Consider the following 57,017-nt stretch of genomic DNA (forward strand, 5'->3'; position numbering starts at 1 on the left):
CCATCTGGCCAAGCTTGGCCACGCGTTCCAGCAGAATGACTTCCATGTTCGATCCCTTGTTCGGAGTTGAGCGGGTTTGCGTTGAATTCAAGATTTGGGCGCGAGCGGCGGAAGCATGTGCCGTGCCAAGTAACGTTGGCGAATGCCCCAGACGGCGTCGGCGATGCCGATGCTGATCACCGCAATGATCGGCCAGAAAAAGAACAGCAGCACAACGGCATAGACAGATCCCAGCCACAGCGCGCGGTTTTGCAGCGTCAGCGTGATCGTGTGCAGAACGGCGAAACCCATGAGGGCGTACATCATCATCAGGCATGCAGTGACAATCTGAGCCAGCATCGCCGGAAGCCCGCCGACGAAGCACAGTGAAATTGCCAGGGCCGTCGCCACCAGCATCATCGGCGGAAGCGTCGTGGCCTTGATGTCGGGCCAGGGACGACGCAACAGGCCGGACGTCGCGGTGACCTTGGCCGCGAGCCACAGATTGAGGGTCAGCGTCGTCATGGCGATCGTCGCGGCGCCGGCGGGAATGATGGCGACAAAGGCATCGACCAGTTCCGAGGTGCGACCGCGCGACGCCGCGTCCTGCACGTCGACGATGTGCATCAACCCGCGGCGCAGCGTATCGGTAATCGTCGATGCGTTCGAACCGAGCGTAAACAGCATGGCCGCCGTGGTCAGGGCGGCGAAGCAGGCGATCCAGATCAGAATGCGTCCAAGTGGATACCAGTCGACCGGCGGCAGGGCCGCGCCGGTCCTTTGCGTCTCCTGCGGCGGTGCATCCGCAGCCGGGCGGCCCAGAAGGACCAGACGTCCGAGCCACCACGCCGGCAGCGCGACCGCCAGCACGAAGGCGGCGGAATAGGGCGGGCCGAACATGTGGCCAAGGCTTGCACCTGCCAAGGCGCCGCCGATTGCCGCACAGCTCGGTCCCCATCCCATCGATGCGACCATCAGCGGCAGCGGGGCTAGATAGAACAGGAGCAGCGAGACGAGCGCTCCCGAAACGATCGAGGCGAACATCAGCGCCGACGCGCAGCCGGCTGTGGCTGCGACAAGGAGGGTCATCATCATCAGCTGTCCCGCTCCTTTCGAGCGGTTAGAGGCTCTTTTGAACCCCAACCATCGGCGACCTGATCGTTCGGAAGCCTTATGAAAAATGACGGACGGCGTAAACGCCGCCGCCAAACGCAAATTAACGGATGACGTAAGGAAGCAGGCCGAGGAAGCGCGCGCGCTTGACGGCGCGCGCGAGTTCGCGCTGTTTCTTGGCGGAAACCGCGGTGATGCGGCTCGGCACGATCTTGCCGCGCTCGGAGACGTAACGCATCAACAGCTTGGAGTCCTTATAGTCGATCTTCGGCGCATTCGCGCCCGTGAACGGGCAGGTCTTGCGGCGGCGGAAAAACGGACGGCGTGCTCCGGCATCAGCCATGATTCCTACTCCTCAGTTGCAGCTTCGTCGCGCGGTCGGCGCGGACCGCGGTCGCTGCGGAAGCCGCCGTCGCGGTCGCCGCGGAAGCCGCCGCCACGATCGTCGCGCTCACGGTCGCGATCAGCCTTGCGCATCATCGCAGACGGGCCTTCCTCGTGTTCTTCGACGCGGACGGTAAGATAGCGGATGACGTCTTCATGGATGCGTTCCTGGCGCTCGATCTCGTTGACCATCGTGGATGGGCCGTCGATGTTGAGCAGCACGAAATGCGCCTTGCGATTCTTCTTCATGCGATAGGTCAGCGAGCGCACGCCCCAGTTCTCGGTCTTGGTGACCTTGCCGCCCAACCCGGTAATCACGCCTGTGATCTGGTTGGTCAACTCCTCGACCTGCTGGGAACTCGCATCCTGGCGCGCGAGAAAAACATGCTCGTAGAGAGGCATGGACGTCCTTTCCTCAAGTTGGCGCGGACCTCGGCGGCAAGCCCTTCGAGACCTTCGGAAAGGACTCGGGGAATAAGCTCAGAAGGCGGAAGCACGGGACGACGGACCAACCAACGGGTCCTGCCGCATCAATATCGCCTGACAGGTGAAATTGCTGAGACCGTCCGTTCAGCTCCCGGCCGGGATCCACGGATGGCGCGGACTTATACGGATTTTCAGGCCGGTTGCAAGAGAAAGCGCCGGTCGCGTACCTTGTCGGCGCCGTAAAACGGTTGTCAGGCGGGCTTGCGGACGGCGTGGCCGTGGGCTGAAGGGGGCTTTCGCGCGGATCGTCCCGTCTTGACATCATTCGGTGCGCGGTGTCTCTCCGCCCGGGGTTTCAGGGGCGGACGCATGACTGCGGCATTTACTTTCCCGGGGCAGGGTTCACAGACGGTCGGTATGGGCAAGGCCCTTGCGGAAGCTTTTCCGGCCGCAAAAGCCGCTTTTGACGAGGTGGATTCAGCCCTGGGCGAAAAACTGACCGCCGTCATCTGGGATGGGCCTGCCGAGACCCTGCAACTGACCGAGAACGCCCAGCCGGCCTTGATGGCGGTCTCCATCGCCGCGCTCCGCGTGCTCGAGGCCGAAGCAGGATTTTCCGTGGCGCGCGATGCCGCCTTCGTGGCCGGACATTCTCTTGGGGAATATTCCGCGCTGGCGGCCGCGGGAAGTCTGAGCATCGCCGACACGGCGCGGCTGCTTCGGATACGCGGCCTCGCCATGCAGAAGGCGGTTCCGGTCGGCGTCGGTGCGATGGCCGCGCTGCTCGGTCTTGATTACGAGGCCGCCGTGGCGGTTGCCGACGAAGCCGCGCAAGGTGAGGTCTGCCAGGCCGCGAACGACAACGGCGGCGGGCAGGTTGTCGTGTCGGGCGACAAGGCGGCGGTTGATCGCGCGGTCGAGATCGCGAAGACCAGGGGAGCCAGGCGCGCCATGCTGCTGCCTGTATCGGCGCCGTTTCACTGCAAGCTGATGCAGCCGGCGGCCGATGCCATGGCGAAGGCGCTGGCTGACGTGACGATCGATGCGCCCGCCGTGCCGGTCGTATCGAACGTGCTGGCCGCGCCGATCACGGACCCGGATGAGATTCGCCGCCGCCTTGTCGAGCAGGTCACGGGGACCGTGCGCTGGCGCGAATCGGTGGCCTATATGGCGAGACAGGGCGTGACGCGCTTTTTCGAGATCGGAGCCGGCAAGGTCCTGAGCGGGCTCGTCAAGCGCATCGCTGACGGGGCTGTCGGCGTGGCCGTCGGCGGGCCGAGCGATATCTCTCCGGCAAGGGAAGCGCTCGACGCCGCGCGCTGACATAAAGAGGTTCAGACGCCGCAGGACTGGCCACGGTCATTTGGCGGGATTCATTCGGGAGGCTTCAGCGTGCTGTTGATCCAGCCGCTCGACGGCGTTTGGTTCGGGTCGATTTCTGCCTCGCAGTGCAGGCATCGGTGGATCGGTCTCGCGGCATTCGCGGATTTGTCCAGCGCCATGGTCAAACCGCATCGCGGACAGATGTTCTCCCGTTCCTCATTCATGAGCAATAGCCTTACGCGAACGCTATACATGGCGAGTGCGCAGACAATCAGGATGCAGCCAATCAGGCCAAAGTCTTCAAGGGTACACATCGCGGCCACCTTTCCATGCGCGCGATGGAAGCAGAACGGATGTGGTTAAGGGTGGTAGGAGCTTGCGGCTTGAATTGACGATGAATCTGCATCAAGCCAACGCCGGTGAAACCTGCTCGTTTCCTGCGGAATGGCCTGAAGATCGGCGGGGTCATTGACGAGCGGTATTTCCTTGCGGCAAACGGGGCACGATTTACGATTTTCGTTTTAACCGGGAATGTTCCAAATGGAGGCGACATGTTCGATTTGACCGGCAGGACCGCGCTCGTGACGGGCGCGACCGGCGGCATCGGAGGCGCCATTGCCAAGGCGTTGCATGCGCAGGGCGCGACGGTCGCGATTTCCGGCACCCGGCGCGAGGTGCTCGAGACGCTGGCGGGCACGCTTGGTGAACGCGCCTACGTGCTGCCCTGCAATCTGTCGAATACGGCGGAAGTCGAGGCGCTGGTGCCCGAGGCCGAGAAGGCGATGGGGCAGGTCGATATCCTCGTCGCCAATGCCGGCATCACCCGGGACAACCTGTTCGTGCAACTGCGCGACGAGGATTGGGACGATGTCATCCGGGTCAATCTGACCGCGACGTTCCGTCTGGCGCGCGCCGCGACCAAACTGATGATGCGCAAGCGCTTCGGCCGCATCATCGCGATCACNAGCCGCCTTCGTGGCCGGACACTCGCTCGGGGAATACTCGGCGCTTGCGGCTGCGGGAAGTCTGAGCATCGCCGACACGGCGCGGCTGCTGCGGACGCGCGGTCTTGCCATGCAGAAGGCGGTTCCGGTCGGCGTCGGCGCGATGGCGGCGTTGCTGGGTCTCGATTACGCCGCTGCCGTGGCGGTTGCCGAGGAAGCCGCGCAGGGGCAGGTCTGTCAGGCCGCGAACGATAACGGTGGCGGCCAGGTCGTCGTGTCGGGCGACAAGGCGGCGGTCGACCGCGCACTCGAGATCGCCAGGAGCAAAGGCGCCAGGCGCGCGATGCTGCTGCCGGTATCTGCGCCATTTCACTGCAAGCTGATGCAGCCGGCCGCGGATGTCATGGCGGAGGCGCTCGCCAAGGTCACGGTCAGCAGGCCGGTGGTGCCGGTGGTTGCGAATGTCACCGCCGGTCCGGTCAGCGATCCCGACACGATCCGGAAACTTCTGGTGGAACAGGTCACCGGCACGGTGCGCTGGCGCGAAAGCGTGGCCTATATGGCCGCTCACGGCGATAATGAGCGAGATTGGCGAGCGGGTTAAGAAGATCGTGGTCGAGCACCTTGGCGTAGAGCCCGAGAAAGTCGTCGATAATGCCAGCTTCATTGACGATCTCGGCGCCGACAGTCTCGATACCGTCGAACTCGTGATGGCCTTCGAGGAAGAGTTCGGCTGCGAAATTCCCGACGACGCGGCGGAAACCATTCTCACCGTTGGCGATGCCACCAAGTTTCTCGAGAAGAACGCGAAAAGCTGACATTCTCGCGCGGTCATGCGGTCATGATGAAGCCGGGCGGACCGTGATCGAACGGTCCACCGGCTTTTCCTTATGACCGGCAAGGAGGCTGGAGTTTTTTCCATGAGGCGCGTCGTCGTCACGGGTATTGGCATGGTGTCGCCGCTTGGCTGCGGCGTGGAGCCGACCTGGAAACGCATCCTCAACGGCGAGAGCGGCGCGAAGGGAATCGAGACATTTGACGTCGCCGATCTACCGTGCCGAATCGCCTGCATCGTTCCGCGCGGCGACGGGACCGATGGAACCTTCAACCCAGACCAGTGGATGGAGCCGAAAGACCAGCGCAAGGTCGACGATTTCATCATCTTCGCAATGTGTGCAGCCAGGCAGGCGCTCGACGATGCGGACTGGCATCCTGCGACCGAGGAGGATCGTTGCGCGACCGGCACCCTGATCGGTTCTGGCATCGGCGGCCTCTCGGGAATCGCCGACACCGCGGTTCTTATGAAGGAGCGGGGAGCGCGCAAGGTGTCGCCGTTCTTCATCCCGGGACGGCTGATCAATCTCGCCTCGGGCTATGTGTCGATCGAGCACGGACTGAAGGGACCGAACCACGCGGTGGTGACGGCCTGTTCGACCGGCGCCCATGCGATCGGCGATGCCAGCCGCCTGATCGCGCTGGGCGATGCCGATGTGATGGTGGCGGGCGGCGCGGAGTCGCCGATCTGCCGCATCGGCATGGCGGGCTTCTGCGCGGCCCGCGCGCTGTCCACCGGTTTCAACGACACGCCGCAGAAAGCCTCGCGTCCCTACGACAAGAATCGCGACGGTTTCGTGATGGGAGAGGGCGCGGGGATCGTTGTCCTCGAGGAGTACGAGCACGCAAAGCGTCGCGGCGCGAGAATCCATGCCGAGGTGACGGGTTACGGCCTGTCGGGGGATGCCTATCACATCACCTCGCCCTCGCCGGACGGCGACGGCGCGTATCGCAGCATGAGCGCTGCGATGAAGCGCGCAGGAATCTCCGCGTCGGATATCGACTATATCAATGCCCATGGCACGTCGACGCAGGTCGGCGACGAAATCGAGCTGGGCGCAGTCGAGCGCTTGCTTGGCGATGCCGCATCAAAAATATCGATGTCATCGACCAAATCGTCGATCGGCCATCTGCTGGGCGCCGCCGGCGCGGTCGAAGCGATTTTCAGCATCCTCGCGATTCGCGACAACGTCGCGCCGCCGACGATCAATCTCGACAATCCTTCGGTGGAAAGCGCAATCGATCTGGTTCCGCACAAGGCGCGCGAGCGGAAGATCGATATCGCTCTATCGAACTCGTTCGGGTTCGGTGGCACAAACGCGTCCGTGATCGTGCGGCGCCTGGCTGATTGACGCGTGAGGGAGAGCAAATCCACCGTTTCGCCGCATTCGATGATAAATCCTAGTGGTCCGTTTCCAGCATTTGCATCCCGTTGCGGCAGGCCGCGATTGAACCGACAGGATTCAGGTTACATCGATGACTGAGAGGCCGCCCATTTCGCCGCGTAGTCCGCGGGCCGCGCTTGAACCCGAACAGGTGCCGCCGCCGCCGAAGCGCTCCGCGCACGTCCGTAGCCCGCTGGTGATCGCCGGCAACGCGATCATCACTATCTTGCTGGTCGGGATGCTTGGTGCTGGCGGAATCTATATCTACGGCAAGCAGAAGATCGAGGCGCCTGGACCGCTGCAGGAAGACAAGATCGTCAACATTCCGGCCCGGGCCGGCATGTCCGATATCGCGGACATTCTCCAGCGAGAGGGCGTGATCGATAGCAATCGCTGGGCGTTTTTCGGAAGTGTGCTCGCGCTGAAGGCGCGCACCGAGCTCAAGCCGGGCGAATACGCATTTCAGAAGAATGCCAGTTTGCGCGATGTCATCGGCACCATTGTCGAGGGCAAGGTGGTGCAGCATTCCGTGACGATTCCGGAAGGCTTGACCTCAGAGCAGATCGTCGCGCGGCTTTCGGAGAACCAGCTTTTGTCGGGGACCATTCGCGAGATCCCAGGCGAAGGCACGTTGCTTCCAGAGACATATAAATTCCCGCGCGGCACCAGCCGGGAGCAAGTCATACAACGCATGCAGCAGGCGCAGAAACGCGCGCTCGCAGAGATCTGGGAACGTCGCACCCCCGATGTGCCCCTCAAGACGCCGGAGCAGCTTGTCACGCTCGCATCGATCATTGAAAAGGAAACCAGCAGGGCAGATGAGCGCAGCCGGGTCGCAGCGGTGTTCGTCAATCGCCTGAAGCAGAAAATGAAGCTGCAGTCCGATCCGACGATCATCTACGGCCTGGTCGGCGGCAAGGGGACGCTCGGGCGGCCGATCCGACGCAGCGAAATCATGCAACCGTCGCCATACAACACCTACGTGATTGAAGGGTTGCCGCCCGGCCCGATCGCAAATCCAGGTCGGGCTTCGCTCGAAGCCGCCGCTAATCCGGCACGCACCCGTGACTTATTCTTCGTTGCCGATGGGACCGGGGGGCATAGCTTCACCGAGACCTACGAGCAGCACCAGAAAAATGTCGCACGGCTGCGGAGCATGGAAAAGCAGATCCAGAACGATACGGTCGCGCCGGAGGACGATCCGCCGCCGCCGGCTGCGACGCCCGCCGTACCGGATACCGGCGCATCCGAAACCGCGCCCGCCGCAAAGCCTGCGCCTGCCGCAAAGCCCTCGCCCGCCGCAAAGCCCGCGCCGCGGAAGCACACCCGGCCGGCCCGACAGGGCTCAACAGAGCCCTCGAGGCATATTGTCCAGCAATAGGCGTCATATTGGGCGCGACCGAAAACCGGTTTCCACTTTCCGGGATCATGCTCTAACCTAGCAAAGTCCGTTCCCGCGAATCTCATATCTGGACGCTTCGGAGAAAGCACGCGATGGCGTTGTCGAGCATGACCGGCTTTGCGCGAAGCCACGGCGTCAGCGGGCCTTATGCGTTCGAATGGGAACTGAAATCGGTGAACGCCAAGGGATTCGACTTTCGGATGCGGCTTCCACCAGGCTGGGACGATATCGAAGCAACGGTACGCAGGCGGTCGGCCCAGGTGTTGTCGCGCGGCACCGTCTACGCCAATCTGACCGTGAAGCGCAGCAACGCCGCTTCCGTCATTCGTCTCAACGAGGACGTGCTGGCGTCCGTCCTGAAGGTCGCCACCGATCTGTCAGGCCGGATCGACGCGGTCGCCCCGAGCATTGATGGCTTGCTGTCGATCAAGGGTGTTCTCGAAGTCGTTGAACCGGAAACTGATAAAGTGGAGGAGCAGACCGCGAAGACCGCTGTTGCCGAGGCTTTCGAGCGGGCATTGTGCAGCCTGATCGACATGCGCGAGCGTGAGGGCGTTGCGCTCGGCCAGATCCTCTCGCAGCGCATGGATGAGATCGAACGCCTTGCGAGCAAGGCGGAGGCCGCGCCCGGTCGCCGACCGGAAGCAGTGAAGGCGCGGCTTGCGGAGCAAATATCAGCGCTTCTCGGGACATCGGACCGCTTCGATCCGGACCGACTCAATCAGGAGGCGGTCCTGATCGCCGCGAGGGCTGATATCCGCGAGGAACTCGACCGCATTGCTTCGCATATCGCGCAGGCGCGGGAATTGATTGGCGGCGGTGGCCCGATCGGACGGCCACTTGATTTCCTCGCGCAGGAATTCAACAGGGAAGTGAACACCTGCTGTTCGAAGTCGAACGATGTCGAATTGACCAATATCGGCCTTGCGATGAAAAATGTCGTCGAGCAGTTTCGCGAACAGATCCAGAATCTGGAGTGACCGATGGCTGCTCACGGTCAGGGCTTCGATGGAGTCGAACGGCGCGGCCTGATGTTCGTGCTGTCGTCGCCTTCGGGCGCGGGCAAGACCACGCTGTCGCGGCTATTGATCGAGCGGGTCGGGGGCCTGACTCTTTCGGTCTCCGCCACCACGCGGCCGATGCGGCCAGGCGAAGTCGATGGCCGCGACTACAGGTTCGTCGACATGGCGGCGTTCGCGGCCATGGTCAAGCGTGACGAACTGCTGGAGTGGGCCACGGTGTTTGACAATCGTTACGGGACGCCGCGCGCTCCGGTGGAGGCGGCTCTGTCGTCGGGCCGCGACGTGCTGTTCGATATCGACTGGCAAGGCACGCAGCAATTGCGCGAGAAAGCGCGTGCCGATGTCGTCAGCGTCTTCATTCTGCCGCCGTCCGCTGCCGACCTCGAAAGACGTCTGCACACCCGCGCTCAGGATTCTGACGATATCATTCGCGGACGAATGGATCGCGCCGCGCATGAACTGAGCCATTGGGCGGAATACGACTACATCGTCATCAACCGGAACGTCGACGAAGCCTTTGCCGAGGTGCATTCGATCCTGAAGGCTGAGCGGCTCAAGCGCGAACGCCGGACGGGATTGACGGCGTTCGTGCGCGACCTGCAGAAACAACTCGAGACATAGAGCCTTCTGGTGGAATCAGAAGCGAGGCTCTATGATTGATTTGATTGACGCGGTTTCTTCGCGCGAACCGGATTCCACTTCGCTCGCCGGAATAGCTCGGGCGCCCATCGCTACGTCGCCGCCCCGCGCGACGCTCGCGACAGAATTTCCATGATGTCGCGCGATTGCGCTTCGATCTCCCGGCGCGCGCGCAACGGATCTCTGAGGTGTGGGGGCGCAAGGTCAGAATTCGGCTGCTGCCACGGTGGAGGGGAGCCGCTGTCGCTTACGGCCCGGGTCGACCCCGGGCGGCGGATGTGCATGAGGCTGCTCAGGCTCCCGAACTTGATAACCGCGGATCCGAGAATTCCGGCAAAAGCCAGCGCGCCGGCAAGACCGCCCAGCAGCATCGGTATCGAATAGGATGTGGTTTCGGATTCCGGAGCGCCGACGACGCGGACGGCAGGGCCGGGCTCGGTACGTTCGCCAAGCAATTGCGGCTGAGGAGGCGCGGCTGTTGATGCGAGCGTCGACTGGCCGTTCTGCAACTGCGGGTTTGACGTGGTCGCTGCCGCAGGCGCCGGCGGTTGCGCCGCATTGCCTGCCGGAGCTGTGTTGACCACCGGATCGGGCCAGCGGGTGGCAACAGCCGGCGCCCGAGTATCAGAGGGCTCCGCGGCTTCGGTCGAGGGAATGGCGGCGGAAGGTGAGGGGTCGGCGCTCCCCTGTTCGCCGGCTGTTGCGAGAGGCGTGTCCGATGGCGATGGGTTGGCGTTCGTTTGGTCGCGCGCTGCGTCGTCAAATTCTGCATGAGCATTGGCGACGGACGGTCGCAGAGGCGGTGCGGCAGACGTCCGTGCGGTCGGCTTAGCCGGCGCGGAAGCAGGCGATGGCGGCTTGGCCGCGGCTGTCTTCGCGGTCTTGCCGCGTTCTGCGCCGAGATACCAGCAGTGACGCTTCGTTCCCGGCTCGATCCGATAGTACCAATGGCTTCCGCGCGGCGTTGTCGCTTTGGGTCCCGCCAGGCAGGTGTCGTCTGCGCGTGCCGGACCGTGTGCGGCGATCGCGAGCATGCTGCCGGCGAATAACGCGACGAAAAGGGTTGAGAGCGGCTTCCTCGAATGATTTGACATCAACATCCCCGGTGATGACGCGATGACGTCTTGCACCGGATTGTCGGAAGAGACTGGGGTCGCATTGTGCCGCGAATCCGGAATGGCTGCGGTTAAATTGAGGCCGGGCGCGGGCAACGAACGCTTGTTTTTACCAGCATGGTTGTGGTGCCAGGGAGGTGGATCCTCGGCGAGCCCCGGGTTTTGAACATGACGCGGCCGACAACCCTGCCAACTGCTCCATGCGCGCCAAGGCCTCACGGCCTCGCGGCTTTGGCGCATCGATAATAGTTTCGCGCAACGGCGCGTCGAACGACACGAGCGATTGGCGTTTCAGGAGGGCCGTAACGTTTTCTCCTCAGGCCCGGTTCGTTCTGTTTCGTATGTTCGCCAATTCCTGCGCCATGGCAACATAGCCGGATATCGGAATTGTCTCGGCTCTCCGCGTTGCGTCGACGCCGGCCGCTGCGGTCAGCAACGCCGGATCGGCGGGTAGCGACTTCAGGCTCTGCCTTAGCATCTTGCGACGCTGCCCGAACGCGGCGGCAGCGACCTGTTCGAGCAGCCGGCGCTCGCAAGGTTGAGGTCTCGCGCGCGGCACCAGCCGCACGACAGAAGACGTGACCTGAGGCTGCGGCACGAACGCCGCGGGCGAGATGTCGAACAGGATTTTGGTCTCGGTGCGCCAGTTCGACAGCACGCCGAGGCGGCCATAAGCTTCCTCGTTTTCGCAGGCGACGATGCGTTCGGCGACCTCGCGTTGGAACATCAGCACCATCGCGTCATACCAGGGCGGCCATGGCTCGACGCTCAGCCAGCCGATCAGAAGCGTGGTTGCGATGTTATAGGGCAGGTTGGCGACGATTTTTGCGCGCGTGGTGCCGAGCAGGGGACGCGGGTCGAATTGCATCGCGTCCGCGTTGACGATCGTGAGGCGTCCGGGATAACGGTCCGAGATTTCTTCCAGAGCGCCGAGCGCGCGCATGTCACGTTCGATGGCGATCACATGCCGGGCGCCAACGGCAAGCAGCGCGCGGGTCAATCCGCCGGGACCAGGACCGACTTCGATGACAGTCGCATCTTGAAGCGGACCGGCGGCGCGCGCGATCCTTGCGGTGAGGTTCAGATCGAGCAGAAAATTCTGTCCCAGCGATTTGCGCGCCGACAGCGCGTGGCGTTTGATGACGTCGCGCAGCGGAGGGAGGTCGTCGATCACGCTCATGGCGAATGCGTTGAGTCCGCCATTCGCGCCGCAAGACGCAGCGCGGCGATCAGACTCGACGGATTGGCGCGACCGGTGCCGGCGATGTCGAACGCCGTGCCGTGATCGGGCGATGTCCGGATGAACGGCAATCCCAGCGTGACGTTGACCGCCTGGTCGAAAGCCAGTGTCTTGACCGGAATCAGCGCCTGGTCGTGATACATGCAGATCGCACAGTCATAGGTCCGGCGCGCTGCCTCATGAAACATGGTGTCGGCGGGAAGCGGGCCTTTAACGTCCATTCCCTCGGCGCGCAGGATTGCGATGGCCGGGGCGACGATTGCCTGATCTTCGGTTCCGAGCGAGCCGTCTTCTCCGGCATGGGGATTCAATCCGGATACGGCTATGCGAGGCCTGGCGATTCCGAAGCGTGTATGCAGATCGGAGACGACGATGCGAACAGTGTCCACGATCATCGGGCTCGACAATGTCGCGATCGCCTCGCGCAAGGGGAGATGAATCGTAACGGGCACCACCGCCAGGTCGGACGACCACAGCAACATCACCGGTTGCCGCGGCTTGCCGTCGCGCGCCGCCAGTTCGGCGAGAAATTCGGTGTGGCCGGGATGAGCGAAACCGGCCCGGTAGAGCACGCTCTTCGCAACGGGATTGGTGACCACAGCTCCCGCTTGGCCCGCGACAACGTCGTTGACCGCTTGGCGGATCGATTCGATCGCCGCCGATGCGCTGTTGGCATCGGGATGCCCGGGATGCGCGGTCGCAGGACGGCCCGTGGCAGCGATCGGAAGCGCTTCTGTGAATATCCGGGAGACGTCCTCCCGACCAGCGTCCACCAGAGGAAGATCGACATCGAGCAGTCTGGCGCGTTCCGCAATGAAGGCCCGGTCGCCAACGAGATAGAAGGCTGGAACAGCGTCACTCTTGCGCCGGAGCCATGCTGCGATCGCAATATCCGGGCCAATGCCGGCCGGTTCTCCCAGGGTCAATGCAAGAGGCTTCACAACGCGGTCGCTCCAGCGCGGCGCCAGGCACAGGCCGCCGCTCAACTTCTTGCCCCCGGCCGGAGCGAGGGCGCGAAAGTCACTATTATTCGCCCTTTTTTTCCGGGCCGCCCTGACGATATTCAATCATCGCGGATTTCCGAACATCTTCCAGATATTCCTTGGATTTTTTTTCGTATTTGGCGGCGAACATCTTTTCACGGATCTCCTTTTTCTTTGGACTATCCACGCTGGTCGCCTTCTTTTCGCACACCGCCACCATTTCCACGCCCTGCTTCGTGATCTCCGGCGGAGTCAGATGTCCCACAGGCGTTTTGTTGAGCAAATCCCGAAGCGGCGGCGGCAGGTCGGCCGACGTCTTGATGACCGTATCGCGTATCGTGGCGTTCCGCATCGCTTCGAAAACGTGACTCGCCTCTGCGCACGACTGAATGCGTTCGCGCAACGAGTCCGCCTCTTTGCGCCGAGCCTCCGTCACGGACGAGGCGGCGCCGCGCGGAACAATCAACAGAACGGGGCGCATCTGGTATTCGAATCCCTCGATCTTCGATGGATCGTCGCCGTTGTTCTTCAGCACTTCGTTGACGTCGCGGTCGCTGACAAGAAGACTATCCTTGAAACGACCGCGCACGAGACTTCCCCAGACGATGTCGGCCTTCAGGCGCGCTTTGACCGTGTCCGGGCGAACGCCCTGAGCGGCGAGTGATTTGGTCAACTGGTCAGGCGACATCCGCATCCGTGCGCCCATGCTGGCATACGCCTGATCGATATCCGCTGACGTCGGGTTCACGCCGTACTTCTTGGCTTCCTTGACCTTCACTTTTTCGTCAATCAACTCGTCGATCACCTGTTGCCGTGTCGGAGTTTTGTGCGTCGATATTTGAATCAGCCGGCTGCGCTGTTCGATGTCGAAGGTGGTGATCGGCTCGCCGTTGACCATGACCGCCACGGATTGCGCATGCAGCGGCGCGTTCAGCCCGGCGAACGGAAAAATTGCGAATATGGCAAGGCGGCAAAACGCCCGAAGGAGCAAGGTCATATTCATGTCAGTCGCGCCTAGCAAGTTTCAGGTGAACCGGGACAGGTCACGTCGGCGGCGCACTCCGCCATTCAGCGTCACCGCTCCGGAATTACTGGAGGCCAGAGCCGGTTGATCCTCCGCGGGTCTGCCCCAGGGTCCGCAAGCCAATCTGAAGCATGACCGCATGATTAAGCTGGGGCGGCGTCGTTCCCGCAGAGTAGGTGTATGACGTCACGTAATTGAGGCCGAGGACGAAACAGTCGTCCACATATCCTGCGCCGATCGTATACTGGTTGATCTGATTGGCTTCCAGATCCCAACGTGCCGCACCTTGCACGACCCAGTTCGATGCAACCTTGATGGAGCCGGAACCCAGAATGCCCCGGCGGCGCGTGAGATATCCGAGGTCTGGCTGCGCGGCATAATCGCCGTACAGGACACTCGCAGACCAACGGTTGAAGCTGGCGCGGCCTTCGGCTTCGAAACGCTGCACGCTCAAGGTCGCTTCATCCAAACGTGCGCGCGTGCTGAACGTGAAGATGTTGTCGGGTGAATAGTTGATGCTCGTCACATAGTCGGATTGGGTGCGCTGCAGGCCCGAATCGACGCCGGTATTGGTGAGATCCGCGACGGCGAACGAGTTCAGGCCGAACAGTTGATAGGACTGGCCGAACAGGAAATTGATCGAACCGCCGCGATCGAACTGGGTCGTCGCCTTTACGCCTACATTGGCGCGCCCGCCGCCTTCGACGCGATCGTAGCCGGAGAACTTGTCGACGCTGAAGAGGTTGCTGGTGTCAAAGACAAGGCTTTGCGCATCCTCGTTCGGCAGCTTGCCGGCATAGGTCTCGTTCGGGCGGATGATGACCTGTGCGATCGGCTCGATCGTCGTGGTGCCCCAGGGCTGAACGTTGATGAAGGGATAGCGGTATTCAAGACCCACGGTCGGCATCAGGCGCACCGTGCTCGTGTTGCCGGGCTGGATGAAGTCGGACACGCCGGGCTGGTTCGAGATGTCGGCATTGATGGCGTCGGCGCGAAGCGACGCGAACGGCGTCCAGATCTCACCGAAGGAATCGGTAAACGACTTGCGCCACTGCGCTTCGGCGGTCAGGCGCGTGTAGGTGCCGGGTACGCCGCGCAGCAGGCAGTTGTTCGGCGTCCGCGCCATGGGATCGGCTGATGTCGGAAGACACAGGAAAGAGGTGTTCGCCAGCGTGGAGATCGGATCGAACTGCGCCTGATCGCGCGTGAGGTTGGTGAAGTTGAACTTGTAGCTGAACTCGCCGCCGATCACCGAATGGTTGATGACATTCGAATAGTCGATGACCGGCGCAACAACCGGAACCTGATTTTGGTTGCCCGAGAAGCTCAGGTAGTGGATTGCGCGCGCGTCGAAGTAGCTGCGGTTGCCGACGCCGGTCAGGTAGAGTTGCGAGACGGCTTCGGTCGGCAGACTCAGGAACGATTGCAGAGAGTCGCTGTACTGCCTTAACCGGTAGTCGGAGAAGAAATAGTAGTCGCTCAGCAGGACGCCGTCCCAGCCCCAGACCCATTTGTCGTTCAGCGCGAACTGGCCCTTTGTATCCACCCCGCCGCGGAACTGGCGATCGCCGGGCAGGGGAGTCCCGCCGCTCGTGAATGCGCCTGGATCCTGCTGGTCGATTCCATAAGCGCGGATTTGATAGGAGCCGTTGAGGAGGCGTTGCCGGAACTCGCCCTGCATCAGTACGCCTTGCCGCGTGGTGAAACGCGGCGAGAGGGTCAGGTCGTAGTTCGGTGCGAGCGCGAAATAATAGGGGACCTCGATCCCGATCCCATAGGGATCATAAGAAGTCACGTACGGCATCAGGAAGCCGCTCTTGCGCTTCACGGTCGGATCGGGCGTGGAGAAGAACGGCATATAGGCCATCGGCACGCCGTAGAATTCGAGCCGGGCGTCCTCGAAATACAGCATCTTCTCGGTCTGATTGTGAATGATGCGCGCCCCCTTGACCTGCCAGAGCGGCGGCTTTTTCGGGTCGTCCTTGCAAGGTGCGCAGGCGGTATAGACGCCGTTCTCGAAGACGGTGTAGTTGCCTTTGGTCCGATCGGCCCGGCTCGCGGCCATGCGCGTCGCGTCGGCTGTGTCGACCCTGAGCGAATCGACAAAGCCGTCCCGGTAGTCGTCGCTCAGGTCGAGGATGTTGGCGTAAGTGACCCTGCCATTCGCATCGGTCATGCGGATGTTGCCCTCGGCGTGGAGCCGCTTGGTTTTCTGGTCGTAGATGACCTTGTCCGCTTCGACGCTGGTGCCGTTGTAGAACATCTGCACGTTGCCAACGGCTGAGACGCGCGAGTTGTTGTAATCGTAGTCGACCTCGTTGGCCTGAACGAGCATCTGCCCGTTATTCTGAGCCGGTGGCGGCTTGGGTTTGGGCGGGCGAGGATTGTAGGTGAAGCTTTGAGCTGCGGCCGGCGCGGTGGCGACGATGTCCAGCCCGGCGGTGGCGATCAGGCCCAGAGTCAGCGAGGTCAGAATCGCGGACATGCGAAGACGGCGGCAGCACAACGGGGTGCGCCGCTCGCGGGCGTGCATACGTCTTCGGAGGGCGGCGATTGCAGCCACTACCCGTCCTCCTGGTACAGCAAGACCAAAAAGCCGGCGAGGCCGCCCACGCAGGCGGGCAGCCACGCCGCAGCGATTGGATTCATCAGTTCGGCCTTGCTCAAATCCTCGGTTACCTTGGACAGGACATAGAGCAGAAAGCCCGATCCCACGCCACTTAAAACCATCTTTTGTACGCCGCCGAAGCGGAAGAACCTGAGGCTCACCGAGGCGGCCAGCATCACCATGGCAGCCAGCAAAAACGGCTGTGCGATAAGTTTGTGGTATTGCAGCCGGTAGCCTGCAGTGGCGAATCCCGAACTTTCCGACGATCTGATATAACTCGGCAGTTGCCAAAATGACACAGTCTCGGGAGTCGAGAAACTGTTTCGGACCTGCACCGATGTCAGATTGGTGGGGAGGACAAAGGTCTCCTGCGCGACCGGAGGACTATCGAGCGTAAAGCGGCGGACGCCCTTGAACAGCCAGTGGCCGTCCTCGAGAGTTGCTTCGCGTGCCTCGATACGCTCCTTGAATTTGGAGTCGCGATCGAACCTGAATACGGTGAGCCCGGTGAGGCGGACGCCTTGTTGCTCGCTGCGCGCGGCGTTGATGATGGCCTGGCCTTCGTCCGTCACCTGATTGATCCAGAAGCCGGATGCGTCCTGCAGGCCTCCTGCGGGGGCGCTGCCGAACAATTCGGCTTCCATCCGCTTGGACAGTTCGCGCAGGTTGGCGGACATCGGGTTGTAGGCCGTGGTCGCGAGGACCCCGAGCAGAAGCGCGCACGCGAGCGCCGGCGAGATGAATTGCCACGCCGAGATGCCGGCGGCGCGCGCCACCACCAGTTCCAGCCGCCGCGACAGAGCCAGGTAGCAAATCATGGCGCCGATCAGGACACAAAACGGGGTCAGTTTCTCAAGCAGTTGAGGCACCCTGAAGAGCGATGTTTCAGCGACCATGATTGCCGATGCCGACGCAAGTCCGGATGTCCTGCGGACCATTTCGATGTAGTCGACGAGAACGAGAAGCAGGAAGATGCTCGCGAACACGCCGAGCGCGGCCAGTGCAAAACGGCCGGCGAAATACCGACCCAATGTGTTCGTCAACATGCTCATGCGGCGGCCGGCCTCCCCAGCAGACGGAGGAGCCGCGCGTTCGACCTGTTGATTGCCTCAATCAATGCGGCGGGCGGTTCGAGCACGGTTCCGGCAACGATCACCCGGAGGCTGACGCCGATCGCGCCGAACAAAAGCAGATATTGCAGCAGCGCAGCGGTCGGCGTCTTCACCGTCATGACAGAAAGCGCAAAGCCTGCCATGCGCAGGCCGAAGACCGCCGCAATCGCTGCCCCCATGGAGAAATTGCGACTTTGACGCGTCGTGCGCGGTGTTCCAAGAAATGCGAAGGTCAGCGCGGCGAAGGCGAACGGATAGATCGGCGCCGTGAAGCGATCGTGAAGCTCGGCGCGGAACTGGCCGGACAACCGCTGCACCTGCGGGTCCGCCGGATCAGGCGAGATCAACTCCCAGAGATAGCGCTCGCGGATGCCATAGACGACGTCATGCCCCCGGTTTGAGAATTTCGACATGTCGAATGCGTTACGGCGGAAAACCACCATGTTCGGCTCGCGTTTGCCGGCCTCGAATCGCTCCAGGTGCCCGTCTTCGAGAATGAGGAACGACCCCTTGTCGTTCTTCATAACGGTCCCGTGGTCGGCGATGATGCTGAGCCGTTCGTCAGGATTGCGGCGATCGTCGATGAATATCCCGACCAGTACGCCACCGGGCCGGCGCTCCCGAACCCTGATCGTCAAATTCGGATCGAGTTGCGCAAACCGGCCGGGCTGTAAAACGTTCGCCAGAACGTCCGCGGTGATTTCAGCGTCCCATCGCTTCAGCCGGCGCATGCCGTCGGGCGCAAGGTAGGCCGCGATAAACGCCACCAGCAAGGCCACGACCACGGTGGCGTAAATGAAGGGCAGGAATAGCCGGAATGGCGACAGGCCGGCTGCGTTCATCACGATGATTTCGGAATCGGTCGCTAGTTTATGAAGCGTGTGCGAAATCGCGATCATCAGCGCGATCGGCGAGATGATCAGCACCAGTACGGGAATCGCAAGGCTGGTGATCCCCAGAAATGTCAGTATGGTCTGGCCCTGGCTTGTCATCAGGTCGATGCCGCGCAACGCCTGCGTAATCCAGATCACCCCCGTCAGGCTGACCAGAACCACGACAAACGACGCCAGCGTCGTCCGGAAAATGTACTTGTCGATCGACCCCATCGGTCTGAACGATCCCCCATCCTCCAGGCAAAACAGCCGGCAACGCCAGACTGGACCGAGACCTCCCCAACGTCTCGCCAATGCTTTTACCTGACTCGCCTCTCAGTACCATCCCTTTGATCTGTCAACAAAATGGCTGAGCCCTGATGCCCATCGATTATGGTTAAATTCCGGGATATGTGGCCGCGTTGTCACGCTGGAGTCTTTCACCGTTCCATGGAAACGGTGAAAGACTCCAGCTTCTTGATTTGACGCGTTTTCTTCACGCGAACCGGATTCCATCCGCGGGTCAAGCCCCAGGACATGCTTCGCTCGAAAACGCTATAGTGACCGCCAACAGGCTTCCGAGCGGATTTTGAAGCCAATACGGTTTCGGATGGCTGGTGGGAGGGCGCGGACCTTGGCAGCGTTGCCTCAGACAGGTCATAGTTGATATCTCTCTCGCGCCGGCGTGATTTCGACGCTGCGCCACCCTTGATTCTGGAGGATTTTCGATGCCCGACGCCGTCAAGGTCGGCTTTGTTCCGTTTTCGACCGCTCCGCGCGGCATCCTTGTGGTGTTCTGCGACGATGCGCTGAAGTTCGGACGAGCCGCAAGCAAGGTTCTCGGGGCGTCGGCCGCGGTCGTCAAACGAGCCGCGGCGGCCAATCGTTTCAAGGGCAAGAGCGCCGCGACGCTCGATATTCTCGCGCCGGAGGGACTCAAGGCAGATCGCCTGATTGTCGTCGGTGCCGGCGAGGCGTCCGCTCTCAAGAGAAGCGATTTCCTCAAGTTCGGCGGCGTCATCGCCGGCAAGATTCGCGGCGAGAATAGCGCCGTGACGGTCATTGCGGAATTGCCGTCGGCAGCAATGAACCCCGATCAATCGGCCTCTCTCGCATCCGGCGTCCGGTTGCGCGCCTACAAATTCGATCGCTACAAGACGAGGAAGAAAGACGGAGACGACGCGGCGCTCCGCGCGGACGTCTCGGTCGCGGTCGCCGATGTTGCCGCGGCGAAGAAAGCATTCGCCCCGGACAATCACGTCGTCGATGGCGTCATTATCGCGCGCGACCTCGTGAACGAGCCGCCGAACGTGCTCTATCCGGAGGAGTTCGCGCGGCGCGCCAGCCGGTTGCGCAGGGTCGGGGTCGGCGTCGATATCCTCGACGTCAAGGCAATGACGAAACTCGGCATGGGCGCGCTGCTGGGTGTCGGGCGGGGGTCGGCGCGTCCCAGCCGCACGGTGGTCATGCGCTGGAACGGCGGCAAGAAGGGCGAACCGCCGATCGCCTTCGTCGGCAAGGGCGTCTGCTTCGATACCGGAGGCATCTCGATCAAGCCCGCCGGCAATATGGAAGAGATGAAGGGCGACATGGGCGGCGCGGCCTGCGTGGTCGGATTGATGCATGCGCTTGCCGCGCGCAAGGCGAAGGTCAATGCCGTCGGCGCCATCGGTCTCGTCGAGAACATGCCCGACGGCAACGCGCAGCGGCCGGGCGACATCGTGACCTCGATGTCGGGCCAGACCATCGAGGTCATCAATACCGACGCCGAGGGTCGGCTCGTTCTTGCCGACGTGCTCTGGTACGTGACGAAAAAATTCAAGCCGAAGGCCATGATCGATCTCGCGACGCTGACCGGCGCGATCATGGTGGCGCTCGGCACCGAACACGCCGGGCTGTTCTCCAACGACGACCGGTTGTCGGAACGACTCGCCAGGATCGGCGTCGAGACCGGGGAGCGCGTTTGGCGCATGCCGCTCGCGCCCGAATACGACAAGCTGATCGATTCGCAGTTCGCCGACATGAAGAATATCGGCGGCCGCTATGGCGGCTCGATCACGGCGGCGCAATTTCTGCAGCGGTTCGTCGACAAAACGCCGTGGGCGCATCTCGACATCGCGGGAACGGCGATGGGTGCTCCGAAGTCCGATATCAATCAGAGCTGGGGATCCGGGTTCGGCGTGCGTCTGCTGGATCGGCTGGTCGCGGAGTACTACGAAGCGCGGCGATGACCGAGGTTCTGTTCTATCATTTGCAGAACATGTCGCTTGAAAGCGTCCTGCCGACGCTGCTCGAAAAAACCTTCGCGCGCGGCTGGCGGGCCGTTGTGCACACGACGTCCGAGGACCGCGCCGATGTGCTCGATGCGCATCTGTGGACCTATAGCGACGACTCGTTCCTGCCGCACGCGACCTGGCGGGTCGCGGACGCAAGCGAACAGCCGATCGTGCTCACGATCGACGGTCACAATCCCAATCGGGCAGCCGTCATGTTCCTGATCGACAATGCGCCGCTTCCGGACAGTCCGGAAGCCTATGAACGGCTGGTTCTGGTCTTCAATGGCGACGACGGCGCCGCGCTGGACGCCGCGCGGACCGTCTGGGCAGACTGCAAGTCGCGAGGGTTCGAGGTGACCTACTGGCAGGCCGACGAAAACGGGCGCTGGCAGCGCCGCCAATAGCGATATATACCGATATATATATTGTAATTTAATTATATTTGAGGCTTTCTATTCCGGGCGGACGCTCAGCCACGGTCGTGCCTTAAATTGGTGTTGGGACCAGCCTTTACGCTCGGTCGGGAACAGAGTTTATCGTGAGACAGCCCGGATTCCACCGAAGAGCCTTGATGTCGTTGCTTTTGCTGGCGCCGCTCCTGGCTGGGTGCGGCAGCGCCGCAGATATGTTGTCGTCTGCCAAGGATGCGGACTGGTTTTCCCGATCGGGGAGGCTGTTCATCAAGAATGTTTCGATCGAAACGCCGCCGCTCACGCCGAACAAGCCGGTGACGCCGGACGACCTCATCAGCGCGGACGGCCTTTGTCCGGGCATGGCGCCGCCGATCGGCGCGGGTGAAGCCAGCGCGCTTTCCGATGGCGCCGCAGGAGCCCCGACAACGCCGCCCGCGGCGCCCGCAACGGGCACGGTGGCATTGGGTCACACCGAATGCGACGTGACGCGCGGCATCGGTGCGCCGGACAACGTCAGTCTTTCCAGCAATCCGCATGGCGACCGCGTTGCGGTGCTGACGTTCCTGCACGGGCCCCGCGCCGGCATCTACACCTTCAAGGCGGGACGTCTGTCCTCGATCGAAAAGGTTCCCGAACCGGTCGCACCTCCGAAGCCGGAGCGACGGGTGAAAAGAAAGAGGGGCGCGAGCTGAGTGTCCGGGAAGCTTGCCGTCAAGGCTCCTTTCGATTCTGATCGGGTGAGAAGCGGGTTTTTGATTTGACGCGTTTTCTTGACGCGAAACCGGTAGGCACTTCGCTTGAAAACGCTAACCTGCCGTTTCTTCGTGTGATGCGCTGGCCTCCAGCCACTCCTCTTCGGCGCGCAGCAACGCATTGGCTGCGCTCACGCGCGCCTTGCTCAGTTGCGTCGCCTGTTTGGGATCGCGCTTGAACAGATCCGGCAAGGCCAGGGCGACATCGATTTTGGCGATGATGCCGGTGATCCGCTCGATCTCGGCTTCTGCGTCCGCGATCTTCTGTTTGAGCGGAGCGCGCTTTTCATTCTTGTTGCGTTGAGGTTTGTCACGGCCGTCGTCGCGCTCGCTTGATGATCCACGGTCGCGGCTGCTTGCACGCAGGCCGCGAGCCGACAGCGTCGCGCGGCGATAATCGTCAAGGTCGCCGTCATAAGGGATGACGGCGCGGTCCGCGACCACCCACAGCCGGTCGGCGCAGGCTTCGATCAGGTAGCGATCATGGGAGACCATGATGACGGCGCCCGGAAACTCGTTGATGGCTTCGGCGAGCGCGGCGCGGCTGTCGATGTCGAGGTGGTTGGTCGGCTCGTCGAGGATGATCATGTTCGGCGCGAAGAATGTCGCAAGCCCGAGCAGCAGGCGCGCTTTCTCGCCGCCCGACAGGCTTCTGACAAGGGTGTCGCCCGCCTTGCCGGAAAAGCCGATGGCGCCGACGCGGGCGCGAATTTTCGTTTCCGGCGCGCCCTGCATCAGCCGGCGCACATGATCGTAGGGCGAGCCGTCGAGGTCCAGTTCGTCGGTCTGGTGCTGGGCGAAGTAGCCGATCGACAGCTTGTCGGCGCGCACCACCTTGCCCGCGAACGGTTGCAGCTTTCCCGCGAGCAATTTGACGAGCGTGGACTTGCCGTTGCCGTTGGCGCCGAGCAGGGCGATGCGATCGTCCTCGTCGATCCGCAGGGTCACGTGTTTGAGAACCGGCGATGCAGGGTCGTATCCTATGACGGCTCCCTCGACGGCGATGATCGGCGGCGACAGCAGCTTGTCGGGTACGGGAAACGAAATCTCGCGCACGTCCTGCGTGACCAGCGCTGTCACGGGCTTCATGCGTTCGAGCATCTTCACGCGTGACTGCGCCTGGCGCGCTTTCGAGGCCTTGGCCTTGAAGCGGTCGACGAAGGCCTGCAGTCGCTTGCGTTCGTCGGCCTGCCGCCTGGCGTGCTTGGCGTCGAGCATCTCGCGAGCGGCGCGCTGGTCCTCGAAAGAGGAATAGGTGCCCTTGTAGAGGGTGAGCTTGCCGCGATCGAGATGCAGGATCTGATCGACGGAGGTGTCGAGCAGGTCGCGGTCATGGCTGATGATGATGACTGTGCGCGGATAGTGAGCGAGGTGATCTTCCAGCCAGAGCGTCCCTTCGAGGTCGAGGTAGTTGGTCGGCTCGTCCAGCAGCAGCAGATCGGGCGCAGCGAAGAGGGTCGCCGCGAGGGCGACGCGCATGCGCCAGCCGCCCGAGAATTCCGCGCAGGGTCGGGCCTGATCCGCGGTCGAAAATCCGAGGCCGCTCAGGATCGCCGCCGCGCGCGCCGGCGCGGAATGGGCGTCGATATCGACGAGACGCGTCTGGATGTCCGCGATCCGGCCCGGGTCGCGCGCGGTTTCCGCTTCGCGCAGCAGCGCGTGACGCTCGACGTCGGCCTTGAGCACCACCTCGATCAGACTCTCCGGGCCGTCGGGCGCTTCCTGAGCGAGGCTGCCGATGCGCCAGCGCGGAGGAATGGCGATGGAGCCGGTCTCCGTCGGAAGTTCGCCGCGGATCGCATGGAACAGGGTGGACTTGCCGACGCCGTTGCGGCCGACAAAGCCGACCCGCGCGCCGGGCGCGATCTGGACGGAACTACGGTCGATCAGAAGCCGTCCGGCGATACGGATCGAGATATCGGTGAGGGAAAGCATGCTGGCTTTTCACCGCTGTGCCAGCCAAACGCAACCCCTGTTTGTGGTTGTTCGCGACGGAGCCGGAGGTCCGGTTCACGGTCGGCTTTGGATGCCGGAAATGGAAGCCGCGCGCGAAACGCCGTCGGGTGTGCCATCCTGCGCACTTAGTTGGTCCAGCAGAATCTGGAGACGGACAGGCACCTCCGACTCCTCCAGTCGGATGTCGATCCGCAGCCGTTCGCCGATCGCCGCGGCAACCGTCCTGCCGGTCTTCGCGTCGATCTGGCCAGGGTCTCGAGCGATCCAGTCGGGCATCCTTCTTCCGGTCTCCATCACAGAGGACACGGACTAAGTCGCGGGACGGCAAATAGTTTCCGCGGCATGGCCACCGCGGATCGAATCCGCGAGCGCAAACGTCGAATCGGCTAGCCGTCGTTCAGGAGCATGCCGGCCCGGAGAAACTTCCGGGGATCGACGGCTTCCCCGTTGATCCGGGTTTCATAATGCAGGTGAGGGCCGGTCGAGCGTCCGGTCGATCCGACTTCCCCGACGACTTGTCCGATCTTGACGGATTGGCCGACGCTGACGTTGATCGCAGAGAGATGGCCGTAACGGGTCGAGAGGCCGTTGCCGTGATCGATCTCGACCATCCGCCCATAGCCGCCGCTCCAGCCCGCGGAGACGACTTTTCCGTTCGCCGTCGCGCGCACCGGATCGCCCATCGATGCGCGGAAATCGAGGCCGGTGTGCATCGCCGGTCGCCCGACGAATGGATCCACGCGTATGCCGAAGCCGGAGGTGAATTCCATCTCGCCCATCACCGGCTTACGATAGGGAACAAAAGCGAGGGCGCCGTTGAGTCGATCGATCTGCGCCCGGGTCAGATTGACACGCGTGAGTTGGCGCTCGAACGGGCCGGCATTGTGCGGTAGCTTGACCGGAACATAAGGGCCGCCTGTGCCGGAATGCTGCGAGCCGGATTCCATCTTCGCCGTGTTGAGTCCGAGTTCGGAGAAAACGCCGCGCATCCGGCGCAGTCGGGATTCCATGCGATTCTCGACTGAATTCAATTCGGCGGTCTGGCGGTTCTCGACCCGATCGAGCGACGATTCAAGCCGCATCAGCTTGTTGGCCGGGCCGGTGGTTTTGCCGAACCGGGCCGGCTGCGGACGGGAGATCGGGAAGGGCTTTCCTGACGAGCTTGCGTCGGCGTCCTTTTCGGCCTTCCCGGGGGGCGGGCCCTTGATCGATCCGGTCACTGAGGCGTCCGGCAGGGCATTGAGGGCTGCTGCATGGGATTCGAGCACCGCCTGACGGCGCATGATCTCGTCCAGCTTTCTGTGGAACTGCTCCTGATCGAGCAGTTGTCGGCTGGTCGTGCGGTCGACACGGGTGCGCAATTCGGCAATGCGGTCTTCATAGGCGTATTGCATGTCGGCCTGGCGCGAGATCAGCCGCGTCAGCACATCGTCGCGGAAGGCGAAGTAGGTCGCTGTCGCGGCGGACCAGACCCCGAGCAGCGTGATGGTTCCGACTGCAATCCAGAACACAACGGGGCCGAATCGGACCTGCCTGCCGGCATGGGCGAGAGTATAGCCGCGCTGCGTTTCCTTCTTGTTGGAAGTCCGCGCGGCCGAAGCCGCATGGCGGGAAGGATGTCGATTGTGATCGTGCGCGCGATGCTGCGGATACTCGGCACACGGACTGGAACGGTACGACATCGGCACTCCCGCGCCGTCCTGAAACAGGTTCCAGTCGGCTCAACTTCGATTTGAACCGTTCATGGTTAATTTTCGGGAAATGACGGTGCGTCGTTACAGGCCGCGTGCGGCAGCGAGGACCTCCTCGGCGTGCCCGTCGACCTTGACCCGCCGCCAGATGCGGGCGATCCGGCCGTCCGCAGCTACCAGAACAGTGGTACGAAGAATGCCGAGGAAAACCCGGCCATACATTGATTTTTCGCCCCAGGCGCCATATGCGCCCAGCATGGCGTGCTGTTCATCCGAAACCAGAGGAATAGACAGCTTATGCTTGCTACGGAATGAAGCCTGCGCTTTTACGGAATCGCCCGATACGCCCAGCACCGCCGTTCCGCACCTCGCGAACTCCTTTGCCAGCCGGGTGAAATCCATCGCCTCCCGGGTGCAACCCGGCGTACCGGCGCGCGGGTAGAAAAAGATCACGAGCTTTCGTCCGGCAAAATCGGCGAGCGACACACGAGTGCCGTCATCGCATGGGAGATTGAATGACGGCGCCGGAGAGCCCTCCGCCAGGTCAGCCTTTCCCAGCGGCAGTTTCGTCGTGCGCGATGTGCGCGTTTCGCTCGCGGCCGACGGAGACGAGAGAGCGGCTTTCCGAGTCGGTTTTGCGCGACTGGCGATAGCCGACCGGGCGACCCCCGGAGCAGCCTGTTTGGAGGATTTCTTGCGTATCTTCTTGGACATACGCCTTCCTTTCGTCGCTTTCCGGCGCTCAGTATCCGATTGACTCGCGGGCATGTCGAGGCGACTCGGTCATGGCGCGGCCGTTGTGCATATCTGCCGACCGCGGGGTACGGTTACTCGGGGACTCGACGAGTTGTCCGGCCTGCTTTCTGCTCGAAAAGCGCCAAGGGCCGGATGACACGTAACATGTTAGATCGGGGATTGGCAGAAGTGCCTTCAGTGCAGCGTTGGTCTGAGAGCGACGCGCGGACCAATGACGGCGACTGCTCCGGTCCAGGCCGGCACCGAGAGGCAATGACAAGGAAGACGCCGATCCCAAATCCCAAGCGCGGCGGTGACCGGGTCTCGCAAAGGGAGGATTCCAACTGGAATCAGGACTGCGACGAAATCCAGCGCCGTCGCATAAGTCGGCTGCTGTCACGGTCGGATTCCGGATTCCACAGATTGGGCGACCGGTTCGGACGGTTCAGAAGCTGGCTCGCGGGCGAACGCTGGGTCAGGCGGCTCGTCATTACCGTCGGCATACTGGCGGTTCTGGTTGGCGGAAGCTTTGGCGCCCTCTGGTGGCGACTCGGCGCCGGCCCCGTCAATCTCGATATGATGACGCCCTGGCTTGTCGCGGCGATCGAGGAAAATATCGGTCACGGCAACACCGTGGAAATCGGCGGCACGCAGATCGAGCGCGCCGGCAGAATTCGTATCGCGGTTCGCGTTCGTGACGTGGTTGTCCGCGACCGCGATCATGTGATCGTCGCCAGCGCGCCGAAAGCCGAGGTGAAACTGTCCGGCATGGCGTTGCTGACCGGGCGGCTGCGTGCCGAAAGCCTTAATCTGGTCGATGCCGAACTCGCGGTTCGGATTACGCCGGACGGCCAGGTGACCGTGTCGGCCGGCGATAGCGCCAAGCCGCTTGCCACGGGTGTCGCCACGGTGCAACCGGCCGACCTGACGTCACGATCCGACGGCGCTGCTGCGCCATCCGTTCAGGCCGTTACGCAATTGCGCGAATCCGGCACCGGCGCCGCGCCGGCTAATCCCGACAGCCGAAGCAACGTCAGCGCGCTGCTGGCGGGTTTGAGCTGGCTCGACAGTCTCAGCCTGACGGGGCTGGACGGGCGGAATCTCAATGAGATCGGTTTGAAGAACGGGAGACTGGTGGTCGACGACCAGCAGCGTGGCAATCGCTGGGGCCTCAGCAACATCAGCCTGAGCCTTCGCCGGCCGCGCGGCGGCGGGATCGCATTCAGTGTCGGCGAAGGCGGCAGCAAAGCATGGTCGCTTAAGATCGCTGTCGGGGCGCTGGCCGATGGCGTGCGCCCCATTGATCTGCAGGCTGCCGGGATACCGGCGAAGAATATTCTGCAGGCTCTCCGCATCAAGGATCTCACCTATACCGCCGACATGCCGCTGAGTGGCGAGCTGAAGGGTGAGATTGGCCGCGACGGCCTGCCGACCTATCTTCGCGGCAGCCTCTTCGCCGGCAAAGGTACGATCATCGATACCGACACGCCTGACTATCCCATGGCGATCGATCAGATGGAAATGAACGTCGAATGGGATTCGGGACGGCGCGTTCTGGTAGCACCGTTCAAAATCGTGTCCGGCCAGAATCGGATCACGTTGCTGGCCCGTCTCGAGCCGCCGAATGGCAGCATTCCGGACTGGCGGATGAGTTTGAGCGGCGGCACCATTGTTCTCGCCGGCTCCGATGGCGAAGAACCGCTGATCTTCAACCGCATCGCGGTCGGATTGCGGTTCGACACCGAACACAAGCAGATGATATTGACGCGGGCCGATATCAGCAATGGCAAGATTGGCGTCGCCGGCACCGGGAGCATCGACTATTCGGAGGCGCCGCGCCTGAAACTGGGTTTTGCCGGGACGCCGATGTCGGTGGCTGCGCTCAAGAGCATGTGGCCGGTTCTGATCGTGCCGGAAGTACGCGAATGGGTGATCGACCGCATTACGAAGGGTTCTGTCCAGCGAATTGAAATCGGTGTCAATTCGCCGCTCCGCAACCTGTCGCGTCGGGGGCCGCCGATCCCGGATGACGGTCTTTCCATCGATATAGACGCGAGCGATGTGACGCTGCATCCCGTCGACGAAATGCCGTCGATCCACGACGCCGATCTGAAAGCGCGAGTTACCGGCAGAACCGCGACGGTGACGATCGGGCAGGCTGCCGCCGATACCGCGGCCGGCCGAAGGCTCAACATTTCCGACGTCGTTTTTGAGGTGCCGGACATGGCGCCCAAACCTGCGCCAGCGAAGGTGAAGTTGAGGATCGACGCTCCGGTGCCCGCGGTTGCCGAAATTCTCGCCTCTGACCGCCTCAGAGAATTCACCGGCAATCTGGTCGATCCCAATTCCAGCAAGGGAACGGTGGCTGCGCAGATCGTGCTCGGCCTGCCGATCAGGCGTCAGATCACCAAGGAAGATACGACCTATTCCATCACCGCCGATCTTTCAGGGTTTGCCGCCGACCACCTGATCATGAATCAGAAGCTTGAAGCGAACGCGCTGAAGGTGGTTGCCAACAACCAGGGATACCAGGTCAAGGGCGACGTGAAGATCAACGGGCAGCCGGCTTCGCTGGATTACCGCAAGCCGGTGGACGGCGACGCCGATATCAAGTTGCAGGCCACGCTGGATGACGCGAGTCGTGCAAAACTCGGCATTGATCTCGGCGCCGGCGCGACCGGCGCGATTCCGATCAAGCTGGTCGGGAAAATCGGCACTGACAAGGACAGCAAGATCGGCGTCGACGCCGATCTGACGTCCTTGAAACTCGACAACCTTCTGCCTGGCTGGGTCAAGCTGCCGGGGAAGTCAGGTCACGCCACGTTCAATGTGGTGCAGAAGGCACAGTCGACGCGCCTGGAGGATATCGTCATCGACGGCGGCGGCGCCATGATAAAGGGATCGCTGGAGATCGACCAGAACGGCGACCTGTTGAATGCGAATTTTCCGGTTTACGCGCCCTCGGAGGGAGACAAGGCTTCGCTGAAAGCCGAGCGCAACTCGGACGGCGTGTTGAAGGTCGTCATGCGCGGCGATGTGTTCGATGGTCGCGGCTTTATCAAATCGGCGATCTCGGGCAAGCAGGCCGACGCCAAAGGCAAGACCAAGAGCATCGATTTTGACATCGACCTGAAGATTGGAGCCGTGGCCGGATTTTACGGCGAAGCCGTGCGTAGCGCGGAGGTGAAGATGGCACGGCGCAACGGGTCGATCCGCAGCTTTGTCATGAGTGGAAAGATCGGGCGCGACACCTCGCTGACCGGCGATCTGCGCGGTCGTCCGCAAGGCCAGGATGTCATTCTGATCGAGACCAATGACGCGGGCGCGTTCTTCCGCTTTACCGATACCTATGGAAAGATGTTTGGCGGTCAGCTTGCATTGGCGATGGACCCTCCGACCGCCGAGCCGCGCGCCAAGCAGGGGCTGATCAACGTTCGCAATTTCACGATCAAGGGCGAGACGGCTCTGGATCGCGCCGCGGCGGGCGGTCAGCCGGCCGCCCAGAACGGCATTTCGTTTTCGCGTCTGCGCGCGGAGTTCACGCGGCAGAACGGGCAACTCACGGTGCGCGAGGGTGTCGTCAAGGGACCGACGATCGGCGCGACGATCGAGGGCAGGATCGACTATCCCGGCAACCAGGTTCGCATGAGCGGCACGTTCGTGCCGATGTACGGTCTCAATAACATCTTCGGCCAGCTTCCGATCGTCGGGTTGTTCCTCGGCGGCGGCAGCAACGAGGGATTGATCGGCGTGACCTATGAAGTGGTGGGGACGCCCGGCCAGCCGCAGTTGCGGGTGAATCCGATTTCGGCCATGGCGCCGGGCGTGCTGCGCAAGATCTTCGAATTCCAGACCGGCAAACCGGCCAACCAGATCGAATATCCGTTACAGAGCGGCAACTGATTGTTTGAGACTGTGTGAGCGGGGCGACGGAGGTTGCTGTCAGTCATCTGCGCCGTTGCGGATTTTGATGGATGACTATGCTGGCCGCAGCAATACGTGGCGCTTCTTGCCCATCGACAGCTTGATCACGCCTTCGGGCGTGAGATGGTTCGATGTCAGCATCATTTTCTCGTCGGTGACCGCGACATCGTTGACGCGCAGTCCGCCACCCTTGATCTGGCGGCGCGCTTCGCCATTCGAGGCGACAAGTCCCGCCTTCACGAACATCGCGAGCACGCTGGCTCCGCTTGAGAGATCGCCTTGAGGAATGTCCACGGTCGGAAGGCTTTCCGCAATCGCGCCCTGCTCGAAGGTCGTGCGCGCGGTGGCGGCGGCTTTCTCGGCCTCGTCGCGGCCATGCAGAAGCGCGGTCGCTTCCGTCGCCAGAACCTTCTTGGCCTCGTTGATCTCGGCGTCCCGCAACGCCGCCAGCCTCGCGATCTCGTCCATCGGCAGGATCGTGAACAGCTTCAGGAATCGGACGACGTCGGCGTCCTCGACGTTGCGCCAGTATTGCCAGTAATCGTAGACCGGCAGCATAGCGGCGTTGAGCCAGACCGCGCCCGCCGCGGTCTTGCCCATCTTGGCGCCCGATGCCGTCGTGAGCAGCGGACAGGTCAGCGCATAGAGCTGATGCGTCCCCATGCGGCGGCCGAGATCGACGCCGTTGACGATGTTGCCCCACTGATCCGAGCCGCCCATCTGCAAGTTGCAGCCATAGCGGCGCGCCAGCTCCACAAAATCGTAGGATTGCAGGATCATGTAATTGAATTCGATGAACGACAACTCCTGCTCGCGATCGAGCCGCATCTTCACGCTGTCCATCGTGAGCATGCGGTTGATGGAGAAATGCCGGCCGACGTCGCGCAGCATCTCGATGTAATTGAGCTTGGTGAGCCATTCGGCATTGTCCACCATCACGGCGTCGCCCCTGCCGCCGCCGAAGGTGAGGAATTTCGAGAACGTGCCCTTGATCGCTTCCTTGTTGGCGTCGATCTGGTCGTAGCTCAGGATCTTGCGCGTTTCGTCGCGGCCCGACGGATCGCCGACGCGCGTGGTGCCGCCGCCCATCAGCGCGATCGGCTTGTTTCCGGTCTGTTGCAGCCAGCGCATCATCATGATCGAGAGCAGGTGACCGATATGCAGCGACGGCGCGGTGCAGTCGTAGCCGGCGTAAGCGATCGCCTCGCCCTTCGCGGCGAGCGCATCGAGACCCTCGATATCGGAGCATTGATGGATGAAACCCCGTTCCTGAAGGACATTGAGAAAATCGGACTTGAAGGCGGCCATGGCTATCTAACTCTGATCGTTTCCGTTCGATTCTGTCGCAAGCGATTCCGGTGCATGATTGCCGGACACTGCCGCCGGGCTCTGCTGTGTGCCATTATAAGAAGTGTCCGTTCGGTACAAGCCGGACGTCGCATGGCAGCCACCGGGGGGTCCGCACGATGATGACGGCGATCGGTCTGATGAGCGGCACCTCGCTGGACGGCGTCGATGTGGCCTTGATCGAAACCGACGGCGAGCGGGTGGCGGCGCTCGGGCCGACCGGCTACCGCCCTTACACGGACCGCGAACGCGGCCTGTTGCGCGAGGCTCTGGCGGAGGCTGTCAATCTGACGCGGCGCGACGCGCGGCCGGGCGTGATCGGCGAGGCCGAGCGCGCCGTGACCATGGCGCACGCCGAAGCCGTTGAGGCGTTTGTCGCGGAAAACCGCATCGCGCGCGAAGACATCGATATCGTCGGCTTCCATGGCCAGACCGTGCTGCATCGGCCGGCGCAGCGGCTGACGGTGCAGATCGGCGATGCGAACGCTTTGGCGAAAGCGATCCGCGTTCCGGTGATGCACGATTTTCGCGCGGCCGACGTAGCTGCCGGCGGGCAGGGCGCGCCGTTCGTGCCCGTCTATCATCGCGCGCTGGCGCAATCGCAGCGTCGCGAAGGACCGGTCTGCGTGGTCAATATCGGCGGGGTCTCCAACATCACCTATATCGATGGCGCCGACACGCTGATCGCCTGCGACACCGGCCCCGGCAATGCGCTGCTCGACGATTTCATGCTGCGCGTGACGGGGCAGCCCTTCGACGGCGAGGGACGGCTGGCGGCGCAGGGCCGTCCCGACGCGGACTGGATCGCGCACGCCTTGCAACATCCCTTCTTCGCGCAGTCGCCGCCGAAATCCCTCGACCGCAACGATTTCGCGTCGTTGCCGCTGCCCGACATGGCGCCCGCCGAGGGAGCGGCAACGCTGACCGCTTTCACCGCGGCGGCGATCGCGCGAGTCGTTCCGCTGCTGCCGAGGCCGCCGGAAAGCTGGATCGTGGCCGGCGGGGGAGCCCGCAATCCGACCATGCTCGGAATGTTGAGGGAGGGGGTTGCGCCCGCTTCTGTCGAGTCGGCCGAGGCGCTGGGCTGGTCGGCCGATGCCATCGAGGCACAGGCTTTCGCCTATCTCGCGGCGCGCGGCCTGCAAGGCTTGCCGCTGAGCTATCCCTCGACCACCGGCGTGCCCGTTCCGATGACCGGCGGGGTCATCGCCAAGCCCTGAGCCGCTTCTTCGGCTGCGAACGGTCAGCGGATGTTGGCGAGCCTCATATCGAGATAGCCGGTCACCGTCTCCATCAGCGGCTCCATCTTTTCCTCGAAGAAATGGTTGGCGCCCGGAATGATGTGCTGGTCGATCACGATGCCCTTCTGGGTCTTCAGTTTTTCAACCAGCGTCGTGACATCCTTGGCGGGCGCGACGATATCTTTTTCGCCATGGACGATGAGGCCCGACGACGGGCATGGCGCGAGAAAGGAGAAATCATAGCGGTTGGGCTCCGGCGCGATCGAAATGAAGCCTTCGACTTCGGGCCGGCGCATCAGCAGTTGCATGCCGATCCAGGCGCCAAAGGAAAATCCGGCCACCCAGCAGGCGCGCGCTTCCGGATTGATGGTCTGCGCCCAGTCGAGCGCGGCCGCCGCATCCGACAGTTCGCCGGTGCCGTGGTCAAACGAGCCCTGGCTGCGGCCGACGCCACGAAAATTGAAACGCAGCACCGAAAAACCGCGCGCCACGAAAGCGTAATAGACCTGATAGACGATCGGGTGGTTCATGCTGCCGCGAAACTGCGGATGCGGATGCAGGACCATCGCGATCGGCGCGTTTTTCTGCTTCGCCGGATGATAACGGCCTTCGAGACGGCCGGCGGGACCGGTAAAAATGACTTCAGGCATCACAATCCTTGGCAAATCGGCCGGTTACAGGACGCTTTCCGGTTCGCAACCTTGTGGACGAAGGGCGATCAGGCGCCGCACGGCGATCCAGGTGCCGGTGCATAACTGCTGCGTTCTAACATAGGGCGAGGGGCGAAAAGCAAGCATCTTGCGCGATCGTGTGCGTCTTCTCCAAAAATATCATATAATTACAGTGTGATGCAGGGACGGGTTTATCTCGACTGGAATGCCACCACGCCGTTGCGCCGCGAGGCGCGGCAGGCGATGGCCGCCGCGATGGATGTCGTCGGCAACCCGTCGTCCGTCCATGCAGAGGGGAGGCGCGCGCGCGGGCTCATGGAAAACGCGCGGATGGCGATCGCGGCTGCCGTCGGCGGCGAACCCGGCAACGTAATCTTCACGTCCGGCGGAACCGAAGCCAACGCGCTCGCTCTAAGCGATAACCTTCAAAAAAATAAGCAAATAATTGAAGGGCTTATTGTTTCTTCTATAGAACATACCTCCGTGCTGGCTGGCGGGCAGTTCGCCCCGGATCGTATCGCGCGCCTGGCTGTGCATCGCTCCGGGCTGGTCGACCTCGATGCCTTGCGAACGATGCTTGCCGGGGCGCCCCCGACGCTGGTGTCGGTCATGCTCGCCAATAACGAGACCGGCGCTATCCAGCCGGTCGCGGAAGCGGCCGGTCTGGTTCACGAAGCGGGCGGCCTGCTGCATGTCGATGCTGTCCAGGCGTTCGGAAAAATGACCTTTGATATCATGTCGTTGAATTCCGATCTTCTATCGATTTCAGCGCACAAGATCGGCGGTCCGGTCGGGATCGGCGCATTGATTCTGGCGCCGAACCAGACTGGCCCTCACGCGTTGATTCGCGGAGGCGGCCAGGAGCGGGGCCGCCGCGCCGGGACCGAAAATGTGCCGGCGATTGTCGGGTTCGGAGCCGCGGTCAAGGCGGCTGTCGGAGCCAGAGCCGGCGACATGGCCCGCATCGAAAATCTCCGGAATCGTCTCGAGGAAGGCTTGAGGCAAACCCAAGGCAGCATAACTATCTCCGAGGATGTGGCGCGCCTGCCGAATACGACGCTGTTCGCCGTGCCCGGGTTGAAAGCCGAAACCGCGGTGGTGGGCTTCGATCTCGAAGGAGTGGCCGTTTCGTCGGGCTCCGCGTGTTCGTCCGGGAAGGTACAACCGTCGCATGTGCTGGAGGCGATGGGATACGGTCCGGCTATAACCAAAAGTGCAATACGATTTTCGCTGGGCTGGGAGACCACGGACGCGGACGTCGATCGGGCTATTAAGGCTTGGCGAAAGCTCTCAGGTGCACTAGTAAAGAGGGACGAAACAGTGCTTGAATAGTTCTAAGACCATTTCTTGGGAACAGGACAAGCACCGAGACATGAAATCCACCGTGGTCCTTGAAACCGCGAGCGGAGGTTAGAATGGCAGCCGTACAAGAGACGGTCGATCGGGTTCGCCAGATCGACGTCGATCAATACCGGTATGGATTCGAGACTGTGATCGAATCCGAGAAGGCTCCCAAGGGGCTTTCCGAAGACACCGTCCGGTTTATTTCCGACAAGAAAAACGAACCAGCCTGGATGCTCGAGTGGCGGCTTGAAGCCTATCGTCGCTGGCTGACCATGCAGGAGCCCAACTGGGCGCGCGTCGACTATCCGAAGATCGACTATCAGGACCTTTATTATTACGCCGCGCCGAAGCCCAAGAAGGAGGTCGCCTCGCTCGACGAGATCGACCCCGAAATCCTCAAGACCTATGAGAAGCTCGGCATTCCCTTGCGCGAGGTCGAGGCGCTCGAAGGCGTCGTCCGTCCCGAGGGCGAGCGGAAAGTCGCGGTCGACGCCGTGTTCGATTCGGTCTCGGTGGCGACCACGTTCCAGGAAGAGCTGAAGAAGGCCGGCGTGATCTTCATGCCGATCTCTCACGCCATTCAGCAGCATCCCGAACTGGTGAAGAAATATCTCGGAAGCGTCGTGCCGACCTCCGACAATTTCTTCGCGACGCTGAATTCGGCGGTGTTTTCCGACGGCTCGTTCGTCTACATCCCGCCGGGCGTGCGTTGCCCGATGGAATTGTCGACCTACTTCCGCATCAACGAGCGCAACACCGGCCAGTTCGAGCGCACGCTCATCATCGCCGACAAGGGCGCGTATGTCAGCTATCTCGAAGGCTGCACCGCTCCGCAGCGCGACGAGAACCAGTTGCACGCCGCGGTGGTCGAACTGGTCGCGCTCGACGATGCCGAGATCAAGTATTCGACGGTGCAGAACTGGTACCCCGGAAACTCCGAGGGCAAGGGCGGCATCTACAATTTCGTGACCAAGCGCGGTGACTGCCGCGGAGCGCGTTCGAAAATCTCGTGGACCCAGGTCGAGACCGGCTCCGCCATCACCTGGAAGTATCCGAGCTGCATCCTGCGCGGCGACGATTCGCGCGGCGAGTTCTACTCGATCGCGATCTCGAACGGCTACCAGCAGGTCGACAGCGGCACCAAGATGCTGCACCTCGGCAAGAACACCACGAGCCGGATCATCTCCAAGGGCATCGCGGCGGGCAAGTCGCAGAACACCTATCGCGGTCTCGTCACCGCGCACCGCAAGGCCAGCAACGCGCGCAACTTCACCGCGTGCGACTCGCTGCTGATCGGCGACAAGTGCGGCGCGCACACCGTCCCGTATATCGAGGCCAAGAACACCTCGGCGCTGTTCGAGCACGAGGCGACCACGTCGAAGATTTCCGAAGACGTGCTGTTCTATTGCGTACAGCGCGGACTGTCGCAGGAGGAGGCCGTCGGCCTCGTCGTCAACGGCTTCGTGCGCGACGTGCTGCAACAGTTGCCGATGGAATTCGCGGTCGAGGCCCAGAAGCTGATCTCGATCTCGCTGGAAGGCAGCGTGGGGTAGCTCGTCATTGCGAGCGAAGCGAAGCAATCCATGTTGTTTTGAGAAACCGGATTGCTTCGTCGCGCGGATGCGCTCCTCGCAATGACCCTCAAATACTGAAGGATATGTAATGCCGTTGCTTGAAGTCAAAGATCTGCACGTCCGCGTCGAGGAGCGCGAGATTCTTCACGGTCTTTCGCTGACCGTCGACAAGGGCGAGGTTCATGCGATCATGGGGCCGAACGGCTCCGGCAAATCGACGCTGAGTCATGTGATCGCCGGCAAGCCCGGCTACGAGGTCACCGGCGGCGAAATCCTGTTCGAGGGCGAGGACCTGCTGGCGATGGAGCCCGACGAGCGTGCCGCGAAGGGCGTGTTTCTGGCGTTCCAGTATCCGGTGGAAATTCCGGGCGTCGCCACCATGACGTTCCTGCGCACCGCGCTGAACGCGCAGCGCAAGGCGCGAGGCGAGAGCGAATATTCGACGCCGAATTTCCTGAAGAAAGTGCGCGCGGTCGCGGCCTCGCTCAACATCCCGCAGGACATGCTGCGCCGTGGCATCAATGTCGGCTTTTCCGGCGGCGAGAAGAAACGAAACGAGGTGTTGCAGATGGGGCTGTTCGAGCCGAGCCTGTGCATCCTCGACGAAATGGATTCCGGTCTGGACATCGACGCGCTACGCGTCGCGGCCGATGGCGTCAATGCGCTGCGCTCGAAGGATCGCGCGATGGTCGTCATCACGCACTATCAGCGGCTGCTCAATTACATCGTCCCTGATTTCGTGCACGTCATGTCGAAAGGCCGGGTCGTGAAAAGCGGAGACAAGGATCTGGCGCTGGAGCTTGAAGCGTCCGGATACGCGCAGTTCGAGGAACAGGCCGCCTGACGGGATCGACGATGGACGTTGCATTGGTAAAACCGACTACTGAGCGCGCAGCCGAGGACATGTTCGCTGCGGCGCGCGGCCGCCTGCCGGGATCCGGGCCGGTGAGCGAGGTGCGGCAGGCTGCACTCGACGAATTCGCCCGACGCGGTTTGCCGCATCGCCGGATCGAGGAATGGAAATACACCGACTTGCGCGTGTTGCTGCGCGAGATCGCGCCGCTTGCCGCGCGCCCCGATGCCGATGCGCTGAAGCGCGCGTCCGAGGCGCTCGCTCAAATCGAGGTGAAGGGCGGCTGCAGGCTGGTGCTGGTCGATGGCGCGTTCGCGCCGGAACTCTCCGATCTCGGCGCGCTGGAAAAGGGCGTCGATGTCCGCACGCTTCGCGACATGCTGGAGAGCGCCGACAATGCGGCGCGCGCGGATCTGCTGTGCACCAATGCCACCACGGACGTGATGGTGTCGCTCAACGCCGCGATGACGACCGACGGCGTCGTTGTCGGCGTTGCAGATGGCGCTGTGCTGACGAAGCCGCTGCACATCGTTCATGTCGCGACGCAGTCGTCCGCATCCGCGTTCACGCGCTCGCTGCTGAAAGTGGCAAAGGGCGCGCGGGTCACGCTGGTGGAAAGTTTTGTCGCAGCGAGCGGCGCGCAAGGCTATCAGGTGAACGATGCCGTCGTGTTGTGGGCGGGCGAGGACGCCGATGTCCAGCACGTCCGTCTGGTCGAGGATGCGCGCGACGCCAGCAATATCTCGACCGCGATCGTGACGCTCAACCGCAGGACGCAGTACAATACATTCAGCCTGACGACCGGATCGGTGCTCGGCCGTTATCAGGCGTTCGTCCGCTTCGGCGGCGAAGGGGCGAATGCGTCGATCAACGGCGTCAACCTGCTGAAGGACCAGCAGCATGGCGACGCGACGCTGGTGGTCGATCATACCGTGCCGCATTGCCAGAGCCGCGAGATATTCCGCGCGGTGGTGGACGATCGCGCGCACTCGGTGTTCCAGGGCAAGATCATCGTTCAGCCCGACGCGCAGAAGACAGACGGCAAGATGATGACGCGAGCCTTGCTACTGTCCGATGGAGCGGAAGCCGACAACAAGCCCGAGCTTGAGATTTTCGCCGATGACGTCACCTGCGGTCACGGCGCGACGATCGGAGCGCTCGACGAGAGCCTGCTGTTCTATCTGCGCGCGCGAGGTCTTTCGGAGAAGGAAGCGCAGGCGCTGCTGATTCAGGCGTTCATCGGCGAGGCGATCGAATCTATCGCCGACGACGGCGTGCGCGAGATCGTTATCGGAGCCGGCGAGCGGTGGCTCGCGGCGCGCGGGTAAGAGATTGTCGGAGCGTCATTGCGAGCTGACGGGTCGTCGCGAAGCGGCCGTCCGATAACAGGCTCCGCGAAGCAACCCGGAGGTCTCGGGAGAGCCGGATTGCTTCGTCGCTTCGCCAAGAACGAAACCGGCGTTGCCGGTTTTGTTCCGGCGTTGCAATGACGGGCGCTCCCTTCACACGGGAGAAGCCCGAGGTTCTGACGATGGATATGGAAGTAGTGACATGACCCATCCGGCGGTCGCCAACGGTTCCTACGATGTGATGCGCGTGCGCGAGGATTTTCCGGCGCTGGCGATGAAGATCTACGGCAAGCCGCTCGTCTATCTCGACAACGCCGCCTCGGCGCAGAAGCCGAACGCGGTGCTCGACCGCATGACTGAGGCCTACAAGACCGAATACGCCAACGTCCATCGCGGGCTGCATTATCTCGCCAACGCCGCGACCGAAGCCTATGAGGGCGGCCGCGCCAGGGTCGCGCAATTCCTCAATGCGAAGCGGAGCGAGGAGATCATCTTCACCCGCAACGCCACCGAAGCGATCAATCTGGTGGCGTCGTCCTGGGGCGAGCCGAACATCAAGGCCGGCGACGAGATCGTGCTCTCGATCATGGAGCATCACTCCAACATCGTGCCATGGCATTTCCTGCGCGAGCGTCACGGGGCGGTCATCAAGTGGGCGCCTGTCGATGACGACGGCAATTTTCTGATCGACGAATTCGAGAAGCTGCTGACGCCGAAGACCAAGCTCGTCGCCATCACGCAGATGTCGAACGCGCTCGGCACCATCGTTCCGGTCAAGGAGGTGGTGAAGCTCGCGCATGCGCGCGGCATTCCGGTGCTCGTCGACGGCAGCCAGGCGGCGGTGCATCTTGCCGCCGACGTGCAGGACATCGATTGCGATTTCTACATTTTCACCGGCCACAAGCTTTATGGTCCCACCGGCATCGGCGTGCTGTATGCGAAATACGATCATCTTGTCGCCATGCGGCCCTATACCGGCGGCGGCGAGATGATCCGGGAGGTCGCGCAGGATTGGGTCACCTATGGCGATCCGCCGCACAAGTTCGAAGCGGGCACGCCCGCGATCGTCGAGGCGATCGGGCTCGGCGCCGCGATCGATTATGTGAACTCGATCGGCAAGGCGCGGATCGCGGCGCACGAACACGATCTTCTGGTCTATGCCCAGGAGCGGCTGCGCGAAATCAATTCGCTGCGCATCATCGGCACCGCGCGCGACAAGGGGCCGGTGATCTCGTTCGAAATGAAGGGCGCGCATCCGCACGATGTCGCGACCGTGATCGACCGCGCCGGCATCGCGGTTCGTGCAGGCACGCATTGCGTGATGCCGCTTTTAGAGCGGTTCAACGTTTCGGCGACCTGCCGCGCTTCGTTCGGCATGTATAATACGCGCGAGGAAGTCGATCATCTCGCGCAAGCCTTGATCAAGGCACGGGATTTGTTCTCATGAGCGAAACCGCCGAACTCGTTAAAAACAAAACCTGCCACGTGCAGACCAGCTCCGCGCTGTCGCCGGAGGAAACCGAACGCATGAGTTCCGGCATCGTTGCCGCGCTGAAAACCGTGTTCGATCCCGAGATCCCGGCGGACATCTATGAACTCGGCCTGATCTACAAGATCGACATCAAGGACGACCGTGGCGTCGATGTCGAGATGACGTTGACGACGCCGAACTGTCCGTCCGCCGCGGAACTGCCGACCCTGGTCGAGAATGCGGTGGCGAGCGTTCCCGGCGTCGGTGTTGTGAACGTCAACATCGTTTGGGAACCGGCCTGGATGCCGGAACGAATGACCGATGAAGCACGGCTCGTCCTCAATATGTGGTGAGCCGAGCGACCCCATGCTAAGGTCATAATTGATTTGTCGCATTGATTTGTCGCCAGGATTGACCAGATGACAGAGATGACACCTCCTCCTGCAGCCAAGCCGAAACCGAGACCGCGCCCACAGGTCATGCGACTCACTGACGCCGCGGCGGCGCGGGTCAAGGAACTCGCGGCACGCGCCGATTCCGAGATCGTCGGCCTGCGCGTCGGCATCAAGAACGGCGGGTGCGCCGGCCAGTCCTACACCGTGGAATATGCCCACGACGTCAGGCCCACGGACGAAGTGGTCGAGGACAAGGGCGTCAAGATTCTGGTCGACCCCAAGGCGGTTCTGTACCTGCTCGGCACCGAGATGGACTACAAGGCCGAAAAAATGCAGGCCCAGTTCATCTTCAACAACCCGAACCAGGTCTCGGCCTGCGGGTGCGGCGAGTCCGTGCAGCTCACGCCCGCGAAGGTCGACGGTTGAGGTTTCCGGGCTGTCCCCGGTGCGTTTTCAAGCGAAGTGGCTACCGGTTCGCGTCAAGAAAACGCGTCGAATCTAAGTCATGGAGCCCCGCTTCTGATTCCATCAGAAGCCGAAAGGCTCTGGGGGCATTTCGGCGAAGCACCTGAAAGGAATATCGAGCGGGCGTCACGCTACCTGCACGTGGATGTCGGCGCAAAATGAACATTCCGAGTCGGCTTCGCAAACGACGCGATTGCGGCCGTTGCGTTTGGCGGCGTAGAGGCAGATGTCGGCGCGTTCGATCAGCGAGTCCGGGGTATCTCCGCAGCGAAGTATCGAGACGCCGACCGAGATCGTGACCCGGCCCAGGATTTCACCGGTCGATTTTTTCTTCAACTCCTTGGCCATCACGGCGCGGCGGATGTGATCGGCGACGGTTACCGCCTGTTGTATCCCGGTATTGGGCAGCACGACCGCGAATTCCTCGCCGCCGTAGCGCGCGGTGATGTCCTGGCCCTTGATGGTCTGCTTTAGCGACATTGCAACCAGCCGCAGCACCTGGTCGCCGGTCAGGTGGCCGTAGTTGTCGTTGAACGATTTGAAGTGGTCGATGTCGAACATCAGAAGCGACAGCGGCCCGCCTTCGCCAAACGCCCGCGCCACGGCATCCTCGACGGCGTGGTCGAAATATTTGCGGTTGCCAAGACCGGTGAGCGGATCGGTCATGCTCTCGGTTCTGATGGCTTCAAGGCTGTGCTGAAGATTGTTGATCTCGATCTTCGAGAGTTCCAGCCGGTTTTCAAGCGCCTCGTTGGTTTCCTGAACCTCGCGGGTTGATTTCATCAGCGCCTCGATGATTGCCTTGACCTGCTCGCGGCTGTCGGCGGCGCCGAGCCTGTCGGCTGCTCCCTTCAGGCTGTCGCCGAATCCGGCCGTCATGCCGAGCGCGTCGGTGATGAGGGTCATCACGTCGTCGATCTCGCTGATGACGCGCGCGCCGAGCTTGTCGATGCGCTCGGTGGTCCTGATCGGGGAGAGGTAGGTTTCGTAGATCTGTTCGAGATCGGATTCGCTCAGCCTGCCGTTGCGCGCGAGCGTCTCGTTGATGATCCTGTTGAGCGACGAATTGTAGCCGGCGGCGTAGACGTACCAGATTTCGTAATTGCGCGGAATCGCAGCTTGTCGCAGCGATCGGATCTGGCCGAGCGCCACCTCCGCGAACGCCATCGTGCGCTCATGTTCGTCCGGTTCAACCACTTCTGCGGCCCGCCGACGATCGTGCAGATCGTCGCCCCAAACGGCAAAATATCAACGTGAAACATTGCCCGAGACTACCGGCAGAGAGTTTACGCGCGGTAAACGGTTTTCACCGCGGCGGCAGGGGAGGTCGCCGCGGCAGATACTCAGCCGCAAGACGCTCAGCCGCGGGCGCGAACGGGGCGAAGCAGGAATGCCGGCAGGTGGGAATGGTCTCCCGGCTCGGAGACGGCCTCGCGTCGCGGGGCGGGCGCGCGTCCGATCGACGGCGGCTGCGGCGCGGCTATCGATGCGACGGCCGTTACGGCCGGAGTCTCGTGTCTCTGATGGTCGCCGCCGGAGCGGCGTGGCTTGCGGCCCTCGCGCTTGCCGCCCTCGCGCTTGCCGCTGCGTGGATAGCTCTCGCTGCTCTGGCTGCGCGTTTGGCGGGACCGCGCCGGCCGGCCCGTGGGCGCCGCGTCGGCGCCGATGTCCGCGTCGGTCGGGTCCGTGCGAACCTCATGGTCCGGAAGGTCGACCTTCGGAATCGTCTGACCGGTCAGCTTCTCGATCGCCGCGAGTGATTTGGAATCGGCGGGGCAGACGATCGTGATCGCGGTGCCGGTGCGGCCCGCGCGGCCGGTGCGGCCGATGCGGTGCACGTAATCGTCGGGATGGTACGGCACGTCGAAGTTGAGGACGTGGCTGACTTCGGGAATGTCGAGACCGCGCGCGGCCACGTCGGAGGCGACCAGCAACGGCAGTTCGCCCTTGCGGAATTGATCCAGAGAGGCGGTGCGCGCCGACTGATCCATGTCGCCATGCAGGGCGCCGACGCTGAAGCCGTGTTTCTGAAGCGACTTGCAGACGATGGCGACGTCACGCTTGCGGTTGCAGAAGATGATTGCGTTCTTGAGGTCCTGGGCTTCGCGCAGCAGGCGGCGCAGCAGCTCACGCTTTTCGTGCGGTTCGCGTCCGCAACCGACCTGCGATTGCGACACGGTCGCCGCCGTGGTCGCGGGCCTTGAGACCTCCACCTTCTCCGGATTGTGCAGGAAGGTATCGGTGACGCGCCGGATTTCGTTCGGCATCGTCGCGGTGAAGAACAGGGTCTGCCGGGTGAACGGAACCAGCTTGCAGATGCGTTCGATGTCGGGAATGAATCCCATGTCCAGCATCCGGTCGGCTTCGTCGATCACCAGAAGCTCCACGCCGGTGAGCAGCAAGCCGCCGCGTTCGGTGTGATCGAGCAGGCGGCCCGGGGTTGCGATCAGCACATCGACGCCGCGCGTCAGCTTCATGTCCTGGTCGCCGAACGAGACGCCGCCGATCAGAAGCGCCACGTTGAGTTTCTGGCCCACGCCATACTTGTCGAATTGCTCCTTGACCTGGGCCGCGAGTTCGCGGGTTGGCTCCAGGATCAGCGTGCGGGGCATTCGCGCCCGGGCGCGGCCCTTTTCGAGCAATGTGAGCATGGGCAGGACGAAGGCCGCGGTCTTGCCGGTGCCGGTCTGGGCGATGCCGAGAACGTCGCGGCGCGCCAGGACGTGGGGGATAGCCTGATCCTGAATGGGGGTAGGGGAGGTGTAACCTGCCGCCGCGACCGCGGCCAGCACTTTATCGGACAAACCAAGATGAGAAAAAGACATTGAGCCTCTGATCGACACCGCCGTCCGGAATCGGATGTAGAAGGCTGTCGCGCTCTACCCCTTAACGGCGTGCTTTCAAGAAGCGAAGGGGGCTCTGGCTACGCTGACGGGCGGCTCACCTTGGGAATCGCGTTTCGATCCCGGGCCGCGTTACCGCGAAACATAGGGTGGAAATGCGTAAAGTCAATTCAGAAACGGCGGAGATATCGAAAAACCTTGCCGTTTCCGCTTGAACCCGGCGGAATGACCGTGGAGATATTCGACATCCTGCCGGATTTTCGGTTAACGAGGACATCAGTATGGATGCAGCCCGTCCGAGCGAAAACCGCCCGATATCCACGCGCTGCTGCGTCGTCGGCGGCGGTCCCGCCGGCATGATGCTCGGCTACCTGCTCGGGCGCGCGGGGGTCGATACGATCGTCCTTGAAAAGCACGCCGACTTCTTCCGCGATTTTCGCGGCGACACCGTGCATCCCTCGACCTTGCAGGTGATGGACGAACTCGGCCTGATCGACGACTTCCTGAAAGTTCCGCACGACAAGCTGCAAAAGCTCGACAACTGTTACGGCAGGACCCGGCTCCGCGTCGCCGACATCAGCCGCACCGGCGTGAAATATCCGTTCATCGCCTTCATGCCGCAATGGGATTTTCTCAATTTCCTGCGGGACAAGGGGCGTCGTTTCCCAAGCCTTAAGGTGATGATGAGCACGGAGGCGACCGGCCTCATTCATGACGGCGACAGGGTGGCGGGGGTTCGTGCAAGAGACGCGAACGGCGCGATCGAGATCAGGGCCGAACTGACGGTTGCGTGCGACGGGCGACATTCCATCATCCGGCCGAGCGCGGGCCTCAAGATCGAGGAGATCGGCGCGCCGATGGACGTACTGTGGTTTCGCGCCGGAAAGTCCGCCGAAACGGAGAGCGTTCTGGCGCGGGTCGAAGCCGGAAAGATGATCGTGACGCTCGACCGCGGCACGTATTGGCAGTGCGCTTACGCCATCACCAAAGGCCAATATGATGCGGTCAGGGCGAAAGGTCTTGAGTCGTTCCGCTCCGACGTCGTCTCGCTTGCGCCGATCCTGAAGCCGGGTATCGCGGACGTTAAAAGCTGGGACGACATCAAGCTGCTCACCGTCGCGGTCAATCGTCTCAAGCGATGGACCCGGCCCGGTCTGCTTTGCATCGGCGACGCCGCGCATGCGATGTCGCCGGTCGGCGGCGTCGGCGTCAACATCGCTGTTCAGGATGCGGTGGCGACGGCCAATATCCTGGCGGCCAGGCTCGCGAGCGGCGGCACCGTGAGCGAGGATGATCTTGCCGCCGTCCAGCGCCGTCGCGAATTTCCGATGCGCATGACGCAAGCCATGCAGGTGTTTGTGCAGAACAGTATGATCAGAGCGGCGCTGAAGCCGGGCAGCGGCCCGCTCAAGCCACCGCTGGTCGCGCGGATCATCAACGCGGTGCCGTGGTTGCAGGGTTTGACAGCGAAGTTCATCGCCGTTGGCGTGCGGCCGGAGCATGTCCATTCGCCGGAAGCGTGAATGGCGTCAGAGTTAAATCGAAAACGACCTTAAACGGCGAAGCGGATTACAGCCGCCGCGACAGCAGAACCGCCAGCAGGCCGGCGGCCGCCACCGCGCCGCCATACCAAACCCACCGCGTCTGCCCGATCATGAGACTCGACGCCGGATAGGGAAACACGCCGGCGCCCTGAGCGGCCCAGACAAGGCCGATCAAAATTGCGAGCAGGCCGAGGATCACAAGTGCCAGTCTCATGATTGAACAATGCCTCCGGATGGTTCCGCGCGGTGGTCGGTTTACACGTCCAGCATCTCCTCGCTGGCGAATTCGGCCTTGTCGGAGATGAAGGCGAAGCGCGCCTCCGCCTTGGTGCCCATCAGCCGCTCGACCGAGTCCGCCGTGTCCTCGCGATCGTCCGCCAGCAGCACAACGCGCAACATTGTGCGCTTGGCCGGGTCCATCGTGGTTTCCTTGAGCTGCGCCGGCATCATCTCGCCGAGGCCTTTGAAGCGGCCGACATCGACCTTGGCGTTGGCGTTGAACTCGCTCTTGAGCAGCGCCTCCTTGTGGGCGTCGTCGCGGGCGTAGACCGTCTTGCTGCCGTGGGTCAGCCGATAAAGCGGCGGCACCGCGAGATAGAGGTGGCCCTCGTCGATCAGGCGCGGCATCTGGCGGTAGAAGAACGTGATCAGCAGCGAGGCGATATGCGCGCCGTCGACGTCGGCGTCGGTCATGATGATGACGCGCGAATAGCGCAGGTCCTCTTCGCGATAGTTGGTGGCGGTGCCGCAGCCGAGCGCCTGGATCAGGTCGGCGAGTTGCGCGTTGGCGGTGACCTTGTCCCGGCCTGCGGAGGCCACGTTGAGGATCTTGCCGCGCAGCGGCAGCACGGCTTGCGTTTTGCGGTCGCGCGCCTGCTTGGCGCTGCCGCCGGCGGAGTCGCCCTCGACGATGAAGAGTTCCGAGCCGTCGGTCGCGGTATCGGTGCAATCGGCAAGCTTGCCGGGCAGGCGCAGCTTCTTCACCGCGCTTTTGCGCGAGGTTTCCTTCTCGGCGCGACGACGCAACCGCTCGTCGGCGCGCTCGACCACGAAGTCGAGCAGCCGGTTGGCCTGCGTCGGATTGCCGGACAGCCAGTGATCGAACGGGTCCTTGATCGCCTGTTCGACGATCCGCGCGGCCTCGGCGGTGGCGAGGCGGTCCTTGGTCTGGCCCTGGAATTCCGGCTCGCGGACGAACACCGAGAGCATCACCGCGGCCCCGACCATCACGTCCTCGGAGGTGATGGAGCTTGCGCGCTTGCCATGGCCGACGCGTTCGGCGTGGTCCTTCAGCCCGCGCAGCAGCGCGCTGCGCAGGCCCGACTCGTGGGTGCCGCCGTCCGGCGTCGGCACCGTATTGCAGTAGGAATACAGGAAGCCGTCGGCGTCGGCCGTCCACGCCACCGCCCATTCGCAGCCGCCATGCGCGCCGTTGCGGCCCGATCTGCCGGAGAAGATGTCGGGATGCACCAGCGTGTCCTTGTGGATCGCTGCTGCAAGATAGTCCTTCAGTCCGCCGGGAAAATGGAAGGTCGCTTCCGCCGGGACGTCGTCGAGGCCCTTGAGCAGTTCGGGGGCGCAATGCCAGCGGATCTCGACGCCGCCGAACAGATACGCCTTCGAGCGCGTCATCTTGAACAGGCGCAGCGGCTTGAACGCGGCCTTCGCGCCGAAGATCTCGGTGTCGGGCTTGAAGCGGATGGTGGTGCCGCGGCGGTTGGCGATCCGGCCGAGGTCTTCCAGCTTGCCCTTGGGATGGCCGCGCTCGAACGTCATCCTGTAGAGGTTCTGGCTGCGCGCCACCTCCACTTCGAGGCGCGAGGAAAGCGCATTGACCACGGACACGCCGACGCCGTGCAGGCCGCCGGAGGTCTCGTAGACCTTGGAGTCGAACTTGCCGCCCGAATGCAGCGTGCACATGATGACTTCGAGCGCCGACTTCTTCGGGAATTTCGGGTGCGGATCGACCGGGATGCCGCGCCCGTTGTCGGTGACAGTGAGGAAGCCGTCGGCGGCCAGTTCGACATTGATGAAGGTGGCGTGCCCCGCCAGGGCTTCATCCATGCAATTGTCGATCACCTCGGCGAACAGGTGGTGCAGCGCCTTCTCGTCGGTGCCGCCGATGTACATGCCGGGGCGGCGACGGACCGGCTCGAGCCCCTCCAATACCTCGATGTCGGCGGCGGTGTAGCCGGCCTCGGCTCCCGATGCGCGGCTTGAGGCGCGGGCGGAGGGACGGCCCTCGGCCTCGGAAGCGGCGAACAGATCGTTGGATGGTTTTGATTTAGCGTTTGGTTTCAGATGTTTGGGCATAAATATTCAAAAATTACATGCGTCGCTTCGTGGCGAATCGGCTGCGCTGACTATGCCATGGACAAGGGTGAAATTGTGAACGGTAGCCTCATCGGCAGAGCAGGGGTCAGTCGCGTTCGGCGCGGAACAGAACGACGGCAAACAATAGCGTCGCAAAAACAACGATCACCGAACCGATCGCAGGCGCCGCGAAATAAGCCCCGTGGTTCGATAGCGTGAGCGCGACCCCGGCCGGCAGTGCAACACCGCCGAGGATATGGAGCCAGCCCTGAATCCGGGCCAACGTACTGTTTCCTGCGGATGGCACCAGCTTATAATAAAGCCCGAACAGAAAGAGCAGAACCCCGCCGACGAGATTGAGATGGGCGTGGGCAGGGGCCAGCGTAAAGTTCTGCTGGATTCCCATGACCATTCCCGCGACCATTCCGATCAGCAGGATTACAACACTGACGCACATCATCAACGACCCGATCATTTGATTTCCTCACAGCAATGCCCCAAAACCTGCGGCCCCGATGCACCCGTCTTTGTGACTTGAAGTCGCGCCACCGGCTAGCTTAGCTGTCGGCGACAGTCTTGGCACGGCGGAGTTCCAGATAGCCCCGGCACGGGCGGAGATGGCAAGAGGCGTTTTAAATGGAAGAGGTCGGACGCGGCCTGGTCGACTTCGTACGCGATCACCAGGTTTGGGCCGCTCCTGTCGTGCTGCTGCTTGCCTTCGGCGAGTCCCTTGCCTTCATCTCGCTGCTGGTTCCAGCCTGGAGTGTGTTGATCGCGATCGGCGCGCTGATCGGCGTCAGCGACATCAAATTCGGGCCGATCTGGATCGCGGCCGCCGTCGGCGCGGCGCTCGGCGATTGGCTGTCCTACTGGTTCGGCTACCGCTTCAAAAACGGCGTCGCCGAGATGTGGCCGTTGTCGCGCTATCCCGATCTGCTGCCGCGCGGCCAGGCTTTCGTGCAGCGATGGGGCATCCCATCTATTTACATCGGGCGGTTTTTCGGACCGCTGCGCGCCACGGTGCCGCTCGCCGCCGGAATCTTTGCCATGCCGTACTGGCGTTTCCAGATCGCCAACTGGACGTCCGCCCTGGTCTGGTCGGCGGTGTTGCTGCTGTTCGGCGACCTGATCTCGCGGATCGTCGAATGGGCATGGCGCGCGGTTTGAGCGTGAGCGGATACCCGAAGCGACGTCGGACGAGGTGGTCGCGCGGCCGTCGCATTTGGATTACAAGGCGAACAGGCCAGCGAGCGCGCTCGCGGGATGCAAGGATGAAGTCGTGACTGCCGCAGACACCAAAGCGAAAGACTCAAGTCCCAGCGCCAGGATCGCCGCCCGGCCTGCGGTGTTCGTCGACGGCGCATCGGGAACCACGGGGCTGGAAATCCGTGAGCGGCTGGACCGGCAGGGCGACGTCGTCGTCAAAAGCCTCGACGGCGACAAGCGGAAGGATCCGGCCGCCAAGCGCGCGCTGATGGCGGAGGTCGATCTCGTGATCCTGTGCCTGCCCGATGACGCGGCCAGGGAAACGGTCGCCTTGATCGACGGCATGGGCGCGGACGCGCCGAAGGTGCTCGACGCCTCGACGGCGTTTCGCGTCGCGCCGGACTGGACCTACGGCTTTCCGGAACTGACGCCGGATCAGGCGGACAGGATCAAGGGGGCGCGCAAGGTCACGAACCCCGGCTGCTATCCGACCGGATCGATCGCCTTGCTGCGGCCGCTGACCGACGCCGGGCTGATCCCGCCGGACTATCCCGTCACCATCAACGCGGTGAGCGGCTATTCCGGCGGCGGCAAGTCGATGATCGAGAGTTTCGAGAACGGCACCGCGCCGGCGTTCGAGCTTTACGGATTGGGATTCGAGCACAAGCATCTGCCGGAAACGCAGACGTATGCGAACCTGACGCGGCGGCCGATTTTCGCGCCGTCGGTCGGCGACTACCGGCAGGGCATGCTGGTGTCGATCCCGCTGCATCTCGATACGCTGCCGGGCAAGCCCGATGGCGCGGCGCTTCATGCGGCGCTGGCCAAGCGTTACGCGGGCAGTACCTATGTTTCGGTGATGCCGATGGACAACGCTGCTGCGAAAAGCGGACGGATCGAGCCGGAGGCGCTTAACGGCAGCAACAGGCTCGAGCTTCATGTTTTCGCCAGCGACAAGCACCGGCAGGCCGTTCTGGTCGCGAGGCTCGACAATCTCGGCAAGGGCGCATCCGGCGCGGCGGTGCAGAACATGCGGCTGATGTTGGGCTTGAGGGATACGGGGACGGATTAGGCGCGGACACATTCGCACGCAGCCAAAATGGGGATAATGCGAGTTTGACAGAGGCCAGATAGAAGGAGCGGTTTCATGCTTGCCGGTCAGGTGGCGCTTGTTCTTGCCGCCGCGTTTACGGGGGCCGCTTTCTACATCAATTTCGCGGAGCATCCCGCGCGCTTGGTGCTGGATGACGAGAATCTGCTTAAGCAATGGAAGCCAAGCTATGATGCCGGCTACACGATGCAAGCAAGCTTGGCTGCCATCTCGGCAGCGTTTGGTTTACTGGCGGCATGGATCGCCGGAGATTGGCGATGGATCGTCGGCGCGGTGCTTATATTCGGCAACTGGCCCTATACCCTCTTCGGTATTATGCCGACAAATAACAGGCTGAAGGCTATCGCGGAGACCGACGCGGGTTCAACATCGAGGGCCATGCTCGTGGCGTGGGGACGACTGCATGCCGTCAGAACCGCGCTCGGCTTTGCTGCGACTCTCGCATATCTGTGGGCTCTAAACTGAAGCGAATCGAGACCCAAACTCACGTCGCCTACTATCGAGTCATTCAAGTTGTGAGATAGGCTAAATCACCTCACGCCCGCACCCGCACGTAGCTGCCGGGCGCGTCCTCGATCGGCGGCAGCGCGGCGCTGCCGACCTCGCGGGCAGGGACCACCTCGGCGTCGATGCCGCGCAGCCAGGCGTGCCAGTCCGGCCACCACGAACCCTTGTGTTCCTGCGCGCTTTTCATCCACTCGGCCAGCGTGGTGTTGGCGATGGCGTCGCTGGTCCAGTACTGGTATTTGCCGAGCGACGGCGGATTGATGACGCCGGCGATGTGCCCGGATCCCGACAGCACGTAGCGCACCGGGCCGCCGAAGAATCGCGAGCCGTACAGCACCGATTCCGCCGGCGCGATGTGATCCTCTCGGGTGGCCAGATTGTACACCGGCACCTTGACCTTCGAGAGGTCGAGCAGGGTGTTGTCGAGCACCATCGAGCCGGTCGAGAGGCGGTTCTCCAGGTAGCAGTTGCGCAGGTAATAGGAATGGTTGGCCGCTGGCATCCGCGTCGCGTCCGAATTCCAGTGCAGCAGATCGAAGGCCGGCGGCGTCTTGCCCTTGAGGTAGTTGCTGACGACATAGGACCAGATCAGGTCGTTGGAGCGCAGCATGTTGAAGGCCATCGCCATCTTGCTGCCTTCCAGAACCCCCGCCTGTTTCATGTCGCGTTCGAGCGCGGAAATCTGGTCCTCGTCCACGAACACCATGAGATCGCCGGCATAGGTGAAATCGACCTGCGCGGCGAAGAACGTCGCCGACGCCACGCGCCCCTGCCGCTTGTCCGCGAGCCACGCCAGCGTGGCGGCGAGCAGCGTGCCGCCGACGCAATAGCCGACGGTATGCACTTTCATCTCGCCGGTCGCTTTCCCGATCGCGTCCATCGCCGCCAGCGGGCCTTCCTTCATGTAGTCCTCGAAGGTCTTTTCGCCGAGCCGCCTGTCGGGATTGACCCAGGAGATCACGAACACCGTGATGCCCTGATCGACGCACCACTTGATGAAGGATTTCTCCGGCTTCAGATCGAGGATGTAGAACTTGTTGATCCACGGCGGCACGATCAGGAGCGGCGTTCGCAGCACCGTGTCGGTGCTCGGCGAATACTGGATCAGTTGCATCAGCTCGTTCTGGTAGATCACCTTGCCCGGCGTCGTCGCCATGTTGACGCCGAGTTCGAGATCGCCGGAGTCGGACTGGCGGATGCGCAGCACGCCGTTGCCGGCCGCGATGTCCTCCGCCAGCATCTTCATGCCGCGCGCGAGATTGGCGGCGTTCGAGGCGAAGGTTTCGCGCAGCACCTCCGGATTGGTCATCACGAAATTCGACGGCGACATCGCGTTGGTGAGCTGCGCGGTATAGAACTCGGCCTTCTTGCGGGTGTGCGGATCGAGGCCCTCGGCGTCGCGAACCAACGCGTTCGCCCATCTGGTCGTCAGCAGATACGCCTGCATCACGAAATCGAAAAACTGGTTCGTTCGCCATTCCGGATCGGCGAAACGCTTGTCGCGCGGCGCCGGCTCCACGGCGGGCCCGGTCTCCTCGCCGGCGAGGCGGCGCGCGGCGTAGCCCCAGAGGTCCAGATAGGCCTTGCCGAGCTTCGCCTGCAATTCGACCGCGCGGCTCGGATCCGACAGCCAGTAGTCCGCCACCGTGCTGATGGTCCTGATCAACTCGGCGAACTCGTTCGGCCGGTCGTCGCGCGCCTCGCCGCCCTCGCGGGCCTTGAGGTAAGCGGCCAGCGCCCGGCCGCCGCTCTCCATCGCATTCGCGAGATTCATCGCGAAGGTGTCCGGGTCGAACCGGGGCTTGGCCTCGGCCTTGGTCTCGACAGGTAACTCGCTCATGGCCGCACACCTGAGGGGTTGTTCAAAGTTCCGTCACGCGCGTTGGCGGGCGGCAATCATGGCATAATCTGGGGAGCATTGCCGGTTTCCGTGTGTTGCGGTGCGACAAAACATCTTGGTGATGTCATAGATGAGCCCAGATGGGCCGGTTGTAATGCGCTGGCGCATCGGCAACCTTCATGTTCCGAGCAAGGTTTAGACCCGCGGTTCGATCTGGCGAGACAAGCATCGTGATGCCGCAAGTCAGATGGGGCGACGTGAGCGTATCCGGAATGAGACCAATTGGCCGCGCGGCGTTCGGAGTCGTCACGATACTGCTGCTTTTGCTCTCGCTCGGCGGCTGCTCGACATCGATCGCGGATCTGCCTTTCGGCGGCTCGTCGGACGCGCCGGAACGGGCGGCCGACGTGCCGGACTACCCCGCGGTCCATGACATTCCCGCGCCGAGAGAGCAGGCGGCGATGGACCCCGCCGAACAGGCCAGGGTTGAGAAGGAACTGATCGCCGCGCGCCAGCACCAGTCCCAGGCGGCCCAGGCCTCGGAGGCCAGATAAGCCGGCGCGCGGTCCCGGTTCGCGCCGCGATACGCGAAGTGCTGGCGGAGAGGGCGTCCGTGTTGGAGTTTTTCACCGTTTCACGGAAACGGTGAAAACTCTAGATTCCTGATTTGACGCGTTTTCTTCACGCGAACCGGATTCCACTTCGCTCGAAAACGCTATAGACTGCTGCGATTCAAGCACGAGAGTACGCGTGGAACCGTCAGGTCGGGCGAGGTAGTCCTCGTGCCGATCGTTCGTCAAATCCGGCCCGGAGCCAGGAGCCATGGAAGAGTTTTATCGTATCCGCCGTCTGCCGCCTTATGTGTTCGAACAGGTCAATCGCGCCAAGGCGGCCGCACGGAACGCCGGAGCCGATATCATCGACCTCGGCATGGGCAATCCGGACCTGCCGACGCCGCCCCACGTCATCAAGAAGCTCAAGGAAACCCTGGGCAAGCCCAAGACCGACCGCTATTCGGCCTCGCGCGGCGTCACCGGCCTGCGCAAGGCGCAAGCCGGCTACTATGCCCGCCGCTTCGGGGTGAAACTCAATCCCGATACCCAGATCGTGGCCACGCTCGGCTCCAAGGAAGGCTTCGCCAACGTCGCGCAGGCGATCACCGCGCCGGGCGACGTGGTGTTATGCCCGAACCCGAGCTATCCGATTCACGCATTCGGCTTTTTGATGGCGGGCGGCGTGATCCGCTCGGTGCCGTCAGCGCCGACGCCGGATTTCTTCGCCGCCTGCGAGCGCGCCATCATCCATTCCATTCCGAAGCCGATCGCGCTGATCGTCTGCTACCCGTCGAACCCGACGGCGCAGGTCGCAGGCCTCGATTTCTACCGAGACCTCGTCGCGTTCGCCAAGAAGCACGAGATCTTCATCCTGTCCGACCTCGCATATTCCGAGGTCTATTTCGACGACAACCCGCCGCCCTCGGTGCTTCAGGTGCCCGGCGCGATCGACGTCACCGTCGAGTTCACCTCGATGTCCAAGACGTTTTCGATGGCCGGATGGCGTATCGGCTTCGCGGTCGGCAACGAACGCATCATCGCGGCTCTCGCCCGGGTGAAGTCCTATCTCGATTACGGCGCGTTCACGCCGATCCAGGTGGCGGCGACGGCGGCCCTGAACGGTCCGGACACCTGCATTCGCGAGATGCGCGACACCTATCGCAAGCGTCGCGACACGTTGGTTGAATCCTTCGGCCGCGCTGGATGGGTGATCCCGCCGCCGCAGGCCTCGATGTTCGCATGGGCGCCGCTGCCCGAACGCTTCCGCGATCTCGGCAGCATGCAGTTCTCCACCCTGATGGTCGAGAAATCCGGGGTCGTGGTCTCGCCCGGCGTCGGCTTCGGCGAACACGGCGAGGGCTATGTCCGCATCGCCATGGTGGAAAACGAACAGAGAATCCGCCAGGCCGCCCGCGGCGTCCGCCACTTCCTTGAAAGCGGCATCGAAACGTTGCACAACGTGGTTCCTCTCGCCAACCGGCGATAGGCGCCGGTTCGGGGACGGCCTTGCGGCCTTTCGGGCCGGATCGTGCCTTGATCGTCCCTTGCAACACCGGTTTTTCCAGCAGGTTTCCCTCATGGTCGCACCCCTGAAAGTGGGCATTGCGGGGCTCGGCACCGTGGGGGCCGCCGTCGTTCGTCTCATCGAGCAGCAGGGCGGGGCGCTGTCGGCGCGCTGCGGGCGCGGCGTTCGCGTGGTCGCCGTCGCCGCGCGCTCGAAGACCAAGAAGCGCGACGTCGACCTGCGCGGCATTGCGTGGGCCAGGGATCCGCTGGCGCTGGCGAACGATCCAAGCATCGACTGCTTCGTCGAACTGATGGGCGGGGCGGGCGATCCGGCGCAATCGGCGATCGAGGCGGCCTTGAGGTCGGGCAAGTCGGTGGTGACGGCCAACAAGGCGCTGATCGCCAGGCATGGTCTGCGGCTGGCCGCTCTCGCCGAGCAGCACGGCGGCGCGCTGAACTACGAGGCCGCGGTCGGCGCCGCCATTCCCGTCGTCAAGACGCTGCGGGAAGGACTTGCCGGCACCACGATCAACCGCGTCTACGGTATCCTCAACGGCACCTGCAACTACATCCTGACGCGGATGGAGCGCGAAAATCTGTCGTTCGCCGAATGTCTCAAGGAGGCCCAGCGTCTCGGCTACGCCGAGGCCGATCCGTCGTTCGACGTCGACGGTCACGACACCGCGCAGAAGCTGTCGATCCTGGCGAGCCTCGCCTTCGGTACCCGCGTCGCGCAGAGCGCGGTCTATGTCGAGGGCATCTCGTCGATCGCGCCGGAGGATCTTCGCGCGGCGGAAGAACTCGGCTACCGCGTCAAGCTGCTCGGCGTCGCGGTGCGTACCGCCAAGGGCATCGAGCAGCGGGTGCATCCGACCATGGTGCCGAAGACCTCGTCGATCGCGCAGGTAATGGGCGTCACCAACGCGGTCACCATCGACGGCGACGGCATTCCGCCGATCACGCTGGTCGGTCCCGGAGCCGGAGGCGCTGCGACTGCGTCCGCCGTGGTCGCCGATATCGCCGATGTCGCGTGCGGCATCCGCGCGCTGCCGTTCGGGCGGCCGGCGTCGCGGCTCAAGGCGACCAAGAAGGCGCCGATGGAGCGCCATGAGGGCGGTTACTACATCCGCCTGATGGCGCGCGATTTCGCCGGCACCGCCGCGACCATCGCCACCCGTCTCGCGGAGCAGAAGATCTCGATCGAATCGATCGTCCAGCGTCATCCCAACGGCAAGCTCGATATGACCGAGGCCGGCAAGCCGGCGGAACCCGTTCCGGTGCTCCTGATCACCTACGCAACCAGCGAGGATGCGGTGCACCGCGCGCTCCATGCGGTGAGGGCGGACAAGGTCATCACCGGCCGCCCGCAGGTCATCCGCATCGAAAAGAATTGAGGGATCCCGCCGCGTCGCCCGAGGAGAGTTGAGCCGATGCCGACAGATATTTCCATTCCGCCGCAGCAGGCGCTCCGCCGCATCCTGACGCTCGAGATCGTGCGCGTGACGGAGCGGGCGGCGGTGTCGGCGGCGCGGCTGCGCGGTCGCGGCATGGAAAAGGCGTCCGATCAGGCCGCGGTCGACGCCATGCGGCGCGAACTCAACAAGCTGCCGATCGACGGCACGGTCGTGATCGGCGAGGGCGCGATTGACGAGGTCCCGATGCTGTTCATCGGCGAGAAAGTCGGCAACACGCACGGACCGCAACTCGATATCGCGGTCGATCCGCTGGAAGGCACCGTGCTGTGTGCCAAGAACATGCCAGGCGCGATCGCCACCATCGCGATGGCTGAGCGCGACACGCTGCTTCACGCGCCCGATTGCTACATGGACAAGATCGCGATCGGTCCCGGCTATCCCTCGGGCACGGTGGACCTCGACGCGCCGGTGGAAGAGAACATCATCAATCTCGCCAAGGCCAAGGGGGTCAAGCCGACCGAGATCACCGCGATCCTGCTCGACCGCCCGCGCCATGCCGCCAAGATCGCCGCGCTGCGCAAGGTCGGCGCCGCGGTGAGCCTGATCAGCGACGGCGACGTCGCCGGCGTCATCCACACCGCCGAGCCGCGAACCGGAATCGATATTTATCTGGGCAGCGGTGGCGCGCCCGAAGGCGTGCTGTCCGCGGCGGCGCTGCGCTGCATCGGCGGCCAGATGCAGACCCGCCTCATCATCGACAACGAGGCCTTGCGCGAGCGGACCCTGCAAATGGGGATCAAGGACCCCAAAAAGAAATACGAGATCGGCGACATGGTGAAGGGCGATTGCGTGTTCGCCGCGACCGGCGTGACCTCGGGTTCGCTGCTGTCGGGCGTCCGGTTCGGCAAGGACGTGATCAGGACCGATACGGTGGTGATGCGCTCGGTGACGGGTACCGTGCGCCGCATCAAGGCCGAGCATCGGCAGTTGGATAAATTTCACCTGGATTGAGTCATGTCCAATTTCGGCGACGGTGTCGCGGCAATTTGCCTGCGGTCCTTCAATTCTAACATCGCAAGAAGGCTCGCTGAAACGGGATGCGAACGTCAGAATTGGACCACTGGAGCAGTTCATATGGGAACGCAGCTTGTCGTCATTGCGAGCGAAGCGAAGCAATCCAGTTCTTGTTTTAAAAGCATCTGGATTGCTTCGTCGCTCCGCTCCTCGCAATGACGAGAACAGAGCCAAGTGGTGAACGGCTCTAGATTCCATACGATATCGCAAGGTAGGACGATAGCATGACCTTGCCCGCCACC

50 protein-coding genes and 2 pseudogenes (2 of these 52 cut by a window edge) are annotated in these 57,017 nt (G+C 62.9%); 29 read left to right on the plus strand and 23 right to left on the minus strand.

What is annotated here, in order from left to right; genetic code table 11:
- The 4 genes from rplI to rpsF form a co-directional block, all read right to left on the minus strand.
- Nucleotides 1-46 carry the start of a 50S ribosomal protein L9 gene (gene rplI, locus ACMDCM_RS05030; protein ID WP_412772541.1) on the minus strand. It extends 569 nt beyond the left edge of the window, so the window shows 46 of its 615 coding nt (coding positions 1-46); its start codon is at nt 44-46; its stop codon lies off the left edge, out of view.
- Nucleotides 47-87: 41 nt separating this feature from the next.
- A complete protein-coding gene (locus ACMDCM_RS05035; protein WP_412772542.1) occupies nt 88-1,074 on the minus strand; it encodes a hypothetical protein in 987 nt (328 codons plus the stop codon).
- A gap of 121 nt (nt 1,075-1,195) precedes the next feature.
- Nucleotides 1,196-1,435 carry a 30S ribosomal protein S18 gene (gene rpsR, locus ACMDCM_RS05040; protein ID WP_011314951.1) on the minus strand — a complete coding sequence of 80 codons (240 nt, stop codon included), beginning with the start codon at nt 1,433-1,435 and terminating at the stop codon, nt 1,196-1,198.
- A gap of 5 nt (nt 1,436-1,440) precedes the next feature.
- Nucleotides 1,441-1,878, minus strand: a complete 438-nt coding sequence (gene rpsF / locus ACMDCM_RS05045) for a 30S ribosomal protein S6 (RefSeq protein ID WP_412772543.1) — start codon at nt 1,876-1,878, stop codon at nt 1,441-1,443.
- 393 nt (nt 1,879-2,271) lie between these two features.
- Here rpsF and fabD point away from each other — a divergent pair, with 393 nt between their 5' ends.
- From fabD to gmk, 8 genes and pseudogenes are all read left to right on the plus strand, one after another.
- Nucleotides 2,272-3,225, plus strand: coding sequence for an ACP S-malonyltransferase (gene fabD, locus ACMDCM_RS05050; protein ID WP_412772544.1), 954 nt, complete (start codon nt 2,272-2,274; stop codon nt 3,223-3,225).
- A gap of 551 nt (nt 3,226-3,776) precedes the next feature.
- Nucleotides 3,777-4,310: pseudogene (locus ACMDCM_RS05055) on the plus strand (SDR family NAD(P)-dependent oxidoreductase); the annotation flags it as partial.
- Nucleotides 4,192-4,743: pseudogene (locus ACMDCM_RS05060) on the plus strand (ACP S-malonyltransferase); the annotation flags it as partial. The pseudogenes ACMDCM_RS05055 and ACMDCM_RS05060, both read left to right, overlap by 119 nt.
- A 4-nt stretch (nt 4,744-4,747) precedes the next feature.
- On the plus strand, nt 4,748-4,987 hold the full coding sequence (locus tag ACMDCM_RS05065; RefSeq protein ID WP_006610957.1) for an acyl carrier protein: 240 nt from the start codon (nt 4,748-4,750) through the stop codon (nt 4,985-4,987).
- Between the two features lie 102 nt (nt 4,988-5,089).
- Nucleotides 5,090-6,355 carry a beta-ketoacyl-ACP synthase II gene (fabF, locus tag ACMDCM_RS05070; protein ID WP_412772545.1) on the plus strand — a complete coding sequence of 422 codons (1,266 nt, stop codon included), beginning with the start codon at nt 5,090-5,092 and terminating at the stop codon, nt 6,353-6,355.
- Between the two features lie 124 nt (nt 6,356-6,479).
- Nucleotides 6,480-7,769, plus strand: a complete 1,290-nt coding sequence (gene mltG / locus ACMDCM_RS05075) for an endolytic transglycosylase MltG (RefSeq protein ID WP_412772546.1) — start codon at nt 6,480-6,482, stop codon at nt 7,767-7,769.
- 113 nt (nt 7,770-7,882) lie between these two features.
- Complete coding sequence (locus tag ACMDCM_RS05080) at nt 7,883-8,770, plus strand: YicC/YloC family endoribonuclease (protein WP_412772547.1); 888 nt, start codon at nt 7,883-7,885, stop codon at nt 8,768-8,770.
- Between the two features lie 3 nt (nt 8,771-8,773).
- Entirely contained in the window at nt 8,774-9,433 is a 660-nt protein-coding gene (gene gmk, locus ACMDCM_RS05085; protein ID WP_412772548.1) for a guanylate kinase, read from the plus strand.
- A gap of 110 nt (nt 9,434-9,543) precedes the next feature.
- On the opposite strand, the gene ACMDCM_RS05090 is transcribed toward gmk, so the two are convergent.
- The 7 genes from ACMDCM_RS05090 to lptF form a co-directional block, all read right to left on the minus strand.
- Nucleotides 9,544-10,545: a hypothetical protein gene (locus ACMDCM_RS05090; protein ID WP_412772549.1), complete on the minus strand. Its 1,002-nt coding sequence runs from the start codon at nt 10,543-10,545 to the stop codon at nt 9,544-9,546.
- A 337-nt stretch (nt 10,546-10,882) separates the two neighbouring features.
- Nucleotides 10,883-11,746, minus strand: coding sequence for a 16S rRNA (adenine(1518)-N(6)/adenine(1519)-N(6))-dimethyltransferase RsmA (gene rsmA / locus ACMDCM_RS05095; RefSeq protein WP_412772550.1), 864 nt, complete (start codon nt 11,744-11,746; stop codon nt 10,883-10,885).
- On the minus strand, nt 11,743-12,792 hold the full coding sequence (gene pdxA / locus ACMDCM_RS05100; RefSeq protein ID WP_412772551.1) for a 4-hydroxythreonine-4-phosphate dehydrogenase PdxA: 1,050 nt from the start codon (nt 12,790-12,792) through the stop codon (nt 11,743-11,745). The genes rsmA and pdxA overlap by 4 nt, the downstream gene beginning before the upstream one ends.
- Nucleotides 12,793-12,832: 40 nt before the next feature.
- Nucleotides 12,833-13,792 carry a peptidylprolyl isomerase gene (locus ACMDCM_RS05105; protein ID WP_412772552.1) on the minus strand — a complete coding sequence of 320 codons (960 nt, stop codon included), beginning with the start codon at nt 13,790-13,792 and terminating at the stop codon, nt 12,833-12,835.
- Nucleotides 13,793-13,877: 85 nt separating this feature from the next.
- Complete coding sequence (locus tag ACMDCM_RS05110) at nt 13,878-16,346, minus strand: LPS-assembly protein LptD (RefSeq protein ID WP_412774672.1); 2,469 nt, start codon at nt 16,344-16,346, stop codon at nt 13,878-13,880.
- 29 nt (nt 16,347-16,375) lie between these two features.
- On the minus strand, nt 16,376-17,473 hold the full coding sequence (gene lptG, locus ACMDCM_RS05115) for an LPS export ABC transporter permease LptG (RefSeq protein WP_412772553.1): 1,098 nt from the start codon (nt 17,471-17,473) through the stop codon (nt 16,376-16,378).
- Nucleotides 17,470-18,639 (minus strand): LPS export ABC transporter permease LptF, encoded by a 1,170-nt coding sequence (gene lptF, locus ACMDCM_RS05120; RefSeq protein WP_412772554.1) that lies wholly within the window; start codon nt 18,637-18,639, stop codon nt 17,470-17,472. The genes lptG and lptF overlap by 4 nt, the downstream gene beginning before the upstream one ends.
- Before the next feature lie 494 nt (nt 18,640-19,133).
- Between lptF and ACMDCM_RS05125 the strand changes: the two genes are divergently transcribed.
- From ACMDCM_RS05125 to ACMDCM_RS05135, 3 genes are all read left to right on the plus strand, one after another.
- A complete protein-coding gene (locus tag ACMDCM_RS05125; protein ID WP_412772555.1) occupies nt 19,134-20,636 on the plus strand; it encodes a leucyl aminopeptidase in 1,503 nt (500 codons plus the stop codon).
- Complete coding sequence (locus ACMDCM_RS05130) at nt 20,633-21,085, plus strand: DNA polymerase III subunit chi (protein ID WP_412772556.1); 453 nt, start codon at nt 20,633-20,635, stop codon at nt 21,083-21,085. Before ACMDCM_RS05125 ends, ACMDCM_RS05130 begins: the two co-directional genes overlap by 4 nt.
- A 167-nt stretch (nt 21,086-21,252) precedes the next feature.
- Nucleotides 21,253-21,786: a hypothetical protein gene (locus ACMDCM_RS05135; RefSeq protein ID WP_412772557.1), complete on the plus strand. Its 534-nt coding sequence runs from the start codon at nt 21,253-21,255 to the stop codon at nt 21,784-21,786.
- 114 nt (nt 21,787-21,900) lie between these two features.
- Here ACMDCM_RS05135 and ACMDCM_RS05140 read toward each other — a convergent pair whose 3' ends face one another.
- The 4 genes from ACMDCM_RS05140 to ACMDCM_RS05155 form a co-directional block, all read right to left on the minus strand.
- Complete coding sequence (locus ACMDCM_RS05140; RefSeq protein WP_412772558.1) at nt 21,901-23,781, minus strand: ABC-F family ATP-binding cassette domain-containing protein; 1,881 nt, start codon at nt 23,779-23,781, stop codon at nt 21,901-21,903.
- 75 nt (nt 23,782-23,856) lie between these two features.
- Nucleotides 23,857-24,078: a hypothetical protein gene (locus tag ACMDCM_RS05145; protein ID WP_412772559.1), complete on the minus strand. Its 222-nt coding sequence runs from the start codon at nt 24,076-24,078 to the stop codon at nt 23,857-23,859.
- A 110-nt stretch (nt 24,079-24,188) separates the two neighbouring features.
- Nucleotides 24,189-25,484 carry a peptidoglycan DD-metalloendopeptidase family protein gene (locus ACMDCM_RS05150; RefSeq protein WP_412772560.1) on the minus strand — a complete coding sequence of 432 codons (1,296 nt, stop codon included), beginning with the start codon at nt 25,482-25,484 and terminating at the stop codon, nt 24,189-24,191.
- 93 nt (nt 25,485-25,577) lie between these two features.
- Nucleotides 25,578-26,261, minus strand: a complete 684-nt coding sequence (locus ACMDCM_RS05155; protein WP_412772561.1) for a peroxiredoxin — start codon at nt 26,259-26,261, stop codon at nt 25,578-25,580.
- Between the two features lie 120 nt (nt 26,262-26,381).
- On the opposite strand from ACMDCM_RS05155, the gene ACMDCM_RS05160 reads away from it, so the two are divergent.
- A complete protein-coding gene (locus ACMDCM_RS05160) occupies nt 26,382-30,131 on the plus strand; it encodes a YhdP family protein (protein WP_412772562.1) in 3,750 nt (1,249 codons plus the stop codon).
- A gap of 75 nt (nt 30,132-30,206) precedes the next feature.
- On the opposite strand, the gene tyrS is transcribed toward ACMDCM_RS05160, so the two are convergent.
- Complete coding sequence (gene tyrS, locus ACMDCM_RS05165; protein ID WP_412772563.1) at nt 30,207-31,460, minus strand: tyrosine--tRNA ligase; 1,254 nt, start codon at nt 31,458-31,460, stop codon at nt 30,207-30,209.
- A gap of 158 nt (nt 31,461-31,618) precedes the next feature.
- Between tyrS and ACMDCM_RS05170 the strand changes: the two genes are divergently transcribed.
- A complete protein-coding gene (locus ACMDCM_RS05170) occupies nt 31,619-32,719 on the plus strand; it encodes an anhydro-N-acetylmuramic acid kinase (protein ID WP_412772564.1) in 1,101 nt (366 codons plus the stop codon).
- 23 nt (nt 32,720-32,742) lie between these two features.
- Here ACMDCM_RS05170 and ACMDCM_RS05175 read toward each other — a convergent pair whose 3' ends face one another.
- Complete coding sequence (locus tag ACMDCM_RS05175) at nt 32,743-33,390, minus strand: alpha/beta hydrolase (RefSeq protein ID WP_412772565.1); 648 nt, start codon at nt 33,388-33,390, stop codon at nt 32,743-32,745.
- A gap of 198 nt (nt 33,391-33,588) precedes the next feature.
- Here ACMDCM_RS05175 and ACMDCM_RS05180 point away from each other — a divergent pair, with 198 nt between their 5' ends.
- The 7 genes from ACMDCM_RS05180 (at nt 33,589) to ACMDCM_RS05210 (ending at nt 40,823) form a co-directional block, all read left to right on the plus strand.
- Entirely contained in the window at nt 33,589-34,743 is a 1,155-nt protein-coding gene (locus ACMDCM_RS05180; protein WP_412772566.1) for a cysteine desulfurase family protein, read from the plus strand.
- 83 nt (nt 34,744-34,826) lie between these two features.
- Entirely contained in the window at nt 34,827-36,308 is a 1,482-nt protein-coding gene (gene sufB, locus ACMDCM_RS05185) for a Fe-S cluster assembly protein SufB (RefSeq protein WP_412772567.1), read from the plus strand.
- Between the two features lie 109 nt (nt 36,309-36,417).
- Nucleotides 36,418-37,173 carry a Fe-S cluster assembly ATPase SufC gene (gene sufC / locus ACMDCM_RS05190; protein ID WP_412772568.1) on the plus strand — a complete coding sequence of 252 codons (756 nt, stop codon included), beginning with the start codon at nt 36,418-36,420 and terminating at the stop codon, nt 37,171-37,173.
- A gap of 11 nt (nt 37,174-37,184) precedes the next feature.
- On the plus strand, nt 37,185-38,510 hold the full coding sequence (gene sufD / locus ACMDCM_RS05195; RefSeq protein WP_412772569.1) for a Fe-S cluster assembly protein SufD: 1,326 nt from the start codon (nt 37,185-37,187) through the stop codon (nt 38,508-38,510).
- A gap of 223 nt (nt 38,511-38,733) precedes the next feature.
- Nucleotides 38,734-39,978 carry a cysteine desulfurase gene (locus ACMDCM_RS05200; protein WP_412772570.1) on the plus strand — a complete coding sequence of 415 codons (1,245 nt, stop codon included), beginning with the start codon at nt 38,734-38,736 and terminating at the stop codon, nt 39,976-39,978.
- Complete coding sequence (locus ACMDCM_RS05205) at nt 39,975-40,355, plus strand: SUF system Fe-S cluster assembly protein (RefSeq protein WP_412772571.1); 381 nt, start codon at nt 39,975-39,977, stop codon at nt 40,353-40,355. The genes ACMDCM_RS05200 and ACMDCM_RS05205 overlap by 4 nt, the downstream gene beginning before the upstream one ends.
- A gap of 66 nt (nt 40,356-40,421) precedes the next feature.
- Complete coding sequence (locus ACMDCM_RS05210) at nt 40,422-40,823, plus strand: HesB/IscA family protein (protein WP_412772572.1); 402 nt, start codon at nt 40,422-40,424, stop codon at nt 40,821-40,823.
- Nucleotides 40,824-40,988: 165 nt separating this feature from the next.
- On the opposite strand, the gene ACMDCM_RS05215 is transcribed toward ACMDCM_RS05210, so the two are convergent.
- Nucleotides 40,989-42,029 (minus strand): GGDEF domain-containing protein, encoded by a 1,041-nt coding sequence (locus ACMDCM_RS05215; protein ID WP_412772573.1) that lies wholly within the window; start codon nt 42,027-42,029, stop codon nt 40,989-40,991.
- Nucleotides 42,030-42,220: 191 nt separating this feature from the next.
- Entirely contained in the window at nt 42,221-43,687 is a 1,467-nt protein-coding gene (locus tag ACMDCM_RS05220) for a DEAD/DEAH box helicase (protein WP_412772574.1), read from the minus strand.
- 299 nt (nt 43,688-43,986) lie between these two features.
- On the opposite strand from ACMDCM_RS05220, the gene ACMDCM_RS05225 reads away from it, so the two are divergent.
- Nucleotides 43,987-45,228 (plus strand): FAD-dependent oxidoreductase, encoded by a 1,242-nt coding sequence (locus ACMDCM_RS05225; RefSeq protein ID WP_412772575.1) that lies wholly within the window; start codon nt 43,987-43,989, stop codon nt 45,226-45,228.
- A gap of 46 nt (nt 45,229-45,274) precedes the next feature.
- On the opposite strand, the gene ACMDCM_RS05230 is transcribed toward ACMDCM_RS05225, so the two are convergent.
- From ACMDCM_RS05230 to ACMDCM_RS05240, 3 genes are all read right to left on the minus strand, one after another.
- Complete coding sequence (locus tag ACMDCM_RS05230) at nt 45,275-45,463, minus strand: hypothetical protein (protein ID WP_412772576.1); 189 nt, start codon at nt 45,461-45,463, stop codon at nt 45,275-45,277.
- Nucleotides 45,464-45,504: 41 nt separating this feature from the next.
- A complete protein-coding gene (parE, locus tag ACMDCM_RS05235; protein ID WP_412772577.1) occupies nt 45,505-47,562 on the minus strand; it encodes a DNA topoisomerase IV subunit B in 2,058 nt (685 codons plus the stop codon).
- 106 nt (nt 47,563-47,668) lie between these two features.
- Complete coding sequence (locus tag ACMDCM_RS05240; protein ID WP_412772578.1) at nt 47,669-48,037, minus strand: hypothetical protein; 369 nt, start codon at nt 48,035-48,037, stop codon at nt 47,669-47,671.
- Between the two features lie 161 nt (nt 48,038-48,198).
- Here ACMDCM_RS05240 and ACMDCM_RS05245 point away from each other — a divergent pair, with 161 nt between their 5' ends.
- The 3 genes from ACMDCM_RS05245 to ACMDCM_RS05255 all read left to right on the plus strand — a co-directional run bounded on the left by ACMDCM_RS05245 (nt 48,199) and on the right by ACMDCM_RS05255 (nt 50,344).
- Complete coding sequence (locus ACMDCM_RS05245; protein ID WP_412772579.1) at nt 48,199-48,729, plus strand: DedA family protein; 531 nt, start codon at nt 48,199-48,201, stop codon at nt 48,727-48,729.
- A 112-nt stretch (nt 48,730-48,841) separates the two neighbouring features.
- Complete coding sequence (argC, locus tag ACMDCM_RS05250) at nt 48,842-49,840, plus strand: N-acetyl-gamma-glutamyl-phosphate reductase (protein ID WP_412772580.1); 999 nt, start codon at nt 48,842-48,844, stop codon at nt 49,838-49,840.
- A gap of 75 nt (nt 49,841-49,915) precedes the next feature.
- Complete coding sequence (locus tag ACMDCM_RS05255) at nt 49,916-50,344, plus strand: DUF1772 domain-containing protein (RefSeq protein ID WP_412772581.1); 429 nt, start codon at nt 49,916-49,918, stop codon at nt 50,342-50,344.
- 70 nt (nt 50,345-50,414) lie between these two features.
- Here the strand turns inward: ACMDCM_RS05255 and ACMDCM_RS05260 are convergent, their stop codons facing one another.
- A complete protein-coding gene (locus tag ACMDCM_RS05260; RefSeq protein ID WP_412772582.1) occupies nt 50,415-52,226 on the minus strand; it encodes a PHA/PHB synthase family protein in 1,812 nt (603 codons plus the stop codon).
- 233 nt (nt 52,227-52,459) lie between these two features.
- Here ACMDCM_RS05260 and ACMDCM_RS05265 point away from each other — a divergent pair, with 233 nt between their 5' ends.
- From ACMDCM_RS05265 to recJ, 5 genes are all read left to right on the plus strand, one after another.
- Nucleotides 52,460-52,780, plus strand: coding sequence for a hypothetical protein (locus tag ACMDCM_RS05265; protein ID WP_412772583.1), 321 nt, complete (start codon nt 52,460-52,462; stop codon nt 52,778-52,780).
- 268 nt (nt 52,781-53,048) lie between these two features.
- Nucleotides 53,049-54,266: an LL-diaminopimelate aminotransferase gene (locus tag ACMDCM_RS05270; protein ID WP_412772584.1), complete on the plus strand. Its 1,218-nt coding sequence runs from the start codon at nt 53,049-53,051 to the stop codon at nt 54,264-54,266.
- 91 nt (nt 54,267-54,357) lie between these two features.
- Nucleotides 54,358-55,680, plus strand: a complete 1,323-nt coding sequence (locus tag ACMDCM_RS05275) for a homoserine dehydrogenase (protein WP_412772585.1) — start codon at nt 54,358-54,360, stop codon at nt 55,678-55,680.
- Between the two features lie 36 nt (nt 55,681-55,716).
- The gene (gene glpX / locus ACMDCM_RS05280; protein ID WP_412772586.1) at nt 55,717-56,712 is read left to right on the plus strand and encodes a class II fructose-bisphosphatase; all 996 of its coding nucleotides are present in this window, start codon (nt 55,717-55,719) and stop codon (nt 56,710-56,712) included.
- A 287-nt stretch (nt 56,713-56,999) separates the two neighbouring features.
- Nucleotides 57,000-57,017 carry the 5' portion of a single-stranded-DNA-specific exonuclease RecJ gene (gene recJ, locus ACMDCM_RS05285; protein ID WP_412772587.1) on the plus strand. It continues 1,824 nt past the right edge of the window, so the window shows 18 of its 1,842 coding nt (coding positions 1-18); the start codon lies at nt 57,000-57,002; the stop codon falls past the right edge of the window.

This window comes from Nitrobacter sp. (assembly GCF_047149785.1).
Lineage (GTDB): Bacteria > Pseudomonadota > Alphaproteobacteria > Rhizobiales > Xanthobacteraceae > Nitrobacter.

Excerpts from the sequence above, each read along its gene's own strand:
- ACMDCM_RS05035 (WP_412772542.1), bottom strand. The coding sequence starts at position 1,074 with ATGATGATGACCCTCCTTGTCGCAGCCACAGCCGGCTGCGCGTCGGCG.
- rpsR (WP_011314951.1), bottom strand. The coding sequence starts at position 1,435 with ATGGCTGATGCCGGAGCACGCCGTCCGTTTTTCCGCCGCCGCAAGACC.
- rpsF (WP_412772543.1), bottom strand. The coding sequence starts at position 1,878 with ATGCCTCTCTACGAGCATGTTTTTCTCGCGCGCCAGGATGCGAGTTCC.
- fabD (WP_412772544.1), top strand. The coding sequence starts at position 2,272 with ATGACTGCGGCATTTACTTTCCCGGGGCAGGGTTCACAGACGGTCGGT.
- ACMDCM_RS05065 (WP_006610957.1), top strand. The coding sequence starts at position 4,748 with ATGAGCGAGATTGGCGAGCGGGTTAAGAAGATCGTGGTCGAGCACCTT.
- fabF (WP_412772545.1), top strand. The coding sequence starts at position 5,090 with ATGAGGCGCGTCGTCGTCACGGGTATTGGCATGGTGTCGCCGCTTGGC.
- mltG (WP_412772546.1), top strand. The coding sequence starts at position 6,480 with ATGACTGAGAGGCCGCCCATTTCGCCGCGTAGTCCGCGGGCCGCGCTT.
- ACMDCM_RS05080 (WP_412772547.1), top strand. The coding sequence starts at position 7,883 with ATGGCGTTGTCGAGCATGACCGGCTTTGCGCGAAGCCACGGCGTCAGC.
- gmk (WP_412772548.1), top strand. The coding sequence starts at position 8,774 with ATGGCTGCTCACGGTCAGGGCTTCGATGGAGTCGAACGGCGCGGCCTG.
- ACMDCM_RS05090 (WP_412772549.1), bottom strand. The coding sequence starts at position 10,545 with ATGTCAAATCATTCGAGGAAGCCGCTCTCAACCCTTTTCGTCGCGTTA.
- rsmA (WP_412772550.1), bottom strand. The coding sequence starts at position 11,746 with ATGAGCGTGATCGACGACCTCCCTCCGCTGCGCGACGTCATCAAACGC.
- ACMDCM_RS05105 (WP_412772552.1), bottom strand. The coding sequence starts at position 13,792 with ATGAATATGACCTTGCTCCTTCGGGCGTTTTGCCGCCTTGCCATATTC.
- ACMDCM_RS05110 (WP_412774672.1), bottom strand. The coding sequence starts at position 16,346 with ATGCACGCCCGCGAGCGGCGCACCCCGTTGTGCTGCCGCCGTCTTCGC.
- lptG (WP_412772553.1), bottom strand. The coding sequence starts at position 17,473 with ATGAGCATGTTGACGAACACATTGGGTCGGTATTTCGCCGGCCGTTTT.
- lptF (WP_412772554.1), bottom strand. The coding sequence starts at position 18,639 with ATGGGGTCGATCGACAAGTACATTTTCCGGACGACGCTGGCGTCGTTT.
- ACMDCM_RS05125 (WP_412772555.1), top strand. The coding sequence starts at position 19,134 with ATGCCCGACGCCGTCAAGGTCGGCTTTGTTCCGTTTTCGACCGCTCCG.
- ACMDCM_RS05130 (WP_412772556.1), top strand. The coding sequence starts at position 20,633 with ATGACCGAGGTTCTGTTCTATCATTTGCAGAACATGTCGCTTGAAAGC.
- ACMDCM_RS05135 (WP_412772557.1), top strand. The coding sequence starts at position 21,253 with ATGTCGTTGCTTTTGCTGGCGCCGCTCCTGGCTGGGTGCGGCAGCGCC.
- ACMDCM_RS05140 (WP_412772558.1), bottom strand. The coding sequence starts at position 23,781 with ATGCTTTCCCTCACCGATATCTCGATCCGTATCGCCGGACGGCTTCTG.
- ACMDCM_RS05145 (WP_412772559.1), bottom strand. The coding sequence starts at position 24,078 with ATGCCCGACTGGATCGCTCGAGACCCTGGCCAGATCGACGCGAAGACC.
- ACMDCM_RS05150 (WP_412772560.1), bottom strand. The coding sequence starts at position 25,484 with ATGTCGTACCGTTCCAGTCCGTGTGCCGAGTATCCGCAGCATCGCGCG.
- ACMDCM_RS05155 (WP_412772561.1), bottom strand. The coding sequence starts at position 26,261 with ATGCCCGCGAGTCAATCGGATACTGAGCGCCGGAAAGCGACGAAAGGA.
- ACMDCM_RS05160 (WP_412772562.1), top strand. The coding sequence starts at position 26,382 with ATGACACGTAACATGTTAGATCGGGGATTGGCAGAAGTGCCTTCAGTG.
- tyrS (WP_412772563.1), bottom strand. The coding sequence starts at position 31,460 with ATGGCCGCCTTCAAGTCCGATTTTCTCAATGTCCTTCAGGAACGGGGT.
- ACMDCM_RS05170 (WP_412772564.1), top strand. The coding sequence starts at position 31,619 with ATGATGACGGCGATCGGTCTGATGAGCGGCACCTCGCTGGACGGCGTC.
- ACMDCM_RS05175 (WP_412772565.1), bottom strand. The coding sequence starts at position 33,390 with ATGCCTGAAGTCATTTTTACCGGTCCCGCCGGCCGTCTCGAAGGCCGT.
- ACMDCM_RS05180 (WP_412772566.1), top strand. The coding sequence starts at position 33,589 with ATGCAGGGACGGGTTTATCTCGACTGGAATGCCACCACGCCGTTGCGC.
- sufB (WP_412772567.1), top strand. The coding sequence starts at position 34,827 with ATGGCAGCCGTACAAGAGACGGTCGATCGGGTTCGCCAGATCGACGTC.
- sufC (WP_412772568.1), top strand. The coding sequence starts at position 36,418 with ATGCCGTTGCTTGAAGTCAAAGATCTGCACGTCCGCGTCGAGGAGCGC.
- sufD (WP_412772569.1), top strand. The coding sequence starts at position 37,185 with ATGGACGTTGCATTGGTAAAACCGACTACTGAGCGCGCAGCCGAGGAC.
- ACMDCM_RS05200 (WP_412772570.1), top strand. The coding sequence starts at position 38,734 with ATGACCCATCCGGCGGTCGCCAACGGTTCCTACGATGTGATGCGCGTG.
- ACMDCM_RS05205 (WP_412772571.1), top strand. The coding sequence starts at position 39,975 with ATGAGCGAAACCGCCGAACTCGTTAAAAACAAAACCTGCCACGTGCAG.
- ACMDCM_RS05210 (WP_412772572.1), top strand. The coding sequence starts at position 40,422 with ATGACAGAGATGACACCTCCTCCTGCAGCCAAGCCGAAACCGAGACCG.
- ACMDCM_RS05215 (WP_412772573.1), bottom strand. The coding sequence starts at position 42,029 with ATGGCGTTCGCGGAGGTGGCGCTCGGCCAGATCCGATCGCTGCGACAA.
- ACMDCM_RS05220 (WP_412772574.1), bottom strand. The coding sequence starts at position 43,687 with ATGTCTTTTTCTCATCTTGGTTTGTCCGATAAAGTGCTGGCCGCGGTC.
- ACMDCM_RS05225 (WP_412772575.1), top strand. The coding sequence starts at position 43,987 with ATGGATGCAGCCCGTCCGAGCGAAAACCGCCCGATATCCACGCGCTGC.
- ACMDCM_RS05230 (WP_412772576.1), bottom strand. The coding sequence starts at position 45,463 with ATGAGACTGGCACTTGTGATCCTCGGCCTGCTCGCAATTTTGATCGGC.
- parE (WP_412772577.1), bottom strand. The coding sequence starts at position 47,562 with ATGCCCAAACATCTGAAACCAAACGCTAAATCAAAACCATCCAACGAT.
- ACMDCM_RS05240 (WP_412772578.1), bottom strand. The coding sequence starts at position 48,037 with ATGATCGGGTCGTTGATGATGTGCGTCAGTGTTGTAATCCTGCTGATC.
- ACMDCM_RS05245 (WP_412772579.1), top strand. The coding sequence starts at position 48,199 with ATGGAAGAGGTCGGACGCGGCCTGGTCGACTTCGTACGCGATCACCAG.
- ACMDCM_RS05255 (WP_412772581.1), top strand. The coding sequence starts at position 49,916 with ATGCTTGCCGGTCAGGTGGCGCTTGTTCTTGCCGCCGCGTTTACGGGG.
- ACMDCM_RS05260 (WP_412772582.1), bottom strand. The coding sequence starts at position 52,226 with ATGAGCGAGTTACCTGTCGAGACCAAGGCCGAGGCCAAGCCCCGGTTC.
- ACMDCM_RS05265 (WP_412772583.1), top strand. The coding sequence starts at position 52,460 with ATGCCGCAAGTCAGATGGGGCGACGTGAGCGTATCCGGAATGAGACCA.
- ACMDCM_RS05270 (WP_412772584.1), top strand. The coding sequence starts at position 53,049 with ATGGAAGAGTTTTATCGTATCCGCCGTCTGCCGCCTTATGTGTTCGAA.
- ACMDCM_RS05275 (WP_412772585.1), top strand. The coding sequence starts at position 54,358 with ATGGTCGCACCCCTGAAAGTGGGCATTGCGGGGCTCGGCACCGTGGGG.
- glpX (WP_412772586.1), top strand. The coding sequence starts at position 55,717 with ATGCCGACAGATATTTCCATTCCGCCGCAGCAGGCGCTCCGCCGCATC.